This is a genomic window from Curtobacterium sp. MCLR17_045, assembly GCF_003234405.1.
Lineage (GTDB): Bacteria > Actinomycetota > Actinomycetes > Actinomycetales > Microbacteriaceae > Curtobacterium > Curtobacterium flaccumfaciens.
This window is the reverse complement of the sequence record NZ_QKTB01000016.1, coordinates 1-57167: the sequence shown is the minus strand read 5'-3', so window position 1 is coordinate 57167 and position 57167 is coordinate 1. Positions and strand designations below refer to the sequence as shown.

Genomic DNA, 57167 nt, shown 5'->3' with positions numbered 1-57167 from the left:
CTGGTGGCGTGGGCGTTGCTCGTCCCGGTGTTCGAGGCCCCCGACGAGACCGCGCACATCGACGCCGCCGTGCACGTCGCCCTCGGTGACGCCTGGGCGGCCCCCGGCGAGCTGCACGTCACCAACGCCGTGCAGGCCGCGAAGGTCGAACAGGCGACGAAGCCGTCCGACGAGTGGTCGACGGTGAGCGAGCTGCTGCAGAACGCACCAGGACCCTCGGCGACGGTCAACCAGATGACCCAGCACCCGCCGACCGCCTACCTGGCCGGAGCCGCCGTGCTCCGGGCCGTCGACTTCGGCGAGCTCCGCTGGGACCACGCGTTCGTCGCTCTCCGGCTGGCCGACGTGCTGGCCGTCACCGCGCTCCCGCTGCTCGCCTGGGCGTCGGTCCGCCGGGTGACCCGCAGCCCCCGTGCCGCGTTGATCGGGGCCCTCGCCGTGTTCGCGACGCCCGAGCTCGCGTCCATCGGCTCGTCGTTCTCGAACGACGCCCCGGTGCTGCTGGTCGCCGGGATCGTCGTCTGGCTCGCCACCCGTCTGCTCACCGGTGACACCCGCTGGCGCACCACGATCGCACTGGCGGTGGCCCTCGGGGCCCTGGTCTGGATCAAGGGCACCGGGTTGCCGGCGGTGCCGTTCGTCGCGGTGGTGGTGCTGTTCGCCGGCGCCGGGGTGCTCTCCCTGCGGCAACGGATCGTCCGCACGGTCGTCACGATGGCGGTCTCCGGCGGCATCGGTGCCTGGTGGTGGCTGCACAACCTCGTGTCGTACGGCCGGATCCAGCCGAACGGCTACACGGCCATGCGGCCCCCGAAGGACTTCCCGCCGGGCGAGAGCCCCACGCTCGGACACTTCCTCGACGTCAGCTGGGGCACCCTGTCGCGCACGTTCTGGGGCAGCTTCGGCGGTCGCGCCCAGGTGACCATCGGCGACCTGCTCACCGCCGTCCTGACCCTCGTCGCCCTCGTGGTGCTGGTCGGCTGGGCGTTCCGCCGCGGCCCGGACCTGCGGGTGGCCCTGTGCCTCGCGGTGTTCCCGGCGCTCCTGATCGGCATCCAGAACCGCACGAGCGCGCACTCGTACCTCACCACCACCGAGGTCGCCGCCACCCAGGGCCGGTACTACTTCCCCGCGATCGTCTGCCTGATCGTGCTGAGCGCGCTCGCGTGGCGACGACTGGTGCCGGCCGGCCGGGCACGCACCTGGGCCGCGGTGGCGCTGGCCGTCGTGCTGCCCGCGGTGGGCGTGTACGGCTTCGCGGTGGCGTCGGCCTGGTTCTGGAACGCGGCGCTGTTCCCGGTGACGGGCCGCGGGCTGCTGCGGTACTCCGAGATCGGGCCGGTGCCACCCGCGGTGCTCGTCGTCGTCGTGGCCCTGGTCGCGGTGGGGCTCGTCGCGTCGGTCGTGCAGGTCGAGCGCGCCGACCGTCGCGCCCTGCCGACGACGGTTCCCGTCCGCTGACACGCCAGGCCGCGGAGCGCCGCGGTCGCACGACGTGCCGCAGGCCCGGCGCCGAGGGGTCGCGAACTGTCGGCAGGCGAGGCCGCAGCCGACACTTCGTGACCCCTCGGCGGACGGCGCGCGGTGGGCGGTGGGCGCACCCGCAGACGGACGGGAGGCCCGGTGCCAGCTGGCACGGGCCTCCCGTCCGTCGTCACGCGCGACCGGTGCCCCACTCCGTGAGCAGCAATGGTCGGGTCCGTCATCCGGACCCGACCATTGCTGCTCACGAAGCGCTGCGCGCGCCGCGCGTCAGGCGGCGGGGACGCCGCCCTCGACCGCGGAGGGGTCGTCGGTCGGGCGGTTGCGCCGGAACCACGTCGGGGCCGCGGCGCAGAGCAGGAAGAGTCCGTCGACCGCGAGGCTCCAGACACGGGTGACGACGACCACGACCAGTGCGATGGGCGCCGGCATGACGAGCGCGAGCAGGAGGGCCTGCACGCCCTCGCGGACGCCGAGCCCGCCGGGGGCGAAGACGGCCAGCATGCTGATCGCCGAGGCCATGCTCGCGGCACCGATCACGAAGGCCGCGTCGGTGAGCTTCAGCGACGGGTACACGCCGAGGGTGATGAAGTAGTACGCCGTGCCGGACAGCACCGCACCCGCGACGTAGAGCCCGGCTCCGCCGAGGACCGTGCCGAGGTTCGGACGGACGTCGGCCTCGAGCGGCTTGCGACGCAGGATCTTCAGCGCGATCCCGATCAGGAACACGAACACGCGCGGGATCAGGCAGACGACGCAGCCCACGAACGCCGCGATCATCAGGACGATGAGCCACGGGTCGAGGTTGTGCGTCCGCGGGTCGATGAGCAGCAGCACGAGCGCCAGGGCCAGGGTGGCGGCGATCTGCAGCGCACCTTCCAGCAGGCCGCTGACGCCGAGGCGGGCCTTCGAGACGCCGTGCTTCGAGGCGAAGTAGACCTTGCCGATGATCCAGGTCGCGGCACCGGGGATGTAGCGGCCCATCCAGGACTTCGCGTACACGTAGGTCAGGGTGACGCCGCTGCCCTTGAGCCCGGTCGCGCCGAGCCGTCGCAGCAGGTAGAACCAGATGCCGACGCCCCAGTACCGGAAGCCGAGGCTGATCACCGTCGCGAGGATCACCCACGACCACTGCCAGTCGAGCCCGGCGAGCTGTCCCCAGTCGACGCTCCGGACGTACAGCACGAGGAACACCGCGAGCAGGACGTAGAAGGCGATGGGGATCGCCTTGCCGAGGAACCGTCGTCGCTTCGACGGACGCTTCCCCTCGGGCGCGGGGGTGTCGCTGGTGCTTGCGGACAAACGGGTCTCCTGCTCAGGTCACGGGCTCAGGTCATGGTAGACGCTGGGTCGGGCCGCTCCCTGCGGTGCTGCCGCAGGGAGCGGGTACCGGGGACGTCAACGATCGAGCGTCACCGGGCGAGCTTGACGATCTGCACGCGGCAGGGGATCTCCGGGTCGGTGGAGCGGTCGGCGCTGCACGAGATCGTCGCGTTGTACGTGCCGACCAGCTTGCCGGCCACCGAGTAGTCGCGGGCCGGGGCGGTCGCCGGGTCGAACTGCACGAAGTACTGCACGCCCTCGTCGATGAACAGGTTGCGCATCGCGTCCGAGTGGTACGTGTAGCCCTGACCTGAGCGACCGTACACACGCGTGTCGGTCAGGAACGCGAGCGAGGAGAGCGAGCGGTAGTTCGAGCCGATGACGGTGGCGTCCTCGGGCAGCGCGCCGCTCGCCCGGATCTGGTCGGCGAGCCGGACGATCTCCGGCACGTCCGTCGGCCCGAACACGCGCAGCGCCTCGGTGCGGTTGACCGACGGGTAGAACGGCGCCGGAGACCCGAACCAGTTCTGCGTGTACGAGGCGACCGGCACGACGGCGATCGCGACGCACGCCACGATCGTCCGGACCACACCCCGACGGCGCACCAGCCGCCAGACGGCCGGCAGCATGAGCGCGCCGATCATCGCCGTCAGGTAGAACAGCGGCCAGTAGTACCGGGCGTTGCCGCCGCCGCTCGACGACGAGGTGATCATGCCGTAGCCGACGAAGTACACCAGGGTCGTCGCCGCGACGATGCAGGTGAACGCGTAGCGGCGGAACCGCACGACACCGATGACGAGTGCCGCCGCGAAGAGCAGGGCGATCGGCGCCGCGAACGGGGCGAAGGTGCTGATCTTCTGCAGGTAGTACGGCAGGGCGAGCATGCGCTCGTGCAGGTAGTACCCGGCGCGGGCCGCGATGCCGGACTCCTTCGTGACCTTCGGCGCGGTGTCCTCGGTGGTCGACTGCGTGGGCGGCGGAACCACGGCGGGGTCCGGGTTGTCCATCGGGCCCTGCTTGTAGACCGACGGGGTGAAGTCCTCGTTGGGCGAGAAGGCGTGGTCGTTGGGCGGGACCGGCAGGAACGGCCAGTCCGTGGCACGGCCGCCGTCGTCGAACTTCGAACCGATGTTGACCGAGAGCGACGACCCGAGCGTCACCGTGCCGTACTTGAGGGTCAGTGCGCCGACCCACGGGGCGATGACGACGGCGAACACGACGATCGTGGCGACCGGGGCCGTCCACCAGTGCCGGACGGGCTCACGGCGGCGACGGGCGGACCAGACGCGCAGCAGCAGCCAGAGGATCACGGCACCGACGGCCACGGGCAGCAGGAAGAGCTTGGTGAAGTACCCGAGCGCAGCCACGACGCCGAGCACCGCGCCGGAGGCGACCCGCGCACGCGTCGAACCGTGCAGCGCCTGGTCGGCCCACCGGAGCGCCCAGAGGAACCCGACGATCCACGCGACGACGAGCAGGTCCGGGGTCTGCACCGACACGGCGCTCATCAGGGCGGGGATCGCGGTGACCATGAAGAGCACGGCCGGGACGATGCGGTGGTTCTGCGACCAGACCAGCCACCCGCCGATGCCCAGCACGACGGCCACGGCGAAGCAGTTCACGATCGCGAAGGCCGTCTGCATGCCGAGCCCGAGGGCGATGAACGGCGCCATCATCCACGAGACCAGCGGCGACCAGTACGCGTTGATCGCGTCGGGCAGCCAGCCGTTCGCGTACTCGCGCGCGATGCCCATGTAGGAGATGCCGTCGACGTTCGTCACCCCGAGGCGGTTGTGGTACGCCACGGCGGCGCTCAGGGCGACCCCGATCACCACGAGGACGCCCAGGATCAGGGGTGCGACGACGTGCCGGTACCGTCGCGCACCCGCCCCCGAACGCCGTCCTGCGGGCTCGTGGGTGCTCTGCGGTGCTGCGGTCGTCGTCACGGTCACGTGCTTCATCATGACATCCGATCGCTTGCCGGACCGCACCGAGGCGGATCGCGGGCCCCGCTCGGCGTGTGGGAGACTGCCGGGGACCCCGCTCCGACCACCTCGAGGACGTTCGTTGGCCACCGAAACCCGCGCAGCCGAATCCGCAGCCGAACCGACGGCGGCCGCTCCCCGCGCAGGGGGCCGGCTCGAGTTCCCGTACCTGGACGGGCTCCGCGGTCTCGCCGCCCTGGCCGTGGTGTTCTACCACGCGTACCTCTTCACGGGGACGACCGGCACCGGGCCGACCGAACTGCCGTGGCTCCGACCGTTCATCGGCTGGGGCTACCTCGGCGTCCCGCTGTTCATCGTCCTGTCCGGCTACGTCCTGATGCTGCCCGTGGTCACCCGGTTCGACCGCTACCGGTTGCCCGGTGGCTTCTGGAAGTTCATCTGGCGCCGCGCCCGACGGATCATCCCGCCGTACTGGGCGTCGCTCGTCGTCTTCGCGCTCATCATCCTGTTCGTCCCGGTGATGGGGCAGCCCGGCGGCACCCAGTGGGACACGAAGCTGCCGATGGGCTGGGGCACGTTCCTCACGCACTTCTTCCTGGTGCACGACTTCTTCCCGCAGTACATCGGCAAGATCAACGGCCCGATGTGGACGGTCGCCGTCGAGTGGCAGATCTACTTCCTCATGCCGCTGCTGATCCTGCCGCTCTGGAAGGTCTTCGGCGGGTGGGCGACCGCGTCCTCGCTCGTCCTCATCGGCATGTGGATGGGCTCCGAGAGCCGCTACTCGTGGATGCACCCGTGGTTCGTCGGCCTCTTCGCGGTCGGCATGCTCGCCGCCGAGCTCACCGTCAAGGCCCGTGACGAGCACCTGACCGGCAAGCTGAACGCCTCGAAGCTCGGCGGGCCGCGGTGGCAGAGCGGCGTGTTCGTGGCCGCGATGTTCGTCGGCATGCTCCTCGTCTTCTTCCGCAACCGCGACTACTGGCAGCACCAGACCTGGCCGTCCGAGGTCGTCCTCGGCATCTTCGCCGGCATCCTGCTGACCTGGATGGGCCGCAAGGCGGTCACCGGGGAGCACACCTGGCTCGCACGCTTCTTCGCGTGGAAGCCGTTCGTGCTCGCCGGCCTCGTGTCGTACACGATCTACCTCTTCCACAGCCCGTTGCTCGGACTCGGCAACCTGCTGCTCCTGCCGATGGGCCTGTACCCGAAGTGGCAGTTCCTGATGATGGTCTTCGTGGTGATCCCGATCACCCTGGCGATCTGCGTCGGGATGTGGTGGCTCGTGGAGCGCAACTTCCTGAACCGCCGGCAGAAGCACGCCACCCGCGAGGTCTCCTCGCGCGGGCGCCTGCCCGAGGTCGAGACGGACGACGAGGGCACCCGCACCGCCCGCTGACCCCGACAGCGGACACCGCATCGGACGCTGCCCCTGTGCGCGTCACGGACAGGTGTCGCCGAGTCCGGGTAGCATCGCTCGGACCGCGGCGTGGGAGATCAGGCCCACGGCATCTCGACAGGGAAGACGAGACCACATGCGCGCACCCATCAGCAGGATCCTCGGGCTCGGCACCGCTGCCGCCGTCGCCGGGGTCATCACCTTCGGCAGCGGCCCGGCGGTCGGCGCGACCGCCACCGAACCCGCCGGCACCGACACCGGTCAGCAGCTCTCCATCGCCGAGATGGACCGCACCGGCAACCACACCATGGGTGCCGGCATCGCCGCCCACGCCGGTGAGACCCACGTGACGACCTCCCCCGACGCGACCTCGGGCGGCGGCGTGAGCGCACAGTCCCTCAGCTCGTCGGCCGCTGCCGCCACCGTCGGCGGGCCACCCCCCGGCCGGGTGCAGGGCTTCGACATCAGCGCGTGGCAGCCGAGCGTCAACTTCCTGCAGGCCTACCGCAACGGCGCCCGGTTCGTGTACGTGAAGGCGACCGAGGGCACCTCGTACGTCAGCTCCACCTACAAGCAGCAGTACGCCACCGCCAAGCAGCGCAACCTGTACCGCGGCGGCTACGTCTACGCCCAGCCGAGCCAGGCGAGCGGCGCCGCGACCGCGAACTACTTCTTCGCCCACGGCGGCCAGTGGAGCAAGGACGGCAAGACCCTGCCGCCGCTGCTCGACATCGAGTACGGCAGCGCCGCCCAGGGCACCTGCTACGGCAAGTCGTGGGGCGCGATGCGCACCTGGATCAAGGACTTCAACCGGACCGTCGTCGCCAAGACGGGTCGGTACCCCGCGATCTACACCACGACCGACTGGTGGAAGCGCTGCACGAACAACAGCAACCAGTTCTCGAAGAACCCGCTGTTCGTCGCGATCTACCCGGTGAAGAACTTCACCACCCCCGGCACCCTCGGACGCAGCTGGTCGAAGTGGACCTTCTGGCAGTGGGCGGCCAGCGGCACGCTCCCCGGCGACCAGGACGTCTACCGCAACGACATCACGTACCTGAAGCGCTTCGCGTCCCGGACGAGCTGACGCCCGTCAGGGACGTCGCTGCGATCGACGGCCCTGCCACCAGCCGACGGCGAACAGCACCGCGCCGACGAGCAGGAACGGCCCACCCGCGAAGACGAGGAACGCCGCACCGAACGGGAAGCTCCCGCCGGTCGCGGCGTACACGGTGAGGATCAGCGCCCCGGTTCCGGAGACGGCTCCGCCGATGGCGGCGGTGACGCCGCCGGCGACGGTGAGGGATCGACGCTCGGTCATGTCGTCAGCCTAGGGGCGCGCGCCCCCGGCGCTCGGCCACCACGAACGGACAGGAGGCCCGTGGCGGTGTCGCCACGGGCCTCCTGTCCGTCACGGGCGCGCGTTCGCGCCCGCCGTGTCAGCGCGCAGCGTCAGCGGACGTCGCGCGTCGCCTCAGCGAAGTCGGCGTCGAGGGCGGTCGCCATGCGGGCCACGCCCTGCGCGAGCTGCGCGCGGACCGCGTCGCGGTCCGCGTCGAGCGCCTCGAGCTGCGCCGTGACGTCGTCGACGAACGTGGGCTCGAGTGCCGCCTCGATCGGCTTCGAGTAGGCCTGCTGGCCCATCTGCTCGAAGAACAACCGGCCCTTGTCGACGTAGTAGAGCACCGCGGCGGGGACCCCGGCGATGGTCGCGACGATCGCCGAGTGCAGGCGGCTCGCCAGGAACAGGCGGCTGCGCGACATCAGCCCGGCGTACTCGGACGGCGAGAACTCGTCGGCCTCGACCACGTGGGTGCGGTCGGCGTGCCGCATCAGCGCGATGACCTCGCGGGCGAAGGCGGCGTCGCCCTCGGACGCCTCCATGTGCATCGGGTAGAACACCACGTCGGCGTCCCAGCGGTCGATCACACGGTCGGCGAGGTCGGCGACGGCCTGCCGGTAGGTCACGAGCTTGTCGCTGTCGACACCGGTCTGGCGGAAGCGCTTCGGCAGGAACCGGAACGGGATCCAGCCGCTGCGCTTGTAGTGGAACCAGCGACGGACGCCGAAGCCGATCGAGCCGTCGAGCTGCTCCGCCGTGAGGCCGGTGGTGCGCTCGAGCCGCTCGAGCACGTCCGCGTCGGGCGGGGTGACCGTGCCGACGACCGCGGGGTCGAAGGACGACACGATCGGCGTCTTCACGCCCCAGGACAGGAGTTTCTCGCGGGACTCGTCGTCGCGGACGGCGAAGGCGCTGCAGAGGTCGACGGTGGCGCGGATCAGGCGCTTGCTGACCCCGGCGGTGGTCGGGCCGATGCCCTGGAACGCCCCGACGAGGTTCTTGTTGACCGCGCGGACGAGCAGCATCTTGCCGAACCAGTACACGAGGCCGAGCTTGTTCGTGTAGTCCTTCAGGATCTCGCCGCCGCCCCAGAGCACCACGTCGGCGCCGCGGGCGGCACGGAGCAGCGCGAACAGGTCGCCGATGCCGGTGCTGTACGGGGAGACCGGCAGGAACCGGATCCCGAACCACGCGGCGTCCCGCTCGGGGTACTGCGACAGGGACACGATCTCGGCGTCCGGCCACCGGCGACGGACGAGCTCGACGTTGCCGGCGAGGATCGCCCGGTCCCCGCGGTTGTGGGGCGAATCGCTATTGTGGATCAGTACGCGCACGGGGTGAGAGCCTACCGGACCGTCCCCCGCCAGCCCCGGAAAGGCACGATGTCCCGCACCACTCGCTCCGCCCGCTCCCGCCAGGACCGCCCCCGCCTGCTCGTCCTGGGCTCGACGTTCCCGGCCCGTCCGGACGACGGCGTTCCGGCCTTCGTGCTCGACCTCGCCCACCAGGAGGCCACCGAGTTCGACACCCTCGTGCTCACCCCCCGCGTGCCGGGTGGTGCCGCGAAGGAGCGCATCGGCGACGTTGCGGTGCGCCGCTACCCGTACTTCCCGCGTCGCTTCGAGGACCTGGCCGACGGCGCGATCCTCGACAACCTCAAGGAGCGGCGCTCCCGCATCGTGCAGGTGCCCGCCCTGGTGCTGGCGCAGTACCTGGCCGTGCGGCGCGTGGTGCGCTCCGCGAGGCCCGACGTCATCCACGCGCACTGGGCCATCCCGCAGGCCCTCGTCGCGACCCTGGCCGCCCCGGGTGTGCCCGTCGTCGTCACGACCCACGGCGGGGACATCTACGCGCTCCGTGCGGCTCCCCTGGTCCGGCTCAAGCGCTGGATCTTCGGACGGTCGGCGCACGTCACCACCGTGAACTCCGAGATGCGCGAGCGCCTGACCGAGTGGGGCGTCCCCGAGTCGCGCTCGACCGTGATCCCGATGGGTGTCGACCTCGGCCCGGCCCGCGACACCCGTGCCCGCGTCGCGCCGCAGGAGCACCACGTGGTCGCGGTCGGTCGTCTGGTCGAGAAGAAGGGCTTCGGCAACCTGATCGAGGCACTCCGCGGCCTGGGCGACGACGTGCCGTGGCGGCTCACCGTCGTCGGCGACGGGCCCTACCGCGCCCAGCTCGAGCAGCAGGCGGCGGGGCTGCCGGTGACGTTCCTGGGCCAGCGGGGCCGCACCGAGGTGCTCGAGACCCTCGCGTCGGCCACCGTCGTCGCGGTGCCGTCGATCCCCGCGGCGAACGGCGACCAGGAGGGCCTGCCGGTCACCCTGCTCGAGGCCGCGGCGGTCGGAGCCGCGATCGTGGCGAGCGACCTGCCGGGCATCCGGGACGTCGTGCAGGACGACGTGTCCGGCGTGCTCGTGGCCCCGGGCGACGTCCCGGCGCTCCGCGCAGCACTGCAGCGCGTGCTCACCGACGATGCAGCACGCTCGCGCTACCAGGAGCAGGCCGTCGTCTCGGCAGCGGAGTTCTCCACCGAACGGATCGGCGAGCGTTACCGGGCGGTGCTGCGCGCGGCCATCGGCTGACGACGCGGCGAACACACCGGAGGCCCGGTGCCGGTCCCACGGACCGGCACCGGGCCTCCGGTCGGTCGCGGCTAGCGCCCCATGCCGCGGTACGTGAAGCCGGCGGCGGTCCACGCGTCACGGTCGAGGCAGTTGCGGCCGTCGATGACGACGGGCGACGCCACGAGTGCAGCGGCGGCGGTCGCGTCGAGCTCCCGGAACTCGGTCCACTCGGTGAGCACGAGCACGAGCTCCGCCCCGCCCAGCGCCTCGGCCGCGCTCTCGACGTAGTCGAGCTCGGGGTGGACGCGGCGCGCGGTGACGACGGCCTCGGGGTCGTACGCCGAGACGACGGCGCCGAGTTCCTGCAGGCGGGCTGCGATGTCCAGGGCCGGCGAGTCGCGGACGTCGTCGGAGTTCGGCTTGAAGGCAAGGCCGAGCACCGCGACGCGCTTGCCGCTGACGACCCCGCCGAGCAGCTCCTGCGCCAGCTCGACGACGTGCGCGCGACGGCGCAGGTTCGTGGCGTCGACGTCGGCGAGGAACGCCAGGGACTCCCCGACGCCCAGCTCGTTGGCCCGTGCCTGGAACGCACGGATGTCCTTCGGCAGGCACCCGCCACCGAAGCCGAGGCCGGCGTTCAGGAACTTCCGGCCGATGCGGGCGTCGTGGCCGATCGCGTCGGCGAGCGCCGTCACGTCGGCACCGGCGACCTCGGCGATCTCGGCCATCGAGTTGATGAACGAGATCTTCGTGGCGAGGAACGCGTTCGCGCTGATCTTCACGAGCTCGGCGGTGGGCAGGTTGACGACGAGTCGGGGCGTGCCGGTGGACAGCGCCTCGGCGTAGACCTCGTCGAGGGCGGCGACGGCCTGCTCGCCGGCCTCGCCCTCCGGCACGCCGTAGACGAAGCGGTCCGGCGCGATGGTGTCCTGCACGGCGAAGCCCTCACGCAGGAACTCGGGGTTCCAGACGAGCGTGGCACCGGGGACGGCCTCGCTGACCTCGTCGGCCAGCCGTGCGGCGGTGCCGACGGGAACGGTCGACTTGCCGACGACGAACTCGCCGGCGGACAGGTGCGGGGTGAGCGCGGCGACGGCGGCGTTCACGTAGGTCAGGTCCGCGGCACCGGTGGGGCCCTGCGGGGTGCCGACGGCGAGGAAGTGCACGCGGGCACCGGCGACCTCGGCCATGTCGGTGGTGAAGCGGATCCGACCGGACTCGAGGGCCTCGGTCAGGATCTCGGGCAGGCCGGGCTCGAAGAAGGGGGCCTCGCCCGCGGCGAGCCGCTCGATCTTGGTGGGGTCGACGTCCACGGCGACGACCTCGTGTCCGAGTTTGGCCATGGAGGCGGCGTGCACGGCACCGAGGTAGCCGCAGCCGATCACAGAGATACGCACGTCGAAGAAGGTACCGGTTTCTCGCCGAAGTCTCATCACGACGCCCGCGACGACGCTCACAGCGGCCGGGTCAGGCCCGCACGTCGCCCCACGGCGGACGGTCCGGACCACCGACGATCTCGTCCCAGTCCGGCTCACGGTGCCGGCGTCTGGCCTCGTAGGCCTCCACCAGGTCGTGCAGGACGGCGACGACGAGGTCGGCGTGCGGCACGTCGGCGAGGACGACGGCGGGGTCGTCGCCGGGGAACACGAGCACGTCGCCGGAGCGGAACAGCCCCTGCAGCCCGCGGCGCCGCACGGTCACGTCGTAGCCGCGGGAGTGCAGGAGCTCCCGTCGGGTCCGCGTGCCGAGTCCGTTGACCACGACCAGGCGACGCGTGGTGACGACGTACCGCTCCGACATCCAGCGGAACAGCGGGACGGCGCCGCCGAACACGACGAGCACCACGACGACGAGCGCGACGACGGCGTTCAGCCACGCCAGCTGTGCCTGGAACACGCCGAAGCCGAACCCGCCGGCCGCGGTGACGAGCACGACGAACACCGCCGGGCGCACCAGCCGACGGGCGTGTGGTCGCAGGCGTGCGACGACACGTTCGGGCGGGGGCTCGGCGGTCATGCCGTCATGCATACCGCAGGTGGGTGACGTCCCCCACCGCGACGCCCCTGGTGCCGCCCGCCTGGTCCCGGATCGTGATGCGGCCGGCGTCGTCGATGCCGGTCGCGTCGGCCTCCTCGACGGTGCCGTCCGGCATTTCGAGGCGGATGCGGCGACCGATCGTGCCGCACGCGGCGCGGACGTGGGACCGGACCGTCTCTGCGGCGGGACCCCCGGTGACCAGGCCGGCCACCGCCTCCAGGACGGACCGCAGGAAGGCGGACAGGACCGCGTCGGCCAGGGCGGGTGCGTCGTCGACCGCGCCGGCGAGCAGGAGCGAGGTGGACGTCGGGGTGGGCAGCCGATCCGCCGGGATCGTCAGGTTCACGCCGGCCCCGACCACGACGCTGCCGTCGGCGGCGACCTGGCAGAGGATCCCGCACACCTTGTCCCCGGCGACCTGCACGTCGTTCGGCCACTTCACGACGACGTCCGCGCCGGCGGGGAGCACCGACGCGATCGCATCGCGCATCGCCGCCCCGGCGACCAGCGGCAACCAGCCGCGGTCGTGGTCGTCCAGGTCCGCACGGACGAGCACGCTGGCGGCCAGCGTCTCACCGGCCGGAGCGGTCCAGGTGCGGTCCAGCCGGCCCCGACCCGCGGTCTGGTGCAGGGTCGCGACGACGCTGCCGTGCTGCTGCGCGGGGGCGGCGGCGAGCAGGTCCGCGTTGGTGGACCCGGTCTCGGCGGGAGTGGTGATCGTCGCGCCCGCCGACCGGACAGCCTCGCTGGTGGCGGGGAACGACGGCGACGGGGATGTGGACATGCACGCAAATGTACGGGCAGGAACCGTGGGGGTCCTCCAACCGGCAGCGTGGCACCCGCCGGTAGGGTGAGCGGGTGACTTCAGGAGACACCCCCGATCTGTCGACGACGGCCGGCCGACTGGCCGACCTCCGCGACCGGTACCACGAGGCCGTGACCGCCGCGGGCGAATCCGCCATCGCCAAGCAGCACGCGAAGGGCAAGGGCACCGCGCGCGAACGCATCGAGCAGCTGCTCGACGAGAACTCCTTCGTGGAGTTCGACGAGTTCGTGCGGCACCGCACCACGTCGTTCGGCATGGACGCCAAGCGCCCCTACGGTGACGCGGTCGTCACCGGCGTCGGCACGATCCACGGCCGCAACGTCGCCGTCTACGCGCAGGACTTCACGGTCTTCGGCGGGTCGCTCGGCGAGGTCGCCGGCGAGAAGATCATCAAGGTCATGCAGCACGCGCTGAAGACGGGCGTGCCGATCATCGGCATCCTCGACTCCGGCGGCGCCCGCATCCAGGAAGGCGTCGTCGCGCTCGGCAAGTACGGCGAGATCTTCCGCCTGAACACCCAGGCCTCGGGCGTCATCCCGCAGCTTTCGATCGTGATGGGTCCGGCGGCCGGCGGTGCGGTGTACTCCCCCGCCCTCACCGACTTCGTCATCATGGTCGACAAGACCAGCCACATGTTCGTCACCGGCCCCGACGTCATCAAGACCGTCACGGGCGAGGACGTCGGCTTCGAGGAGCTCGGCGGCGCCCAGACGCACAACGCGGTCTCCGGCGTGGCCCACTACCTGGCCGAGGACGAGACCGACGCGCTCGACTACGCGCGCTCGCTCATCGGGTTCCTGCCGGACAACAACCTGTCCGACCCGCCGGCCTACGACGTCGCCCCGGAGCTCGAGACCACCGACGCCGACCACGAGCTCGACCTCGTGATCCCGGACTCGACGAACCAGCCGTACGACGTCACCACGATCATCGAGCACATCGTCGACGACGGTGAGTTCCTCGAGGTCCAGCCGCTCTTCGCGCCGAACATCCTGATCGGCTTCGGCCGGGTCGAGGGCCGCACGGTCGGCATCATCGCGAACCAGCCGCAGGCGATGGCCGGCACGCTGAACATCGACGCCGGCGAGAAGGCCGCCCGCTTCGTGCGGTTCTGCGACGCGTTCGGCATCCCGATCCTGACCCTGGTGGACGTGCCCGGCTACCTGCCCGGCACCGACCAGGAGTGGACCGGCGTCATCCGCCGCGGCGCGAAGCTGCTGTACGCCTACGCCGAGGCCACCGTCCCGCTCGTCACCGTCATCACCCGCAAGGCCTACGGCGGCGCGTACATCGTCATGGGTTCCAAGCAGCTCGGTGCCGACATCAACCTGGCGTGGCCGACCGCCGAGATCGCCGTCATGGGCGGTCAGGGTGCCGTCAACATCCTGTACCGCGCCGAGATCAAGCGCGCCGAGGAGTCCGGCGAGGACGTCGCCGCGGTCCGCACGAAGCTCGCGAACGAGTACACGTACAACGTCGCGTCGCCGTACCTGGCGGCCGAGCGCGGTGAGCTCGACGGCATCATCCAGCCGCACGCCACGCGCGTGTCGGTCATCAAGGCCCTCCGGTCGCTGCGGGGCAAGCGCGCCACGCTGCCCCCGAAGAAGCACGGGAACATCCCCCTCTGATGGGTCGCCACGCAGCAGCCGTGCCCTCGGACGAGCCCGCTTCAGTGGCGGACGTCCGGGTGGTCTCCGGCGACCCCACCCCCGAGGAACTCGCCGCCGTCGTGGCCGTCCTGCAGCGCCAGGCCGACGAGGCCGCTGCCGCCGGGCGCGCCGCCGTGGTCGTCGAGCCCCGCACCGGGTGGGACGCCGCGGCCCGCGGACTCCGCCGCCCGCTCGATCACGGACCGGGCGCCTGGGGCCGATCGCTCCGCTGATGTACCCCTGGTGCGCTGGCTACCGGAACGGTTGCAGGGCGCACTTCCCGGTCGGTATCCCCTCACTCGGGGGACACGTTCAGCGGATACGGACCGGAAATGCCGGAATTGTCCCCCATAATGACGACTGACATGCGGCTCGTGCGTGGGCATAGTAGTTGGTGTTCGGTGTCCTTCAACGAAAGACATCGCAGGACGGTGGCCGACTAGGGTACGAAGCCACCGCCCGCTGCGAGGCAGGGCGACATTCGGGTTGTCGCTCAGCCTCGGGTCGTGAACGGGCCGGTCGGTATCCGACCGGCCCGTTCCCCGTTTCCGGGGGTCTGTCGCGGGTGCGGGCGGGCGTCGGTGCGGCTGGCGAGGCGGCTGGCGAGGCCGATCCGGAACGACACCGTCGACGTCGTACGACAGCGACATGGTCGCTTCCGTGCGCGCGCCAGCCCGGCGCACCCACGTGACGGCCGGGAGGCCCGTGGCGGGGCCGCCACGGGCCTCCCGGCTGTCCCCCATCGCGTCCACCGCCGCCCGCACGCCCGGCGCTCCACGCGCGTCCGCTGCGCCGTCCGCACCACGTTCGCGACGATCCACGCGTCGATCACGTGGTGCATCGTCGCGACACGCGCGCGCGTCCCGCTGGCGTGCCGTGCTCAGCGCGCGCTACGCGGGCTCGTGCCGCGGGATCTCCAGCCAGAGTGCGACGGAGTCGTCCTCGTCCCCGTCGTCGTCGTCCATCCCGGCTCCGAGCGCCGCGGACTCGCTGGCAGCGCCGTCGAGGCGGAGTCCGACGACGGTCACCGCGGAGTCGGAGCCCTCGCCGACCGTCCGCACGATGACGTTGTCGGCATCGCGGGCCTGCCGGAGCGCCTCGGCGACGCGGGCGTGGATGCGGCGGATGTCCGGGGCGTCCAGGTCGTCGAGCCCGCCGTCGTCGTGCAGCTGGACGGTCGCTCCGCGGCGACGCAGGCGCATCACCTCGTCGCGGACGTCGTCGGACAACAGGGACCGGCCCCGGATCTCGTCACGGATGGCCTGCTCGAGGTGCAGGCACTCGGCGCGGTCGGCGTCGTCGAGGTCGCCGCAGCAGTCGATGATGCGCTGCAGCATCGGCAGGGCCATCCGGGTGGTCTGGCTCAGCCGGAACTGCCGCTCGAACACGTGGGCGTCCTGCGCGGCCTGCCAGTCGGCGGTCTCCTGCTCGGCGAGGACGAGTTCACGGGTGTTCCGGATGGCGCGGCTCATCGCGGCGGCGAAGACGGTGGCGATCGCGACCCAGGCGACGCTGCCGACCACGCCGAGCCCACCGAGCGAGCCGAGGCCGGCCCAGGCGACGGTGTACACGGTCAGGAACAGCACGCCGGCCCACGCGAAGGGGCCCCGACCGCGCACGACGAGCACCACCATGAGCGTGCCGATGGCCGCGATCCACCAGGTGGCGGAGCCCGGACCACGACCATCGACGAGGACGGGGGCGGCGATCACCGGCATCACGATCGCGGTGGCGAGGGAGAAGCAGGCCGTCCAGACCGGCAGCACCCTGCCGGGGACGAACAGTGCGAGGCCGGTGGCCGCGGCGTACAGGACCATGCAGGCGATGATCGGGGCGACCTGGTCGACGCGCGGCAACGTGGCCGCGGCGAGGACCAGGTGGTAGAGGGAGAACAGCGACGCGAGTCCGAGGGCGATGCTCGCCGGCAGGGAGACCCTCATGCGGTCGTCCTCGCGGCCGGCGACCACGTCAGCACGATGCGGGTGCCCTCGCCCGGGGCGGTGTGCACCTCGGCGCGACCGTCGACGGTCGCGACCCGCTCCACGATGGAGCGGCGGACACCGAGCCGTTCGGCGGGGATGGCCGCGACGTCGAACCCGCGGCCCTCGTCACCGACCTCGACGAGCACCCCCTGCCCCTGCTGCTCGACGCGGACCCAGCGGGAGACGTCAGCGTCGCCGGCGTGCTGCACGCTGTTCACCGCGGCCTGCAGCGCCGCCGAGGCCAGCGCGTCGGCGACCGACGCGGGCAGGCGGACGGACCCGGTCGGCGTCGGGACGAGGCGGACCGGGGCGGGCAACGCACCGACCCCCTCGCGGATGCGTGCCCGGAGTTCCCCGAGGGCGACCGGCGCGACGTCACCGGGACCGTCGGTGGCGGCGGCCTCGAGGTGGTCGATCGCGTTCCGGGCCATCCGCGCGGCGAGGGTCTTGGCCTCGAGCGTGTCGGCCCGTGCGGCGGAGAGCAGCGTCGTGAGCACGCTGTCGTGCACGATGGCGTCCACCTGGACCCGCTCGACCTCGGTCGCGTGTTCCCGGATGGCGAGCGAGTACCGCCGCACCGCCGTGGACTGCGCCGTGTCGACCGACGTGGCCGCACGCCGCAGCACCACGGCGATGACGAGCACCGCACCGCTGAGCAGCGCCGTGTACACGCCGTCGAGCAGGACCGCGAGGACCCCGACGTCGCCGCCGAGCGGGCTGAGCCGGATGACGACGTACACCGCCGGCACGAGCGCGGTGTAGACCGTCGCACGCCACGTGGCGAAGCCCATCGCCGCCGCCGTGCAGCCGACCGTGCAGAACCACCACGGCCACGGCTGCTGCGCCGACGGGATGGGCTCCTGCACGGTCGCCGTCCACGTCACGAGCACGACGAGGAACAGCAGCGCGCAGACGATCTGCGCCAGCTGCGCGACCCGCTGCACGAAGGCCGAGACCCCGATGAACACGAACGACGCCGCGAGGGCGAGCATCAGCGTCGGGCCCCAGAACGGGTCGAGGTACGGCAGCTGCTGCAGGACCGCGGGCGCGTCGACGATGCCGAGGCCGATCGCCGCCATCGCGAGGAGGATCGCGAACGCGCGCTCGACCGACGCCTGCGTGATCGAGGCGCGGACGCTGCGCGCCGGATCGGCGCCGAAGGGCGCCGGTTCGACGACCGTCCGCGCCGACTCAGCCGCGGTCGCCATCCGTGTCAGCGACCGTCGCCGTCGGGGTCGATGCCCGAGTCGAGCCCGGGGAGGATCCCGTCCTCGACGGCTCGACGCAGCAGGTCGACCTTCGTCGGGGCCGGGCGACCGACCTCGACGTACTTCACACGGATCCGGTCGAGGTACTCACGAGCCGTCGAGTAGCCGATGCCGAGCTGCTGGGCGGCGAGCTTGAGCGGGAGACCCGAGGCGTAGAGGTGCAGGATCTCGCGCTCGCGGCGGCCGAGCTGCGCCTTCGCGAAGTCGCGGTCGGCGTCGATGGCGCTCGCCCACTCGAGGTTGTTGAGCACGTCACCGCGTGCGACGGTGGCGACCGCGGCCATCACCGTCTTGGTGGCCGAGGACTTCGGGATGACGCCGGCAGCCCCTGCTGCGAGCGCCTCACGTACGTTGGCGACACGGTCCGCGATGGAGTGCACGAGCACCGCCGATCCCGTCCCCTGCACGCCCTTGACGTTCTCGGTCACGGTCGAACCGTCACCGAGGGACAGGTCGAGGACGACGACGTCGACCTCTCGCCCGTCGAGGTTCTGGACGTACTCGGGGACGCTGGCGGCGGTGAGCACCACCTCGAACCCCTCGTTCTGGCACGCCGCCTGGATCCCGAGTCGGACGGACTCGTGGTCGTCGACGATCGCGACCCGGACCGGCCTGGTGGCCGCCCCTGACGTCTCGGTGCTGGTGGTTGTCGTTCCTGCTGCCACAGTGGCCTCTCGTTCCGATGCGCGACGCCGGCCCCTGAAACCGGAGTGCCATCAACGACCCAGGATACCCAGCCCGGACTCAGGTGCGGGGCTTCTCCGCTGCGCCACGCTGGCCGGTCCGCCGATTGGTGGACACCCCGACACGCAAGGACCCGCGGTCGAGCGACCCCCGGACCTCAGCGCGTGGGGACCAGGCGTGCGACGGCTTCCAGGTGGTGCGTGTGCGGGAACAGGTCGAAGGCCCGCAGTGCTTCGAGCCGGTAGCCGAGGTCGGCGAACGTCGCGACGTCGCGGGCCAGTGCCACCGGGTCGCACGCCACGTAGACGACATGCTCCGGCTGGAGCGCGGCGATCTGCACGACCACGTCACGACCGGCACCGGCGCGGGGCGGGTCGAGCACGATCGTGCCGGCGCGGAAGCGGTCCTTCTCGGCGCGCGAGGCGTTCGCCACGGTGTTCGTCAGCCAGCGGTCGACGCGGCCGGTCTCGGCGCGGGCGCCGAGCCACTCCGACAGGTTCTCCTGCGCGTGCTCGGTGGCACGGGCGGCGCTCTCGACGCTCGTGATGCGTGCCTTCGGGCCGACCAGGTCACCGAGGGCGGCGGCGAGCAGGCCGACACCGCCGTACAGGTCCAGGTGGGTGCCCTCGGGGTCGAGTCGGTCGCGGTCGACCAGGTCCTGCACGGCCTCGGTGAGCACGGTCGCCGCGGCACGGTGCACCTGCCAGAACCCGTTGTCGTCGACCTGGAACGTGCGCTCCCCCACGACCTCGGTCACCACGGTGGGCTTCTGGTCGTCGATGACGAGCCGCGCGCCCTCGGAGCCGCTCGGTGCGAGGACGTCGATGACCGAGGACCCCGGCAGTGCACCACGGCCGAGCGGGGCGCTCTGCTGCACGACAGCGGTCGCGAGCGGCAGGCCGGTCACCGGGATGACGGAGTGGGAGCGGGCCGCGAACGGGCCGGCGGTGCCCTGCTCGTCGACGTGCAGCCGGACGCGGGTGCGCCAGCCGAGGCCGTTCGCCGCGTCGTCGCCGGGCGCGGCCTCGACGACGACGTCGTGGCCGAGCACCTCGGCGAGGTCCATCCGTGCGAACCGCGCGAACGAGTCGACGAGGACGTCGTGCTTGAGCGTGCGCTGGTGTGCGAGGGCGATGTGCCCGAACTCGGCGCCACCCGGGCGCGTCTCGGGGTCACGCTCGAGCGCGGCCTCGGGCCAGACGTGGTCGACGCGGTGCTCGCTCGGCGTGATGACGCTGACCGTGTCGGCGCGCCAGAACGACTTCTTGCGGTCCTCGGTCACCCGGGCGACGACGCGCTCCCCGGGGATCGCGTCCGAGACGAAGACCACCCGTCCTTCGTGCCGTGCCACCGAGATGCCGCCGTGGGCGATCCCGGTGACGTCGAGTTCGAGCAGCGTGCCGACGGATTCACCCATGGTGAGATGGTCCCATGCGTCTGTACCTCGCGAGTACATCCCCCGCCCGCCGAGCACTCCTCGCCCAGTCCGGGATCGAACCCGTGCTCGTGTCCCCCGGGGTCGACGAGGACGCCGTCGGCGCCGCAGCAGCGGCATCCCTCGGCCGCGACCTGACCGGTCCGGAGCTCGTCTCGCTCCTCGCCGTCGCGAAGGCGTCCGCGGTCGCCGACTCCGCGGTCGCCGGGTCACCGGTCGACGGAGTGGTGTTCGGCGGCGACTCCGCGTTCGAGGTCGACGGACAGCTGTACGGCAAGCCGCACGACCCGGCGGTCGCCCGGGAGCGCTGGCGGCAGATGCTCGCCGCCGGCGGCGGGACCCTGTGGAGCGGGCACTGCGTGATCGATCGACGACGCGACGACCGGCACCGGGACCCGGAACCGGCCACGGGGCGGCCTGGAGGCGCGGCACCGGCCCGCACCGTGCCTCCCGTCCGGTCCCTGGTCACGTCCACCGCCGGTGTCCCGCAGCTGGGTGACGTCGCGCCCGGCGGGTCGGCGCTGGCCGCCGCCGGCGACCGCGTGGTCGCGGTCGACAGCGCGGTGCTGACCTTCGCCGACGACGTGTCCGTCGACGAGATCGACGCGTACGTCGCGACGGGCGAGCCGCTCGAGGTGGCCGGCGCGTTCACCATCGACGGTCGGGCCGCGGCGTACATCACGCGGATCGACGGCGCACCGTCCGCCGTGATCGGGATGTCGCTGCCGGTGCTGCGGTCGATGCTGCTCCGGGGCTTCGGCATCGCCTGGCACGACCTGTGGGCGCATTAGACGCGGCGCACTGTAGACATCCACACCTGTTCCGGGTGGTTCTTTGTGGGTGCCAGTCAAAACGCACTCCCGCCGCACGAATACGCTGCTGTGTCATGCCCCGTATCAGCAAGGTCCTCATCGCGAACCGCGGCGAGATCGCCGTCCGCATCATCCGCGCGGCCCGCGACGCGGGCAAGGCATCGGTCGCGGTGTACGCCGACCAGGACCGCGATGCCCTGCACGCCCGCCTCGCCGACGAGGCCTACGCGCTGAACGGCACCACGAGCGCCGACACGTACCTCGTCATCGACAAGATCATCTCGGTCGCCCGCCGCTCCGGCGCGGACGCCGTGCACCCGGGCTACGGGTTCCTCGCCGAGAACGCCGACTTCGCCCGCGCCGTCATCGACGCCGGGCTCGTCTGGATCGGCCCGTCGCCGGAGTCGATCGAACGCCTCGGCGACAAGGTCTCTGCGCGCCACGTCGCCGAGAAGGTCGGCGCACCGCTCGCCCCCGGCACCATCGAGCCCGTGCAGGACGTCTCCGAGGTCTTCGACTTCGTCGACCAGGTCGGTCTGCCCGTCGCGATCAAGGCGGCGTTCGGCGGTGGCGGTCGTGGTCTCAAGGTCGTCCGCGACCGTGCCTCGGTCGAGGAGCTCTTCGAGTCCGCCACGCGTGAGGCGATCGCCGCGTTCGGTCGGGGCGAGTGCTTCGTCGAGAAGTACCTGGACAAGCCGCGCCACGTCGAGACCCAGTGCCTGGCGGACGAGCACGGCAACGTCGTCGTGGTCTCCACCCGCGACTGCTCGCTGCAGCGACGCCACCAGAAGCTCGTCGAGGAAGCCCCGGCGCCCTACCTGACGTCCGAGCAGCAGACCGCACTGTACGAGTCGTCGAAGGCGATCCTGCGCGAGGTCGGCTACGTCGGTGCCGGCACTTGCGAGTTCCTCATCGGCGCCGACGGCACGGTGTCGTTCCTCGAGGTGAACACCCGCCTGCAGGTCGAGCACTGCGTGTCCGAAGAGGTCACCGGCATCGACCTGGTGCGCGAGCAGTTCCGCATCGCCGAGGGTGGCGTGCTCGACTACTCGGACCCCACGCCGCGGGGACACTCGTTCGAGTTCCGCATCAACGGCGAGGACCCGGGTCGCAACTTCTTCCCCGCGCCCGGCCCCGTGCACGCCTTCAACGCACCGTCCGGCCCCGGCGTCCGTGTCGACTCGGGTGTCGTCTCCGGCGACGTCGTGTCCGGCTCGTTCGACTCGATGCTCGCGAAGCTGATCGTCACCGGCGCCACCCGTGCCGAGGCGCTGGAGCGTTCGCGTCGTGCACTCGCCGAGTTCGAGGTCACGGGCCTGCCGACCGTGCTCCCCTTCCACCGTGCCGTGGTGTCCGACCCGGCGTTCGCGACGGCCGACGACGAGCCGTTCAGCATCTACACGCAGTGGATCGAGACCGACTTCGTGAACGACATCCCGGCGTGGAGCGGTTCCCCCGAGGAACTGCCGGCGCCGGCTGCGCGCGACAGCGTCGTGGTCGAGGTGCAGGGCAAGCGCATCGAGGTCACCATGCCGTCGATCGTCGGTGGCGGTGCTGCCGGCGGCGTCGCCGGTCGTCGTCCGGCCGGCCCCACCGCTCCCCCGAAGCGCCGCTCGTCGGCCGTCCGCGGGGGCCTGGCGAAGTCCGGGTCGTCCGTCGCGTCGCCGATGCAGGCCACCGTGGTGAAGCTCGCGGTCGCCGAGGGCGACTCCGTGGTGAAGGGCGACCTGCTCGTCGTGCTCGAGGCCATGAAGATGGAGCAGCCCGTGCAAGCACACAAGGACGGCGTCGTCACCGGGCTGAACGCCCCGGTCGGCCAGACGGTCTCGTCCGGTCACGTGCTGCTCGAGCTCGCGTAGCGCGGGGGTTCCGTCTCGCAAAACACCGGTGTTCGCCGGTTGAACACGCGCAACCCGCGGCTCGACTCGTGAACACCGGTGTTTTGCTTCATCGAACACGGCGCACTCCGGCCGCCTCGAGTGCCACGGGGCCGTTGCCGCCCGGCTGCACGTCCGGCCACGTCACGCGGACGACCCTCCGGACGTGGCGGTGGGCGCGGAGCCGGTCCTCCCGGAGCTTCTCGTCGATGACGACGCGCTCGGGCGAGCGACCAGCGCGCGTCGTCCGGTCGCGGTACTTGACCAGCCCGTCGAACTCCACCACGACGCCGGCGTCCTCGAACCAGAAGTCCACCCGGCCGATCAGGCCTGCCGCATCACGGAACTCCTGCTGCAGCACCGGCGCCGGGAACCCCGCTTCTGCCCAGCACAGCCGCGCCACTGACTCACCCGGCGAGTCGGCAGCCGCGTCCGCGAACTCGATCGCCCGTCGCGCGCGGGTGGACGCGCGCGGACGCGGCTCCCGGCTGCGCAGTTCGGCGAGCAGCGCGTCCTGCGACACTCCTCGGGCCAGCACCGCGTCCAACACGACCACCGCCGTGCGGAACGATGCTCGGAGCGCGACGTCGACCCCGGTGACCACGAGGGTCGTGACGGGCAGGCCGCCGACGCTCGCACAGGCGATGGTGCGACCCGCCCCTCCGACCTTCTGCAGGTGTGCGCGACGTTGCCCGGTGGCTCGACGCGGATCGGTGGCGACGACGTGCTCGGGGAACTCCCCGAGCCACGGGAGTCCGAGCATCGCCACAGCCGACTCGTGGGAGATCACGAGCGCCGTGTGGATGTTCGGCGCGACCGCTTCGACCCGTGCTCGATGGCGCTCCGCTGCGCTCGCTGCTTCGAACGCGCCACGTTCGACGTACCGACCCGCCGTCAGGCGGATGAGGGTCCCGCGGCGAGCGGCATCCGCCAGCCGTCGGTGCGCTCTCGGATCGGGATCGCCCGGAGCCGCGCCGAACACCGTGATGTGAGCCATGGCCCAACGGTCACGGCTCCCGCGCGGCCCACACGACGGCAACACGCTCCTTGTGAGGAGCCCTCGCTCCCCCACCCCCTGTGGAGGAACAGCAAAACACCGGTGTTCGCGCTCTGCACCCCGTTGTGCGGGTGTTCAGAGCGCGAACACCGGTGTTTTGCGGACCGCGCCCTACGACACCAAGGGGCGCACCGACTCGGCGAGGGCGTCGACCAGGCGCTGGGCCTCGGCGGGAGTGTCCGCGACGGTGTCGATGTAGACCTTCACCTTGGGCTCGGTCCCGCTCGGGCGGACGATCACCCGGGCGTCGCCGGACAGGTCGTAGCGCAGGATGTCCGAGGGCGGGAAACCCGCCACCCCGTCGGCGTAGTCCGTCACCGTGTGCACGTCGAGCCCGCCGAGCGTCGACGGCGGCGTGGACCGCAGCGACGCCATGATCTCGCCGATGCGCGACAGGTCGTCGACGCGGGTCGCCACCTGGCCTGACGCGAACGCACCGAACTCGGCGGCGAAGGCCTCGAGGTGGTCGGCGATGGTCGAGCCCGATGCGGCGAGCTCGTCGGCGAGGGACAGCAGTTCGAGCGCAGCCGAGATGCCGTCCTTGTCGCGGACGACCGACGGGTCGACCAGGTAGCCCAGGGCCTCTTCGTAGCCGAACAGCAGCTCGGGCACCCGCGAGACCCACTTGAAGCCAGTCAGGGTGTCGCGGTACTCCAGCCCGTGGCGCGCAGCCACCCGGGCCAACGCCGGCGACGAGACGATCGACGCGGCGAGGGTCCCGGTCGCGCCGGACTCGGATGCCCGTGCAGCGGCCCGCCACCCGAGCAACCAGCCGACCTCGTTGCCTGACAGCCGGCGGTACGACGGCGCACCGGCGTCCGTGGCCGTCGGGATCGCGAGCGCGAGCCGGTCGGCGTCGGGGTCGTTCGCGATCACCAGGTCGGCGCCGACGGCGAGACCACGGGCGATCGCCAGGTCCATCGCACCCGGCTCCTCGGGGTTCGGGAACGACACCGTCGGGAACGCACCGTCCGGATCGATCTGCTCCGGCACGACCGCCGGCTCGGCGAACCCGGCCGCGGCGAACACCGCGCGAGCGGTCTCCCACCCGACGCCGTGCATGGCCGTGTAGACGACCTTCGGCTGCTCCTCGACCCCGCGTGCCGGAGCGGGCACGATCGCGGCCGTGGCGGCCACGTAGGCGTCGACCAGGGCCGACGTCGCGACGGTGTAGTCCGTGCCGCGCGGCAGGTCGGTGACGGAGCCCGCGGCCACGGCGTCGATGGCGGCCGCGATCTCACCGTCGACGGGCGGCACGATCTGCGAGCCGTCGTCGTCCTGACCGAGGTAGACCTTGTACCCGTTGTCCCGCGGCGGGTTGTGGCTCGCGGTGACCATGACGCCAGCACCGACGTCCAGGTGCCGGACGGCGAACGCGAGCACCGGCGTCGGCAGGGCCGAGGGCAGCAGGGTGACCTCGAGCCCGAGGCCGCGCATGACCTCGGCCGAGTTACGTGCGAAGACGTCCGAGTTCACCCGGCCGTCGTACCCGATCACGACGCTGCGCGAGCGCCCGGTGCCGATGAGGAACCGTGCGAGCCCCGCAGCGGCCTGGGTCACGACGACCCGGTTCATGCGCAGCGGGCCCCAGCCGAGCTCCGCGCGGAGTCCGGCGGTGCCGAACTGCAGCCGGCCGTCGAACCGCTCGGCGAGCGCCCGGACAGCGGGACCGTCACCGTCGGCCGCCGCGTCGATCGCCGCGGCCAGCTCGTCACGGGTCTCCGGGTCGGGGTCCTGCGCCAGCCACGCCCGCGCGGTGCCGAGCACCTGGTCGAGGTCGAGCTTCACGACGCCGGCTGCCCGAGTGCGGCGACCACGCGTGCGAGCAGGTCGGCGATCACCGGCTCGGCCTGCTTGCCGGCCTCGAGCACCTCGGTGTGCGACAACGGGGTCTTCTGGATGCCCGCGGCGAGGTTCGTGATGAGCGAGAACCCGAGGACCTCCATGCCGGCCTGACGGGCCGCGATGGCCTCGAGCGCGGTCGACATGCCCACGATGTGCCCGCCGATGGTCTTCGCCATCTGGACCTCGGCCGGGGTCTCGTAGTGCGGGCCGCGGAACTGCGTGTACACGCCCTCGTCGAGCGACGGGTCGACCGTCCGGGCCAGCTCGCGCAGCCGCGCCGAGTACAGGTCGGTCAGGTCGATGAACGTCGCGCCCTCGAGCGGGCTGTCCGCGGTCAGGTTGATGTGGTCGCTGATGAGCACCGGGGTGCCCGGGGTCCAGTGCTCCTTGATGCCGCCGGCGCCGTTGGTCAGCACCATGATCGAAGCACCGGTCGCCGCCGCGGTGCGGACGCTGTGCACGACCCGACGGACCCCGTGGCCCTCGTAGTAGTGGGTGCGGGCACCGATGACGAGCGCGTGGCGGCCGTCGGCGAGGCGGATCGACCGGATCGTGCCGGAGTGGCCGGGGACGGCCGAGGCGCTGAACCCGGGGACCTGCTCGGCCGGGATCTCGGACACGGTCTCACCGATGATGTCGGCGGCCTTGCCCCAGCCCGACCCGAGGGTCAGGGCGATGTCGTGCCGCTCGATGCCGGACTGTTCGGCGATGACGGCGGCGGCGGCCCGCGCGACCTCGAACGGGTCGGCAGCGGGGTCGTTCAGCGGGTTCTCGGTGCTCATGCCCCAACTCTAAAGGGCGGACGCCCGCCGCAGCGCCCGCCGCAGCAGCCGCCGCAGCCGCCGCAGCGGCCGCCACCGCACCCGCCTCAGTGCTCGCCGAGCGCCCGGTCCACCGCCGCCGTGATCTCGCCCTGGTCGAAGTGGTTCGCGATGACGATGACCTCGGCGTAGGTGTCGCCGATCGCCTCGACGAACTCCTGACTCGTCAGGATCACGTTGGCGTCGTCGGAGACGTCCCGCACGGACGCGACGTCCGCCGCGACGACCGACGCCGACAGCCCGAGGGCGTCGAGCGCCTTCTCGGCGTTCACCTTGAGGATGCCGCTCGACCCGATGCCGGCGCCGCAGATGGTCACGATCTTCACGCGGAGACCCCCATGATCGCGCGGACCTCGTCCGCCGTGGTCGCCGCCGCGATCCGTCCGGTCACGGTGGCGTCGTTGAACAGGTTCGCGATCTCGCCGATCGACTCCAGGTGGGTGCCGACCTCGGCCACCGCGAGCCCGAGCACCACACGGACGGGGTCGTTGTGCGGGTGGCCGAACGCCACCGGCGTCGCGAGCGTCACGATCGCGAGTCCGTCCCGCACGACGGCGCCACCCGGCCGGGCGTGCGCGAACGCGAGCCCCGGCGAGATGACGATGTACGGCCCGTGCTCCTCGACCATGCCGATCATGGCGTCGGTGTACTCGTCGGTGGTGGCGCCCGAGGCGACGAGCGCACCGCCGACCAGGCGCATCGCGTCACGCCACGCGGGCGCGTCCGCACCGAGGAGGACGGCGGTGTCCGGCAGCGGTGGCAGTCCCATGCGTCAGGCCTCCTGGTACCCGGCCGTGATGGTGGCGATGATCTCCTCGCGGTCCTCGAGGGGCAGGAACGACCCGAGCGCGGCGTTGATCTGGAACGCCGCCAGGTCGTCGAGGTCGTACCCGAACGTGCCGGCGAGCAGTGCGAGCTCCTTCGACAGCGAGGTCCCGCTCATCAGGCGGTTGTCGGTGTTCACCGTGACGCGGAAGCCGAGCTGGTAGAGCACGTCGAACGGGTGGTCGGCGAGGTCGTCGCCCCACGCGGCGATCGCCCCGGTCTGCAGGTTGGACGACGGCGAGACCTCGAGCGGGATCTCGCGGTCACGGACCCACGAGGCGACCTCGCCCAGGGAGGCCAGCGTCGAGCCGTCCCCGGCGTCGGACAGGGCGACGTCCTCGAAGATGCGGACGCCGTGCCCGAGGCGGAGCGCCCGGCCGTCGACCAGGGCGGACCGGATGGACGCGAGCCCGTCGGCCTCGCCAGCGTGCACGGTGACGGGGAACAGTTCGGAGGCCAGGTAGTCGAAGGCGGCGCGGTGGTTCGAGGCGGGGAACCCGGCTTCGGCACCGGCGATGTCGAAGCCGACGACCCCGGCGTCACGGTGCCGGACGGCGAGCTCCGCGATCTCGAGCGACCGGTCGGCGTGCCGCATCGCGGTGACGAGCTGGCCGACGCGGATGCGCCCACCGGCGGCGTCGACGGCTTCCTCGATGCCGGCCTGCACGGCCTCCACCGTCTGGTCGAGGGTCAGTCCGCCCTGCAGGTGCTGCTCCGGCGCCCAGCGGACCTCGCCGTAGACGACGCCGTCGGCGACCAGGTCCTCGACGAACTCGCGGGCGATCCGGGTGAGCTGCGGTGCGGTCTGCATCACCGACGTGGTGACGTCGAACGTCTTCAGGTACTCGACCAGGGAGCCGGAGTTCGACTGGTCGGCGAACCACTGCCCCAGCTCGGCCGGGTCGGTGGTGGGGAGCGACACACCCGCCGAGGCCGCGAGCTCGATGATGGTCGCGGGACGCAGGCCGCCGTCGAGGTGGTCGTGCAGCGAGACCTTCGGCAGGTCGTTGATGACCGCCCCGGCGTCGGGCAGGCGGTAGGTCGGGGCGTCGGCGCTCATGCCCCCAGGCTATCGGTGGTCACCGCCGCCGCGCAGGCACCTGTGCACAACCCACGACGGAAGACACTGGAGGCTCCCCACAGGTGTGCAGGGAGCCTCCGGTCGGTCGGGTGGCCCGGTTCAGGACCCGATGCGCTCGCGCACGATCGGCCCGCGTGCCGCAGCAGCGGAGCCCTCCGGGCCGATGGTCCACGCGCCCTCGAGCGACTCCAGCGCACGCGGGATCCGCGACGCGTCGTCGGAGTGCAGCGTCCAGAGCGGCTGGCCCTCGGTCACGGTGTCCCCCGGCTTGACGTGGAGCTCGATGCCCGCACCGGCCTGCACCGGGTCCTGCGCGCGGGCACGACCGGCCCCGAGCCGCCAGGCCGAGACGCCGAACGGCAGCGCGTCCTGCTGCGTGAGGACCCCCGACGTCGGAGCGGTGACGACGTGCTGTTCGCGGGCCACGGGCAACGCGGCGGACGGGTCCCCGCCCTGCGCCTCGATCATCCGACGCCAGGTGTCCATGGCGCGGCCGTCCGCGAGCGCCGCGGCCGGGTCGGCGTCGGGCAGTCCCGCCAGGGTGAGCATCTCGGTCGCGAGCGCAACCGTCAGCTCGACGACGTCGGCGGGGCCGCCGCCGGCGAGCACCTCGACCGACTCCCGCACCTCGAGCGCGTTGCCGATCGTCAGCCCGAGCGGGACCTCCATGTCGGTCAGCAGCGCCGAGGTCGCGACCCCGGCGTCGTTGCCGAGGTCGACCATGGTCTGCGCGAGCTCCCGGGACGCCTCGTACGTCGGCATGAACGCGCCGGACCCGAACTTGACGTCGAGCACGAGCGCCCCGGTGCCCTCGGCGATCTTCTTCGACATGATGCTCGACGCGATGAGCGGGATGCACTCGACCGTGCCGGTGATGTCGCGGAGCGCGTAGAGCTTCTTGTCCGCGGGAGCCAGGCCGGACCCGGCGGCGCAGATGACCGCGCCGACGTCCTGCAGCACCTGCATCATGCGGTCGTTCGAGATGGACGCCTGCCACCCGGGAATCGACTCGAGCTTGTCGAGCGTGCCGCCGGTGTGCCCGAGTCCGCGACCGGACAGCTGCGGCACAGCGACGCCGAACGACGCCACCAGGGGTGCGAGCGGCAGAGTGATCTTGTCGCCGACGCCACCGGTGGAGTGCTTGTCCACGGTCGTCTTGCCGAGCGACGAGAACGACATCCGCTCCCCCGACGCGATCATCGCGAGCGTGAGGTCCTTGATCTCACGCCGCTCCATCCCGTTCAGGAAGATCGCCATCGCCATCGCGGCCATCTGCGGGTCCTCGACGTAGCCGCGGGTGTACGCGTCGACGAGCCAGTCCACCTCGGCGGTGCTGAGGGCCCCGCCGGAGCGCTTCGTACGGATGAGGTCGACGGTGTCGAACGGCTCGACGGCCATGTGGATCAGTGCTCCTGCTGGTAGGTGGCGAGGGTCCGCGGCCCGAAGGCGTCCGGCAGGACCTCGTCGATGGTGCGGATGCCGGAGAGCGTCTCGAGGAGCATGCCCTCGGTCGAGTGCTCGAACAGCAGCTGGCGGCAGCGGCCGCACGGCATCAGGGTCGCCCCGTCGCCGTCGACGCACGTGAACGCGACGAGCTTGCCGCCGCCGGTCATGTGCAGCTGCGACACGAGGGAGCACTCCGCGCAGAGCGTCACCCCGTAGCTCGCGTTCTCGATGTTGCAGCCGGAGACGATCCGGCCGTCGTCGGTGAGCGCCGCGGCGCCCACCGGGAACGACGAGTACGGCGCGTAGGCGCGCCGCATCGCGGCCGTGGCGGCGTCCCGCAGGGCGCCCCAGTCCACGTCGTCGACCGGGAGGCCCGTGGCGGCGTCCGCCGGGTCGGTGGCGGTGACCGCCTGGTCACCTGCGGCGTGTGCGTCGGTCATGTGTCGTGCCTCCAGGCCGTCAGCTCTTGATGTAGGGCTTGCCGGACGCGGCGGGGCCGCGCGACTGCCCGACCAGGCCGGCCACGGCGAAGATCGTCACCACGTACGGCAGCATCAGCAGGAACTCGCTGGGCACGGGTGAGTCGATCGCTCCGAGCGTGTTCTGCAGGTTCGACGCGAAGCCGAACAGCAGCGCCGCGAGCGTCGCCTTGATGGGGTCCCACCGGCCGAAGATGACGGCGGCCAGCGCGATGTAGCCGGCGCCCGCGGTCATGTCCTTCGTGAACGGCCCGACCGCGTCGAGGGTGAAGTACGCCCCACCGAGACCGGCGATCGCGCCGGCGAGGGAGACGTTCCAGAACCGGGTGCTCGTGACGTTGATGCCCACCGTGTCGGCGGCCTGCGGGTGCTCGCCGACCGCGCGGAGGCGCAGGCCCCAGCGGGTCTTGAACAGGCCGAAGGTGACGACCGCCACGGCGATGTAGGCCAGGTAGACGACGACCGTCTGCTCGAAGAACACCGGACCGATGACCGGGATCTGGTGCAGCAGCGGGATCTCGACCTTCGGGAACCGGATGCCGATGTTCAGGGTCTCCTCGTTCGGGGAGAGCACCTGCGAGTACAGGAAGCCGGTCAGGCCGGAGATGAACGCGTTGATGACGACACCGACGATGACCTGGTCGACCAGGTACTTGATGCTGAACGCCGCGAGGACGAACGACACGAGCATGCCGGCGACGAGTGCGGCGACGAGGCCGACCCAGGGCGAACCGGTGATCGACGCGACCATCGCGGAGCTGAACGCACCGGCGAGGAACTGGCCCTCGATCGCGATGTTCACCACGCCGACCCGCTCGGAGATGACGCCGCCGAGGGCACCGAACACGAGCGGGACGCTCAGGCTCAGCGCGCCGAGCAGCAGGCCGGGGATCGGCAGGGACGAACCGGCCGCGGCCCAGGTCAGGAACCCGATGACGAAGACGACCGCGAACACCGACGTGACCCACAGCGGGACCCGGCGGAGTGCCCGCGTCTCGATGAACGCGTACACGGTCAGGATCGCGAGCAGGGCGATGACGACGATGCCCGTCCCGAGCGCGGGCAGCGGGACGTTCGGCAGCGCGAAGAAGTCACCGGCGTTCGCGAGGCGGAACGTGGTGGTGCCGGAGCGCGGCAGCAGGCCGAACAGCACGATCGCGATGAGCGTGAACACGCCGTACCCGATCGGGAGCTTCCAGCTCCTGGTGGTCTCGACCGGACGGTCCGCGAGCGGCGACGCGGGGGCCGCGGTGGGGCTGATGGTGCTCATGCGGCGACCGCCTTCTTGCTGGTCTTGCTCGTCTTCGTGCGCTTGCGTGCACCCGGCTGCGGGATCCGGAAGATCGCGCGGACGAGCGGCGGCGCCGCGATGAAGAGGACGATGAGGGCCTGGATGACCCCGACGATGTCGATCGGGATGCCGTTGGCGGCCTGCATGGCGTAGCCACCGTTCTTCAGCACGCCGAACAGGATGGCCGCCCAGAAGACGCCCCACGGCTTGGAGCGGCCGAGCAGGGCCACGGTGATGGCGTCGAAGCCGATACCGGCGTCGATGCCCGAGGTGAAGCCCGACGTGACGGCACCCTGCACCTGGTAGGCGCCGGCGATGCCGACCAGGGCACCGGAGATCAGCATCACCCAGATGGTCAGCGCCGGGACGCTCATGCCGGCCACGCGGGCGGCACGGGGGTTCTCACCGATGGTGCGGAACCGGAAGCCGAGCGACGACTTGTTGACGAGCCACCAGACGACGACGACCGCGATGATCGCGACGATGAACCCGAGGTCCACGCCGTACCGCACACCGAAGAGCTGCGGCAGGAGCGCGCTGTCCTTCGTGGCGGGCGAGATCGGGTTGCTGCTGCCCGGGGCCTGCAGCAGGCCCGGGGTGCGGAGCAGGTAGCTGACCAGGTAGAGCGCGACGTAGTTGAGCATGATCGTGACGACCACCTCGTTCGCACCCGTCCGGGCCTTGAGCACCCCGACGATGCCGCCCCAGACCGCGCCGCCGACGATGCCGGCGAGGATCGTGAGCGGGATGTGGATCGCGGCGGGCCCGTCGAACGAGAACCCGACCCACCCGGCGGCAGCGGCGCCCATCAGGATCTGGCCCTGGCCGCCGATGTTGAACAGTCCGGCGCGGAAGGACAGCGCGATCCCGAGCCCGGCGGCGATGAGCGGCACCGAGTAGTCGACGGAGCGCGTGAGCGGCCCGATCGCCTGCTGGAAGGAGTCCGCGCCGAAGTTGAACACCGAGCCCTGGAACAGCGAGGCGTACGCGCCACCGACCGCGGTGCCGACCGCCTGGAGCATGTCCGTCGGGCGGGCGAAGAAGTAGCCGGCTGTGGCCCGGACGTTCTCGTCCGTCACCGCGATGAGGATGCCGCACGCGACCAGCGCGAGGACGACGGCGAGCACCGTGACGAGCACGGAGCCGTTCAGGATCCCCTGCAGGGCGGCGTGCCAGCGGTCGCCACCGGCGCCGTTGCGGCGCTCGGTGTCCTCTGCCGAGTCCGTCATCAGGTGCGGGGTCGACTCGACCTCCTGCAGACGGTCGTCGGTGAGCGGGGCGTCCGCGGTGCCGTGCGCAGCCGGGGTCGGCTGCTGCGTGTTGTCTGGTTCCTGCGCGGTCACGCGGCCAGCTCCGTTCCGGTCGTGGGTGTGGCGTGGATCTCGCCGGCCGAACCGGTCATGCGGCCAGCTCCGTTCCTTCGGGGATCTCCCCGGCCATCATGAGGCCGAGGACGTCACGGGGGGTGGTCGCGGGGACGATGCCGACGATGCCGCCGCGGTACATCACGGCGATCCGGTCGGCCAGGGCCACGACCTCGTCGAGCTCGGTGGAGACGACGATGACCGGCACACCGGTGTCCCGGGTGGCGACGATGCGCTTGTGGACGAACTCGATCGAGCCGACGTCGATGCCGCGGGTGGGCTGCGCGGCGACGAACAGCCGCAGCTCACGGCTCAGTTCGCGCGCCAGGACGATCTTCTGCTGGTTGCCACCGGAGAGCCGACCGGCCGCGGTGGTGCGACCCGGCGTCCGGATGTCGAACTCGGCGATCTTCTCGTCGGCGAAGGCGTCGCGCTCGGCCGAGCGGATCGTGCCGGCGCGGACGAACTCGGCGTGGTCGGCCCGGTCGAGCATCAGGTTCTCGGCGATGGTGAACTCGCCGACCAGGCCGTCCTCCTTGCGGTCCTCGGGGACGAAGCCGACGCCGGCGTCGAGCACCTGCTTGACGCTCCGGCCGGTGAGTTCCTTGCCGTCGAGGGTGATGCGGCCGGCGTGGGCGGGCTCGAGGCCGATGATCGCCTCGGTGAGCTCGGTCTGCCCGTTGCCCTGCACCCCGGCGATCGCCAGGACCTCGCCGCGGCGCACGGTGAAGGAGACGTCGTCGACGAGCACGATGCCGGACGGGTCGGTCACGGTCAGGTTCTCGACGACCAGGGCGTCCGCGCCGCCGGTCGCAGGAGCCTTGTCGACCACGAGCGAGACGGCACGACCGACCATCAGCGCGGCCAGCTCGTTGTTCGTGGCGGTCGGCGATGCCTCGCCGACGACCTTGCCGAGGCGGATGACCGTGATGCGGTCGGCGACCTCGCGCACCTCGCGGAGCTTGTGGGTGATGAAGACGATCGCGGTGCCGGCTTCGCGGAGCTGGCGCATGATGCCCATCAGCTCGTCGGTCTCCTGCGGGGTGAGGACGGCCGTCGGCTCGTCGAACACCAGCACGGAGGCGTCGCGGGACAGCGCCTTGATGATCTCGACGCGCTGCTGCACACCGACGGGCAGGTCCTCGACCTTGGCGTCGGGGTCGACGTCGAACCCGAAGCGATCGGAGATCTCCTGCACGCGCTTCCGGGCACCGGCCAGGTCGAGCCGCCCGCCGAAGGTGGTCTGCTCCTGCCCCAGCATGACGTTCTCGGCGACGGTGAACACGGGCACGAGCATGAAGTGCTGGTGCACCATGCCGATGCCGGCGCGCATGGCGTCACCGGGGCCGTCGAAGTCCTGCACCACGTCGTCGAGCAGGATCTCGCCCTCGTCGGCGTCGTACAGGCCGTACAGGACGTTCATCAGGGTGGACTTGCCGGCGCCGTTCTCACCCAGGAGGCAGTGGACCTCACCCGGCTCGACGGTGAGCGAGATGTGGTCGTTGGCGACCAGGGCGCCGAACCGCTTGGTGATGCCGCGGAGTTCGAGCTTCATGTTCGGGAGTCTATTTCTGTCTCGCGCGCGCCACGCGGGCGCACGGTGTCGCGTGCAGCCCGCGGATGCACGATGTGGTGTGCGCCGCCGGGCGCACGATGTGGTGTGCGCCACCCGGGCGCACGAGAACGCGGGCGAGGGATGCTCCCCCGCCCGCGTTCATCGGGTCAGGACTGGGTCTTGACCTTGATCGAGCCGTCGATGATGCCGGCCTTCACGTCGTCGAGCTCGCCCTGCAGGCCCTTGTCGACCTTGGACTCGAAGTCGTGGAACGGCGCGATGCCGACGCCGTCGTTCTCGAGGGTGCCCACGTACGGGTCCTTCGAGAACTTGTCGTCAGCCGCCTGCTCGACGACGTCCTTCACGGCCGGGCGCATGCCCTTCTCGACCGAGGTGAAGGCGATGTCCTTGTAGCGGGGGTCGGCCTCGTAGAGGTCGCTGTCCGCACCGATCAGGACGGAGCCGTTGTCGGCGTCCTTGATGGCCTCGGCAGCGGACTGGTAGATCGGGCCACCGACGGGCAGGATCACGTCGGCGTCCTGGTCGAGGAGCGTCTGCGCGACCGACTTGGCCTGCGTGCCGGCCTCGAAGCCACCGGTGAAGGAGCCCTTGCCGGTGTCGACGTTCCAGCCGACGACCTTGACGTCCTTGTCCTTCTGCTCGTTGTAGTACTTCACGCCGTCCGCGAAGCCGTCCATGAAGATGGTGACGGTCGGGATCTGCATGCCACCGAAGGTGCCGACGACGCCGGTCTTCGAGTAGGACGCCGCGGCGTAGCCGGCGAGGAACGCCGCCTGCGAGGTGTCGAACGTGATCGGCTTGACGTTCTTCGCGTCGATCGAGTTGTCGTCGATGATCGCGAAGTCGGTGTCGGGGTTCGCAGCGGCCTGCTTCTTGGTGGCGTCGGCCAGGTTGAAGCCGACGGTCACGACGAGGTTGCAGTTCTGGCCGATGAGCTGCTCGATGTTCGAGTCGTAGACGGTGGCGTCCTTCGACTCGGCCTCCTTGTAGGTGGCACCGAGGTCCTTGGCGGCGTCCTTCATGCCCTCGTAGCCGAGCTGGTTGAACGACTTGTCGTCGAACCCACCGGCGTCGGAGACCATGCAGGGGCGGAAGTCGGTCTTCTTCGCCGAGTCGGTGGTGGACGGCGCCGAGGCGCAGCCGGCCAGGACGGCGACGGTGCCGGCGAGCGCGAGGCCGCTGAGGACGACCTGTCGGGTACGAGATGTCACGGGTTGGTTCCTCCGGGGAGCGTGCCCGGACCACGTGCGTTCCGGGCGATCGTGGCGACAGTACACGACCGTCGGGTCGGTACAGGACCCGTTGCGGGGGTCCTGCGGATCGGTTACGGGATCGCGACCCCGCCGAAACGCGCCCGTAACGCGGGGCCATTCCTTCACCCCCAATTCGAGGGGTTTGTCGATGGAGCGCTACAGGACGTCGCCGCGGCCGCTGATCTTCAGGGCATCCACGACGCCCTTGACCCGCTGCGCGTTCGCGCTGGTGGTGACGAGCAGCGCGTCCGGGGTGTCCACGACGACGATGTCCTCGACGCCGATGAGCGAGATGAGCCGCTGGCTGTGCGAGATCACGATGCCGCTCGACGAGTCCGCCAGGATGCGGGCACCGTCCCCGAGCACGGCGAGGTTGTTCGGCCGGCCGCCGGACTGCAGCTTGGCGAGGGAGGCGAAGTCGCCCACGTCGTCCCAGTCGAAGTCACCGGGGACGACCGCCATGCGTCCGGCAGCGGCGGCGGGCTCGGCGACCGTGTAGTCGATCGCGATCTTCTCGAGCATCGGCCACACGGCGTCGACGACGGCGCCGCGCGCCGAGGTGTCCCAGGCGTCGGCGAGTTCGTTGATGCCCGCCAGCAGCTCGGGCTTCGTCCGGCCGATCTCGGCGAGCAGCACGTCGGCGCGCGCGATGAACATGCCAGCGTTCCAGAGGTAGTTGCCCTGCTCGACGTACGAGCGGGCGGTGTCGAGGTCCGGCTTCTCGACGAACGACTTGACGGCGTGTGCGGTCGGGGCACCCTCGATGTCGAGCCCGGCGGTGTCGGCGTTGATGTAGCCGAAGCCGATCGCGGGTTCCGTCGGGGTGATGCCGATGGTGGTGACGTAGCCGGCGCGGGCGACGGCGACGGCCTCGCGCACCGAACGACGGAAGCCGCGGGCGTCGCCGATGACGTGGTCGGCGGCGAACGAGCCGATGACGACGTCGGGCTCGCGGCGCACCAGGATCGCCGCGGCCAGGCCGATGGCCGCCGTGGAGTCCTTCGGTTCGCTCTCGAGCACCACGTTGTGGTCCTCGACGCCGGGCAGCTGCGACTCCACCGCGACCCGGTGCGCACGGCCGGTGACGACCATGATCCGCTGGTCGCCGGCGAGCGGCGCCAGGCGGTCCCAGGTCTGTCGCAGCAGCGAGGTGCCGGATCCCGTCAGGTCGTGCAGGAACTTGGGTGCGTCCGCGCGCGACAACGGCCACAGGCGCGATCCGATGCCCCCTGCGGGGATGATCGCGTAGAAGTCTTCGAGAGCGTCAGCCACGCGCTCACCGTACCGGTCCCACCGGGCGGATCCTGGGTGGTCTCCGCACGATTCCCGCATGCGGGCTCCCGCAGCGTCGGCCGTCGCGTTGTTCACCCGGCGCGCGCGTCCCGTTCACGTCGTCGGCCCCGCCGGGTCACGTCACGCCCGGAGCATGGGCAGCACCATGAGCGCACGCAGCGTGGAGCGCGGCACGTCCCCCCGGACCGTCGCCGTCGTGACCGAGAGCTTCCTGCCCACCCTCAACGGCGTGACCACCAGTGTCCTGGCGGTCCTCGACCACCTGGAACGACGGGGTCACCGCGCGGTCGTGATCGCCCCGGACACCCCCGGCCTGGCGCAGTTCCGGTCGCGCAGCGCCGTCGAGCGCTACCGCTCCTTCGACGTCCACCGCATCCCCGCCGTCGCCTACCGCCAGTTCCCGGTGGCACTCCCCCACCCGGTGCTCGACACGATCCTCGCCGCCTCCGGCGCCGACGTGCTCCACGCCGCCAGCCCGTTCCTGCTGGGTGGGCGCGCGATCACGGCAGCCGGGAGGCTCGGCATCCCCTCCGTCGCCGTCTTCCAGACCGACGTGGCCGGGTTCGCCCGCCGCAACGGCCTGACCGCGACCGTCCCGTTGGTGCGGAAGATCCTCGGACGCATCCACGCCGGCGCCTCGCTGACGCTCGCCCCGTCGAGCGCGACGGCCGCGATGCTCGCAGAGGAAGGCGTGCCCCGCGTCGCCCGCTGGGGTCGCGGCGTCGACACCGAGCTGTTCCACCCCGCACGCCGGTCGACCGGGCACGTGCGGGCACTCCGACGCCGCCTGGCCCCGAACGGCGAGACCATCGTCGGGTACGTCGGACGCCTGGCCCCGGAGAAGGAGGTCGAGCGGCTAGCCGAACTCGGCGGCGTCCCCGGCATCCGGGTCGTCGTGGCCGGAGGGGGTCCGTCGCGGGCGATGCTCGAACGGCGGCTCCGGCACCTCGACGTCACCTTCACCGGCCCCCTGCGCGGCGACGCACTCGCCGACGCGTACGCGTCGCTCGACCTGTTCGTGCACACCGGTCCGGCCGAGACCTTCGGGCAGACCCTGCAAGAAGCCCACGCCTCCGGCCTGCCCGTGATCGCGCCGGCGTCCGGCGGCCCGCTCGACCTGGTCGCCCCGGGGCTCGACGGCGAGCTCTACGACGCCGATGCGCCGCAGGCCCTGCGGCACGCGGTCCTGCGGCTGCACCACGACCGCGCGCTGGCGGAGCGGATGGGTTCCGCCGGTCGGCTCCGGGTCGAGGGCACGACCTGGGAGGCCGTCGGCGACCAGCTCCTCGACCACCACGACACGGCCCGCACCATCGGCGCGCCGCCCGTCGGACGGGGCCTCCGGGCAGGTCGGGACGAGAAGGTCAGCGCCCGCGCATAGGATGGGTCGTGTTCCACACGAACACGAACGGCAAGGGCTCGCCGATCGGGCGAGCCCGTCCTATGGAAGGACGAGCTCATGGCTGAGCACACCGGCGGGGGTACGGCGACCGCGGTGCCCGACGTCTCGATCGAAGCCCCGCGGGCTTCTCGGACGCCACAGGGCACGCTCTACCGCGGTTCGATCGGGATGTGGTCGTGGGTCCTCCACCGCATCACCGGCGTCGCGATCTACTTCTTCCTGCTCGTGCACATCCTCGACACGGCGCTCGTGCGGCTCTCCCCAGAGGCGTACAACGCGGTCATCGGCACGTACAAGACCCCGATCATGAACCTCGGCGAGATCGCGCTGGTCATGGCCATCGTGTTCCACGCCTTCAACGGCCTGCGGATCATCCTGATCGACTTCTGGTCGAAGGGCCCGAAGTACCAGCGGGCCATGTTCTGGATCGTCATGGTCCTGTGGGCGGTGGCGATCGCGGGCTTCCTGCCCCGCCAGCTCATGAACCTCGTCGCGGACTTCAACTGAGGGGCACGAAGATGACCACGCAGATCGTCGAACCTCCCCGCTCGGCCGCAGCCGCCCGCAGCACCACCAACTGGGAGAAGTGGGGCTGGGTCTACATGCGCGCCTCGGGCGTGCTGCTCGTCGTGCTGATCTTCGGCCACCTCTTCGTCAACATGGTGGCCGGCGAGGGCGTCAAGCAGATCGACTTCGCCTTCGTCGCCGGCAAGTGGGCCAACCCCTTCTGGAAGGTCTGGGACTCGCTCATGCTGGTCCTCGCCCTCATCCACGGCTCGAACGGCATGCGCACGATCGTCAACGACTACGTGTCGAAGCCGGGCATCCGGAAGACGCTCCTCGTCGCGATCCTGGCCGCCTGCGTCGTGCTGATCGTCCTCGGGCTCCTCGTCTGCTGGACCTTCGACCCGTGCCCCGCCGGCGCCGCTGCCGCCGACCTGCCGTCCTTCTGCCCGGCGCAGTAGCACCACCACCGTTGCTGCCCGCGTTCCCACCGTCTACGGAAAGACCCCTGTGACCGAGACCACCGTCCACCACCACCAGTTCGACATCGTCATCATCGGCGCCGGAGGCGCGGGTATGCGAGCCGCGATCGAAGCCGGCCCGAAGGCGAAGACGGCCGTCATCTCGAAGCTCTACCCCACCCGGTCGCACACCGGTGCGGCGCAGGGCGGGATGGCCGCGGCCCTCGCGAACGTCGAAGAGGACTCGTGGGAGTGGCACACCTTCGACACGATCAAGGGCGGCGACTACCTGGTCGACCAGGACGCCGCCGAGATCCTCGCGAAAGAGGCGATCGACGCCGTCATCGACCTCGAGAACATGGGCCTGCCGTTCAACCGCACGCCCGAGGGCAAGATCGACCAGCGCCGTTTCGGTGGCCACACCCGCGACCACGGCAAGTCCCCGGTCCGCCGGGCCTGCTACGCCGCCGACCGCACCGGGCACATGATCCTGCAGACGCTGTTCCAGAACTGCGTGAAGCTCGGCGTCGAGTTCTACAACGAGTTCTACGCGCTCGACCTCATCATGGTCGACGTCGTCGGTGACGACGGTGTCACCCGCCAGCAGCCGGCCGGCGTCGTCGCGTTCGAGCTCGCGACCGGTGAACTGCACGTCTTCCACGCCAAGGCGATGATCTTCGCGACCGGCGGCTTCGGCAAGATGTACAAGACCACCTCGAACGCGCACACCCTGACCGGCGACGGCGTCGGCATCGTGTGGCGCAAGGGCCTGCCGCTCGAGGACATGGAGTTCTTCCAGTTCCACCCGACCGGGCTCGCCGGGCTCGGCATCCTGCTGACCGAGGGTGCCCGTGGCGAGGGCGCGATCCTCCGGAACGCCTCGGGCGAGCGCTTCATGGAGCGGTACGCCCCCACCATCAAGGACCTCGCACCGCGTGACATTGTCGCGCGCTGCATGGTGCAGGAAGTGGCGGAGGGTCGGGGTGCCGGACCGAACAAGGACTACGTGCTGCTCGACTGCACGCACCTGGGGGCCGAGGTCCTCGAGACGAAGCTGCCGGACATCACCGAGTTCGCCCGCACGTACCTCGGCGTCGACCCGGTCGTCGAGCCGGTGCCCGTCATGCCGACCGCGCACTACGCGATGGGCGGGATCCCGACGAACGTCAAGGCCGAGGTCCTGTACGACAACACCACCGTCGTCCCCGGCCTGTACGCCGCCGGGGAGTGCGCCTGCGTCTCCGTGCACGGCTCCAACCGCCTCGGCACCAACTCGCTGCTCGACATCAACGTCTTCGGCAAGCGCTCGGGGAACAACGCCGCCGAGTGGGTCCAGACCGCCGAGTTCCTCCCCCTGCCGGAAGACCCGGCGGCCGGCGTCCGCGGCATGCTCGACCAGCTCCGTGCCTCGACCGGCACCGAGCGCGTCTCTGCCCTCCGCAAGGAGCTGCAGGAGGAGATGGACAAGAACGCCCAGGTGTTCCGCACGGACGAGTCGCTCGCCCGCGTCACCGAGACGCTGCACACGCTCCGCAACCGCTTCATGCAGGTCTCCGTGCAGGACAAGGGCAAGCGGTTCAACACCGACCTGCTCGAGGCCGTTGAACTCGGGTTCCTGCTCGACCTGGCCGAGGTCGTCGTCTACTCCGCGCGCAACCGCAAGGAGAGCCGCGGCGGCCACATGCGCGACGACTACCCGAAGCGCGACGACGAGAACTACATGCAGCACACCATGGCGTACCTGACGGGCGACCCGCACTCGTCACTCGCCGACGACCACATCACGCTCGACTGGAAGCCCGTCGTCATCACGCGGTACCAGCCGATGGAGAGGAAGTACTGAGATGACCGACACCCTGGTCTCCGAGGCACCCCGCACCGACACCGTGCAGGACGCCCCTCCCGGATCCTTCTCCGTCACGGTCATCGTCCGTCGCTTCGACCCCGACGTCGACGACGAGCCGCGCTGGCAGGACTTCGACGTCATGATGCTGCCGACCGACCGCATCCTCGACGCCCTGCACAAGATCAAGTGGGAGCAGGACGGGTCCCTGACCTTCCGCCGCTCGTGCGCACACGGCGTCTGCGGGTCCGACGCCATGCGCATCAACGGTCGCAACCGCCTGGCGTGCAAGACCCTGATCAAGGACCTCGACGTCTCGAAGCCGATCTACGTCGAGGCGATCAAGGGCCTGCCGCTCGAGAAGGACCTCGTCGTCGACATGGAGCCCTTCTTCCAGAGCTACCGCGAGGTGCAGCCGTTCCTGCAGTCCTCGTCAGCCCCGACGCCCGGCAAGGAGCGTGTGCAGTCCGTCGCCGACCGCGCCCGCTTCGACGACACCACGAAGTGCATCCTCTGCGCCGCGTGCACGTCGTCCTGCCCGGTGTTCTGGACCGACGGGCAGTACTTCGGCCCCGCCGCGATCGTGAACGCACACCGGTTCATCTTCGACTCCCGCGACGACGCCGCGAACGTCCGCCTCGACATCCTCAACGACAAGGAAGGCGTCTGGCGCTGCCGCACGACCTTCAACTGCACCGACGCGTGCCCCCGTGGCATCCAGGTGACGAAGGCGATCTCCGAGGTCAAGCAGGCGATCATGCGCGGCCGCGCGTAGTCCCGGCTCCGTCCAAGGCCCAGCACCACGTCGACCGATAGGCTCCCGACCATGACGTTCGCGGACACCCGCCCCATCCTCGACCAGCTCGGCTACACGACCCGGTACGTGCAGCTCCCCGGCGAGACCCTGCACGAACCGCCGGTCGAGGGGGCGCTCCGCATCGTCCAGACCGACGCCTCCGGCTACGCGCTCGAGGTGGTCGACTACGGCACGGCTCGTCGTCTCGCGCAGGCCACGGGCGAGGACGACGCGGTCGAGATGCTGCGCCGCTTCCTGAACCGTCCGTTCCCGGAGCCGCGCGACATCCCTCGTCATGAGCTCGAGGGGCTCCGCGACCGCGCGGCGTCGACCTACCCGCAGCTCGCGCAGCAGGTCGCGCAGGCCGGCGAGCAGGGGCTGACCATCCAGATCCCGGCCGGTGTCCCCGTCGACCGCATCGGTGGCCCGGACGGCTACCTGCTGCACCCGCTCGACACCCCGCTGCCCAGCCGGTCACTGCCCCCGCACGTGACCTCCTCGCCGGAGACCCACCGGTACGTCGTCGACCGGCCGTTCCTGGTGAACGTCCGCTTCGTCCAGCCCTGGTTCGAGCAGCCGGGCGGCGCCCTGCGCTTCCAGATCGCCGACCCGTCGGCCACCGTGCGTGACCTGGTGGTCGACGGCGCGCTCGTCCGCCTCCGGGTCGTCTAACCCCACCGATACACGAACAGCCCGCCCCGCGCTCGATGCGCGGGGCGGGCTGTTCTCGTTCGTGGAGCTACCGCAGGTCGGGGCGGTCGTACCGCGCACCGGCCGGGTTCGACGGCAGGCAGCCGAACACGATTGCCGCGGGGCTCGCGATGAGCGACACGAGCCAGAGCGGGCCCGGCAGGTTCGCGTCGTGAAGCCGGCGCCACGCGAGTGCCAGGTTCGGCACGAGGGTGGCGAGCCACCACAGTCCGAAGAGCCCGAGCAGCACGAAGGCGAACGGCGAAGGCGCCCCCGACACGTCGCGCGAGTACCCGTAGTCGTCCACGACGGTGGTGGTCGGGCTGGTGGCGATCAGCAGGGCGATGAAGCCCCCGTAGAGCACGATCGTGACGATGGCGTTGGCCAGGAACCAGTACCAGTACTCACTGCGACCGGCACGGCCGTCGAAGCGGGCGTACTTCTTGAAGAACCGGAGGAAGGCGTCGAGGAACCCGATGCCGTACCAAGGGGCCCACAGCGGCGGAACGCCATCCGGGCCGACCGGTATCGGCTCCGCCAGCTGCGGGTACCCACCGACGTACGGCTGGGCGTACTGCTGGTACGGCTGCTGTCCGTAGCCGGGCTGCTGTCCGTACCCAGGCTGCTGCCCGTAGCCGGGCTGCTGTCCGTAGCCCGGCTGCTGCCCGTACCCAGGCTGCTGCCCGTAACCCGGCTGCTGCCCGTAACCCGGCTGCTGCCCGTAGCCGGGCTGCGCGCCGGCCCCCGGCTGTCCCTGCTGCTGATCGCCGCCGGGCTGGCCCCACTGGGGCGTCCCGTCGTTGCTCATCGGCTCGAGACGGGGCGGTCGTACCGCGCGCCCTGCGGGTTCGAGGGCAGCAGGCCGAACACGATGCCGACGATGCCGACGAAGATCGCGATGATCCACAGCGCACCGGGGAGGTTCGCGTCGTGCAGGCGGCGCCAGCCGAGGGCGAGCGTCGGGATGATGATCGCGAGTCCCCAGAGCAGGAACAGGATGCCCGAGATGACGAAGAGCGCGGACGGCTCGGTGACGGTGGATTGGACGCTGGTCGACGTCGAGGACGACATCGACACGGTCGAGCGCTCGGAGGTCGCGAAACCGATGGCGTACAGGATGCCGAGGACGATGCCGACGATCGCGTTGGCGAGGTACCACCACCAGAACTCGCTCCGGCTGGCACGACCGCTGAACGTGGCGTACTTCTTGAAGAAGCGGCCGACGGCCTTGCCGAACGAGATCCCGTACCACGGCGCCCAGAGCGGCGGTTCACCGTTCGGTCCGGTCGGAGGCTGCTGGCCGTACTGCGGCGCGCCACCGAACTGGGCGTTCGGCTGGTTGTTCGGATCCTGCGGGTACTGGTCGCTCACGTGGTCCCCCTCGAGTGTTGGCTGATGTTCGCGTCTGAGTCAACCAGAACTCCTGAGCGGCGGTCAGAACCGGTTCCGCGCGTCACCCCTGCATCGGACGGTCGTACTGCTGCCCCTGCGGGTTCGACGACATCAGGCCGATGATCAACGAGAACAGGATGCCGATCGGCGGGATGATGAACAACAGGGCGAGCAAGCCACTGAGGTTGACGTCGTGCAGCCGTCGCACGGTCAACGCGATGAACCCGAGTGCGCAGGCCAGGCTCCAGAGACTGCCGAGTCCGTCTGAGCCGTCGTCGACGAACGGCAGCACGTCGAACCCGCTGCCGATGATGCCGGCGGCAGCCGAACCGATGAGGTACCAGAGCGCCCAGAACCAGTACTCCGACTGACTGGCCCGACCGTCGAAGCGCACGTACTTCTTCCAGAACCGCCGGAAGGCCTGGGGGAAGGGGATGCCGTACCAGGGTGCCCAGAGCGGCGGCTCGGACCTCCCACCATTCGGCCGACCCGGACCTGGCTGCCCGTACTGCCCCGGAGGCTGCTGCCCCCACGGTTGCTGTCCGTACGGGCCCTGCTGCTGGCCGTACGGGTCACGGGGCGGGTACTGGTCGCTCATCGGTCGGTTCCTTCCGGCGCGGCTGTCGGTCCACACAGAGTGTGGCACTCCCCCGAGCCGGCGAGCGTCATCCGCGGGAACGACTCCTGTCCGACGATGCTGTCAGGGCAGGAGCGCGAGCTTGCCCCCGGGGTGCCCGGACTCCAGCAGCTCCGCCGCCGCCTTCGCCTCCGCCAGCGGGAAGGTCCGCGCCACCGGGACCTCGAGCTGTCCGGCACCCGCGAGGTCGATGAGCCGCTGCCGCACCGAGTCACGGAAGGCCTTGCTCGCCGGCTGCGCGCCGCCCACCGCGGCGATCCCGTCCGATGCGGCCCGCGCCTGCGCGGCGATCGTCACGATCCGTGACCGGTCCGCGACCAACGCGAGCGAGACGTCGACGGCCTCGTCGGTGCCGACGCAGTCCAGTGCCACGTCGATGCCGGAGGGAGCGAGATCACGGACACGCGCCTCCAGGCCGTCGCCGTACGCGACCCACTCGCCACCGAAGCGTCGCACGACGTCCGCACCACGCTCCGACGCGGTGCCGATGACGCGGGTGCCGAGCAGCCGCAGCTGCTGGAGCAGGCTGACGCCGACCGCGCCCGAGGCGCCGTGCACCAGGACGGTGTCGCGCCCCTCGGCGCGGGTGACACGGAGCATGTCGGCGGCGGTCGAGCCGGCGAGGAGCAGGTTGGCGGCCTCCGGGAAGCCGAGCGAAGCGGGCTTCGCGAAGACGTCGACCGCAGGCACCGTGACCGACTCGGCCCAGCCGCCGCTGACGCGGAACGCGAGGACCTCGTCGCCGACCGCTCCCCCACCCGACGAGATCTCGGTGTCGGGGCCGACGGCGGACAGGACGCCGGCGACCTCGTACCCGACGGCGATCGGCAGGTCAGCGGGGTCGCCCTGGCGGGTGTGCTTGGTGTCGGCCGGGTTCATGCCGGCGGCGCGGACGTCGATCGTGACCTCGCCGGGGCCGGGTACCGGCACCTCCGCCTCGACGTACTCCAGGACTTCGCTGCCGCCGAACCGTGGGGCCACCCAGTGCTTCGTCATGCGGGCGACGGTACGCGTCGCGACCCCGGAACGGACGGGAGGCCCGTCACCAGCTGGTGACGGGCCTCCCGTCCGTCCGTGCGGACGTCGTCAAGCCGCCCTTGCGGACGTCATCAGGCGCGCGCGGACCGGATCCGCTCGGTGAACGCGGCGTGCAGCGGGTGCTCCGCGGTGAGACCGGTGATCTGCGTGGCGACGTCCGCGTCGGACGCGTCCGACGCCAACAGCGCCTGCAGTTCGACGCTCTGCTCGTCGTCCGCGACGTCGAAGCGGAGCGCCGCGGCCATCGCGTCGAGGAGCGCGGTCGGCTCGGTGCCGTCCTCGGCCAGCGCGGCGGCGGGCGAGACGAACCGCTCGTCGCGCGACAGCTTGCGGAGCGGCTGACGGCCGACGCGGGTCACCGTGTCGGGCAGGTGCGGGTTCTCGAACCGGCCGATGATCGCCTGCACGTACGCGCGGTGCACCTCGGGGTCGAGCTCGTGCCGGCGGATGAGCAGGTCGCTCGTCTCGGCGAGCACGGACTCGAGCTCGGAGCGCACGGCGGGGATCGCGATGGCGTCCGAGATCTTGTCGGCCCCGGCGACGAAGCCGTGGTACGCGACGGTGGCGTGCCCGGTGTTCACGGTGAAGAGCTTGCGCTCGATCGACGCGGCGAGGCCGTCGACGTAGTGCGCGCCGGGGATCTCCGGCTCGTTCCCACCGAACGGCGTGCGGTCGATGGCCCACTCGAAGTAGGTCTCCACGGTGACGTCGAGTCCGCCACCCTCGGGCTGCGCGGGCACGATGCGGTCGACGGCGGTGTTCGCGAAGACGGCCTTGGCCAGGGCGGCGTCGCGGCCGTCCTCGGGCAGGGCCGCGACGATGAACTCGCGCAGGCGGTCCGTGGCGTTGAGGGCGTTCTCGCACGCCATGACGGCGATCGGTGCGGCGTCCGCGTCACGGGCGACGAGCGCGCGGGCGACGACCGGGGCGATGAACTTCAGGACGTTCGGGCCGACGGCGCACGTGACGATCGCGGCCTTCGCGATCTCGGCGACCACGCCGTCCTCGTCCTGCGCGCTGTTCAGTGCGCGGAAGTTCGTGACCTCGTGGTCCTGGGCGCCTGCCCCGACCTCGTGCACGGTGTACGAGTCGGCTGCGGCCAGGGCGTCGATGAGCGGTGCGGCGACGTCGGCGAAGACGACCTCGTACCCGGCCTCGTGGAGCAGGAGCCCGACGAAGCCACGGCCGATGTTGCCGGCGCCGAAGTGGACGGCGGTGCTGGTGCTCACTCGTTGACCTCGCCGAGGATCGAGAGGATCGCAGCGGTGTCGGCCGCGTCGGTGAGCTTCTGGACCTCGTCCTCGTCGGAGAACACGATCGCGATCTTCGACAGGATGTCGAGGTGCTCGTTGTTCACGCCGGCGATGCCGACGACGAAGCGCACGGGGTTGCCGTCCCAGTCGATCGGGCTGGCGTAGCGGATGAACGACAGGGCAGACGACTTGATGGCGTCCTTCGCGTCGTTGGTGCCGTGCGGGATGGCGAGGAAGTTGCCCATGTAGGTGGACACGCTCTTCTCACGCTCGAGCATGGCCGGGTAGTAGTCGGCCGTGACCGCGCCCGCAGCCTCGAGGATCTCGGCCGCCTCCTTCATCGCTTCCGACTTGGTCGGCGCGGTGTCCTCGGTGTGGATGCGGATCTGGCTCTCCTGCAGGACGGGCATCGGGGGTTCTCCTTGTGTTGAGGACGAGATGGAGGGGACGGGTCAGCCCCGTCCCCTCCGATACTGCACTTCGTTACTGGTTGTGGCGTTACTGGTTCTTCAGCTGCTCGACGACCTGGTCGTACTGCGGAGCGTTCATGAAGTTGCCGACCGACACGTGCTGCGCGTTCGGGTTCTTCTGCTTCGCGCGGTCCGTCAATTCTTCCTGCGTGATGATCAGGTCCTCGTCACCGGACAGGTTCGCGATCGCCTTGTTGGAGACCGTGACCCCTTCGATGCCCGCCTTCTTGATCTTGTTGCGCAGGACGCTGGCGCCCATCGCACTCGAGCCCATGCCGGCGTCGCAGGCGAAGACCAGGTTCTGGACCTTCGTCGCCGTCGCCGTGCTCGCCGAGCCGACGCCGCCGAGGGAGGCCTCGGCCTCTTCCTCGTTGGCCGGGGAGTTGTTGCCGAGCAGGCCGGCGGTCGCCGAGTTGACGTCGCGGCCCTTGTTCGCCTGGAGCTTCGCCATGGCGGCGCTCATGTCACCGCCGTTGCCGGAGGCGAGGTCACGCTTGCGGCTGGCGAGGAGGAAGAACGACGCGACCGCGAAGGTGACGGCGGCGGAGAGGACAACCGAGAGGATGACCCCGACGAAGCTGTCCTTCGCTGTGGCACCGAGCACAGCGATGATCGAACCGGGCGACGCCGGAGCGACGAGCCCGGACTTGAAAGCCACGTTGGTGGCGACACCGGTCGCACCACCGAGGATGACGGCGATGAACATGATGGGCTTCTGCAGCACGAACGGGAAGTAGATCTCGTGGATGCCACCGAAGAACTGGATGATGATCGCGCCGGGAGCGGTCGAGCGGGCGATACCGACACCGAAGAACGTGAAGGCCAGCAGCAGACCGAGGCCCGGACCGGGGTTCGCCTCGAGCAGGAACAGGATCGACTTGCCCGACTCCTTGACCTGGTCGGCCCCGAGCTGGTCGAGCACGCCGTGGTTGATGGCGTTGTTCAGGAAGAACACCTTGGCCGGTTCGATGATGACGCTGGCGATCGGCAGGAGCGAGTGCTGCACGAGGAAGTCGACAGCTGCGCCGAGTCCGTTCGCGACGGCCTTGAAGACCGGAGCGAGGAGGAAGAAACCAGCCATCGCCAGCGCGAAACCGAGGATGCCGGCCGCGTAGTTGTTGACGAGCATCTCGAAGCCAGGCTTGATCTTGCCGTCCCAGATCCGGTCGATCTGCTTGATCAGGTAGGCACCGAGCGGACCACAGATCATCGCGCCGAGGATCATCGTGGTGGGGTTCTTCTCGCCCGCGTTGGCCCCGAGGATGACACCCATGGTCATGATCGAGCCGACGACGGCGCCGCGGGTCTCGTAGACCATGCGACCACCCTGGATGGCGATCGCGAGCGGGATCAGGTAGGTCAGGATCGGGCCGACGACGCCGACGTTGGCGATGCCGTTCGTCTCACCGAACCCGCCGAGGATGCCGACGGGCGTCCACCCGGTCTCGATGAAGAAGGCCGTGATGATGCCCCACGCGATGAAGATCGCGATGTTGGGCATGACCATGCCGGAGAGGAACGTGCCGAACTTCTGAACGGCGACGCGTGCGCCGCCCCGCGACTTCGCGGGTGCGTCGGGCGCTGCAACGGACGACGTTGTCATGTGCGGTGACTTTCTGTGTGGTGGAGCTGCTGCGTGGTGCTGGGAGGGGTGGTGCTGGGGGGTGGTGGGTCAGGCGGCGTGCACCGCGGACGCGGCAGCGGACTTCGCGGCCGCCGCCGTGCTCGCGGCGAGTGCCGCCGTCGCCATCTCGCGGGCCTGTTCGAGCGTGTAGCGACCGAGTTCGGCGCGCACGTCGGCCAGGGCCGCGGGGGTCATGGAGAGGGTCGTGGCGCCGAGACCGACCAGGACGACGGCGAGCAGCGGGTCGGCTGCTGCCTCGCCGCAGATACCGACGGCCTTGCCGGCGGTGGCGCCGGCGGTGCCGAGCTGCGCGACGAGGCGCAGGACGGCGGGGTGCCACGGGTCCTGGTAGGACGCGACGGTGCCGAGCATGCGGTCGGCGGCCATCGTGTACTGGGTCAGGTCGTTCGTGCCGATCGACACGAAGTCGGCGTTCTGGAACACCTGCTCGGCCATCAGCGCGAGCGACGGCACCTCGGCCATGACACCCGCGGTGCGGATGCCGAGCTCGCGGGCCAGGGTGACGAAGTACTCGGTCTCCTCGGCGTCGGCGACCATCGGGGCCATGACCCACAGGTCGGCCTCGGTCGCGGCGTCGGCCTGGGCGAGCGCGGTGAGCTGGTCGCGCAGGACCTCGGGGTGGTTCCGCAGTGCACGGAGACCGCGGCGCCCGAGGGCCGGGTTCTCCTCGTCCTTGTCGGTGAGGAACGGCAGGGGCTTGTCGGCGCCGGCGTCGAGCGCGCGCACGACGACCTTCTTGCCGGGGAACGCCGCGAGGAGCTGGCGGTACGACTCGGTCTGCTCGTCGACCGTGGGGGCCTTCGGCGAGTCGAGGAAGAGGAACTCGGTGCGGAAGAGCCCCACGCCCTCCGCACCGAGAGCAACGGCGCCGGCGGCGTCGGCGGGGCTGCCGAGGTTCGCGAGCAGGGGCACGACGTGACCGTCGGCGAGGGCACCGGCGGTGAGCGGTGCCGCTGCGGCGGCGAGACGGTCGGCGATGCGGCGCTCGACGTCCGCGACCAGTGCGGCGTCGGGGTCGGTGACGACCGTGCCGGCGATGGCGTCCACGACGACGGACTGACCGTCGGTCAGGTCGTCGGCACCGGTCACGCCGACGATGGCGGTGATGCCCTTGGCGCGGGCGAGGATCGCGGTGTGCGAGGTCGGGCCGCCGTCACGGGTGACGAGCGCCAGGACCTTCTCGAGGTCGAGCAGCGCGGTGTCCGCCGGGGCGAGGTCGCGGGCGACGAGGACGAAGGGGGTGTCCGACTCGGGGACGCCGGGGGCGTGCACGCCGCGGAGCTTGGCGATGATGCGCTGGGCGACGTCGTCGAGGTCGGCCGCGCGCTCCCCCATGTAGCCGCCCATGCCGACGAGCAGGTCGCGGAACTGGGCGAACGCCTCGTACACGGCACGCTCGGCGTTGGTGCCACCGTCGATGCGGGTGTGCACGTCGTCGAGGAGCGTCGGGTCCTGCGCCATCAGCGCCTGGGCCTCGAGCACGGCCTGGGCGTCGCCACCGGCGAGCTGTCCGCGCTTGTTGAGGTCGTCCGCCACGGCGGCCAGTGCGTCGTGCACGGCCTGCTTCGCGTCGTCCGCCGAGCCCACCAGGGCGTCCTTCGACGGTTCGCCGAGCGGGTCAGCCATCCGGAGCACGGGGCCGTGGGCAACGCCACGGCCGACGCCGGTGCCGAGCAGTTCGGACATTCGAGACTCCTTCATCTCACACGCGCTTGCGGTGGGGTGGATCGTTCGGTGCACACGACACGGGAAGAGACCACGCCCGTGCGGCTGATCAGCACACTACCCCGCTTCGCGTTGACAAACAAACACATCCGGGGATAAAAATGCAGAAACAGATGCCCGTTTGCGTCTGGCGGATCGAACGCACGGGACGACATCGCCGATGTCGTGCCCGAGCATGTCCGTTCCGTTCCGACCCGAGACGACGAGGTCCGATGTACGCACCAGAACGCCACCAGCGCATCGTCGAGCAGGCGCGCGCGCAGGGCCGGGTGGACGTCAAGGACCTGGCCGAGTCGCTCGCCGTCACGCCCGAGACCATCCGCCGCGACCTGACGAGCCTGGAACGCCGCGGTCTCGTCCGTCGCGCGCACGGCGGCGCGATCCCTGTCGAGCGCATCACCCTGCACCCCGGCGTCGGGGACCGCGGCGGCATCAACCAGACCGAGAAGATGGTCATCGCCGAGGCCGCCCTGGCGGAACTGCCCGAGAACGGCTCGATCATGATCGACGCCGGCACCTCGACCATCTGCCTGGCCGAGCTGCTGCCGACCGACCGCGGGCTGACCGTCGTCACGCACTCGCTCCCCGTCGCGACCGCCGTCGCGAACCGCCCGGGCATCGACCTGCACCTGCTCGGCGGCAACATCCGCAGCGACTCCCTGGCCGGCGTCGGCACCTGGACGCACCAGCTCATCGGCATGGTCAGCGTCGACGTCGCCTTCATCAGCATCAACGGCATCACGCCGGAGCGAGGCCTGACGACCCACAACATGGCCGAGGCCGCCGTGAAGAGCGCGATGATCAAGTCCGCACGACGGAGCATCCTGCTCGCCGACCACACCAAGTTCGGCCGCGAGGAGTTCGGTCGCGTCGCCCCGCTCGCCGCGATCGACACGATCATCACCGACCCCGCCGTCAACCTCGACCTGGTCCGCGAGGTCGAGGCCGCCGGCACCGAGGTCTTCTGGCCCGGCCGACCCTGACCGTGCCCCGTCCCCGCCCACCCAGTGCTCGCTAGCATGAGCCAACCACCCATCGACAGGAGTACATCGATGTCCGAAGCCACCCGCACCGTGACCGTCGCCAGCGCATCCGGCCTGCACGCTCGCCCCGCATCCCTCTTCGTCCAGACCGTGACGGCGTCGGGGCACCAGGTCACGATCGCCAAGGGCGACAAGTCCGGGAACGCCGGCAGCATCCTCGCCCTGCTCGGGCTCGGTATCGAGAACGGCGACGAGGTCACCCTCACCGTCTCGGGCGACGACGCCGAGACCACCGCGGACAGCCTGGTCGAGTTCCTGAAGACGGACCACGACGCGGCCTGATCGCGCAGGTCGCGTCCTGCACGCGACCACCAGACGGACGGGAGGCACGGTGCCAGCTGGCACCGTGCCTCCCGTCCGTCGTCCGGTCGCCGCTACGGCGCGATGGGCGGGATCGCGCGCAGCTCGCCCCAGGCGAAGGAGCTCTCGGCGATGAAGTCCTGCAGGTCGTCGGCGAGGTCCTGGAGGAGTCCGGGCAGGTCGTCGACGTCCTCGACGAGGCTCCTCGTCCCCTGGGTCTCGCCCCCGATCTCCCAGACGACGCTCATCGAGCCGTCGATGAGTTCGTCCTCCTCGTGGTCGAGTTCCCAGTCCCCGTGCGGGCTCACCCAGAAGCGGGCGGAGCGGAACTCGTCCGGACGGAGCATCTGCGCTGCCACGGGTCGGAACGCAGCGAGCAGCTCGCCGACGGTCATCACGACGGTCATGGGCAGATCGTACGACCGAGGGCTGTCGGCACCCGCCGATAAGGTGTTCTGCATGACACGCCTGCGCCTCGCATCCGTCAACGTGAACGGCGTCCGCGCCGCCTTCCGCAAGGGCATGGGCGACTGGCTCGCCACCCGCGACGTCGACGTGCTGGCCCTGCAGGAGGTGCGCGCGTCGAGCGACGACCTGGCGGCGCTGCTCGGCGACGAGTGGGACATCGTGCACGACCCGGCGACCGCGAAGGGCCGGGCCGGCGTCGCGATCGCATCCCGACACTCCGCCCAGATCCACCGCGTCGCGCTCGGCCCGGACGACTTCGACTCGGCCGGCCGCTGGCTCGAGGCCGACTACGAGATCGGCGGGACGACCGTCACCGTCGTCTCCACCTACGTACACTCGGGCGAGGTCGACACCCCGAAGCAGGACGAGAAGTGGAAGTTCCTCGACGCCATGACCGAGCGGCTGCCGGCACTCCGGGCGCACAACCCGCTCGCCGTCGTCGTCGGTGACCTGAACGTCGGGCACGACGAGCGCGACATCAAGAACTGGAAGGGCAACGTCAAGCGAGCCGGCTTCCTGCCGCGCGAGCGCGCCTACTTCTCGCGGTTCTTCGGCGCCGACGGCGAACCGGTCGAGGGCGCCGACGGCTCCACGGGCCCCGGCCTCGGATGGGTCGACGTGGGTCGTGCCCAGGCCGGCGACGTCGACGGCCCGTACACGTGGTGGTCGTGGCGCGGGCAGGCCTTCGACAACGACACCGGCTGGCGCATCGACTACCAGATGGCGACGCCCGACCTGGCCGCCAAGGTCACGGAGTACACGGTCGACCGCGCCGCGGCCTACGACCAGCGATGGTCCGACCACGCCCCCGTGGTCGTCGACTACGAACTCTGACCCCTCTTCTCTCGCTTCACCTGACGCACCGGAGCACCACCATGACCAAGACCCGCATCTTCTCGGGCATCCAGCCGTCCGCCGGATCGCTGCACCTCGGCAACTACGTCGGGGCGCTCATGCAGTGGAGGACCCTGCTCGACGACTACGACGCCATCTACTGCGTCGTCGACATGCATGCCATCACCTCGCCGCAGGACCCGGCCGAGCTCCGCGCGAACACCCGGGCCACCGCTGCGCAGTACATCGCGTCGGGCATCGACCCGTCCAAGGCGACGCTGTTCGTGCAGTCGCACGTCCCCGCGCACGCCGAGCTCGCCTGGGTGCTGAACACCCTGACCGGCTTCGGCGAGGCGAGCCGGATGACCCAGTTCAAGGACAAGTCGGCACGCCAGGGTGCCGAGGCTGCGTCGGTCGGGCTCTTCACCTACCCGATCCTGATGGCCGCGGACATCCTGCTCTACGACACCAAGGTCGTGCCGGTCGGGGACGACCAGCGCCAGCACGTGGAGCTCACGCGCGACCTGGCCGGACGCTTCAACTCGCGGTTCGGTGACACCTTCGTCACGCCCGAGGCACGCATCCTGACCGAGACCGCGCGCATCTACGACCTGCAGGACCCGACCAGCAAGATGAGCAAGTCCGCAGCGTCGGACAACGGCCTCATCCGCCTGCTCGACGACCCGAAGCGCACCGCGAAGAAGATCAAGTCGGCCGTCACCGACGCCGAGCGCGAGATCCGGGCCGACCGCCAGACGAAGCCCGGTGTGACGAACCTGCTGTCGATCCTGTCGGCGTTCACCGGCACCTCGATCGCCGCGCTCGAAGAGTCGTTCGCCGGCAAGGGCTACGGCGACCTGAAGGGCGAGGTCGCCGACGCCGTCGTGGCCGAGCTCGAACCGGTCCGCGCCCGCACGCTCGAACTGCTCGACGACCCGGCGGAGCTCGACCGGCTGCTCGCCGTCGGCGCCGACCGCGCCGAGTCGATCGCGCAGGAGACCCTGGCCCGCGTCTACGACCGCATCGGGTTCGTCCCGCGGTCGCGCGGCTGACCGTGCAGCCCGTCACGCTCGAGTCGGCGCGGGTCCGGCTCGACCTGCCCACCCGCACCGACACCGCGGCGATCACCGAGGCCTGCCAGGACCCGGAGATCGTCCGGTGGACGACGGTGCCGACGCCGTACCGCGAGCAGGATGCCCGGACCTTCGTCGACGCCCTGGTCGGACCGGGGTGGGCATCGGACCGCGAGTACACGTGGGCGATCCGACCGGCCGGTTCGACGTGGCTCGCGGGCATCATCAGCTACCGCACCGCCGGCCGTGATCTCGGGTTCTGGCTCGCACCGTCCGCGCGCGGTGCCGGACTCATGCACGACGCCGTCCGGCTCGTGGTCGACTGGGCGTTCGAGCAGGACGCGCCGGACGTCTACTGGGAGTGCTACGAGGGCAACGCAGCGTCGGCAGCGGTCGCCCGTGCGGCCGGGTTCTCGTTCACGGGCCTCGGCGCAGCACGGGTGCCGGACCGGGACGGCGGCCCGACCGCGGCGTGGACAGCACTGCGACGCGCCGACGGCACCCCAGCCTCCGCGCTCCCCTGGCCCGTCGCCTGAACGCGCTCACAACCGTGGTGACGTGTCACCCAACCACCGCCGGTAGGCTCGGCCCGTGAGCGACACGGCACGACCCACCGAGGTCCGGGCGATGCGCCGCGGGCTCGAACTCGCGGACCTCGGGCCCGTCGTCGGCGACCACGCCCGCGTCGGCGCCGTGATCCTCTCCCCCACCGGCGAGGTCCTCGCCGAGGGATGGCACAAGGGCGCCGGCACCCCGCACGCCGAGGTCGACGCGATGGCCAAGGTCGACCCGGCACTGCTGCGCGGCGCGACGGCGGTCGTCACCCTCGAACCCTGCAACCACGTCGGCCGCACGGGGCCGTGCGCCGTGGCCCTGCTCGACGCCGGGATCGCCCGGGTCGTGTACGCGATCGACGACCCCGGAGCCGACGTGCACGGCGGCGCCGACCGTCTCCGTGCCGCCGGGGTCCAGGTCGTCTCCGGCGTCCTGGCCGACCAGGCCGAGGCGTTCCTCGAACGCTGGCTGCTCTCGGTCCGTCTCGGCCGACCGTGGGTCACCGTGAAGTGGGCGTCCAGCCTGGACGGGCGCGCCGCCGCTGCCGACGGCACGAGCAAGTGGATCACCGGCGCCGCCGCGCGCCAGCACGTGCACGAACAGCGCGCCGCCCACGACGCGATCCTCGTCGGCACCGGCACCGTCCTGGCCGACGACCCGAGCCTGACCGCGCGCGGGGATGCCGGCGAACTGCTCGCCGACCAGCCCCTCGCCGTGGTGCTCGGCGACCGCCCGGTACCGGCCGACGCCGCGGTCCGTCGGCACCCGCGGGGGCTCGTCACCCTGCCCGGACACGACCTGGCCACCTCGCTCGGTGCCCTGCGCGGGCACGGGGTGCACTCGGTGTTCGTCGAGGGTGGCCCCACGGTCGCCTCGGCGCTCATCGCCGCCGGACTCGTCGACGAGTACCTGGTGTACATCGCCCCGGTGCTGCTCGGCGGCCCCCGGGTCGCCCTCGACGACCTGGGGGTGGGAAGCATCTCCGACCGTCGGCGGTTGGACGTACTATCGACCACCAGCCTCGGCCCCGACCTGCTGGTCCGAGCCCGACCGCAGCATCCGCAGCACCAGAACCAGCACCAGCACGACCGCCAGCAGCAGCACGACGCGACACCCGGGCTCGGGAACGACGGGCCCACGAACGACCGGAGCACCCCATGACCGATGCGCTGACCTCCCCCACGCCGGGGAGCCCGGTCAAGTTCGAGGTGTCGACGAACGTGCCGACCACCCACGGCACCTTCCAGATGCGCGCCTACCGCGACCTCGTGACGAGCGCGGAGCACGTCGCGATCATCGGCACCCTGCCGGACGGCTCGATGCCCACCGACGGCGCACTCGTCCGGGTGCACTCCGAGTGCCTGACCGGTGAGGCCTTCGGCTCGCTGAAGTGCGAGTGCGGCCCCCAGCTCGACGCCGCGCTCGACACGATCGCGGCCGAGGGCGGCGTGGTCATCTACCTGCGCGGGCAGGAGGGCCGCGGCATCGGCCTCATCAACAAGCTCAAGGCCTACCGCCTGCAGGAGGACGGTCTCGACACCCTCGACGCCAACCTCGCGCTCGGCCTGCCCGCCGACTCCCGTGCCTACGGCGGCGCCGCGGGCATCCTCGCCGACCTCGGCATCACCCGGGTCCGGCTGCTGTCGAACAACCCCGAGAAGCGCCGCCAGCTCGAGGAGCACGGCATCACCGTCGACTCCCTCGTGCCGCTCGTCGTCGGCATCTCGGCGCAGAACGCCGGGTACCTCGACACCAAGCGCGACCGGATGGGCCACCAGCTGCCCGAGCACCTCGAAGCGGGTGCCGGCGCGGGCGCCTGAGCACGAACGGGCGACGGACGCTGCGGCCAGCTGACTCTGGGCTGATTCGCAGGCAGACGACATCTGTCGTATGATCGGGCTTCCGTCACAAGCGGTCCCCCCTCAACCGAACGCACCCGATCGGTGCCCGCGCCACCCCGCGCGAACCGATCGGTGTCCGCCGTTTCGGATCCTCGTGCTCTCCGCCGGGAGCACGCAGCACGGAAGACCCCGCCCTGTCATGACCGCCGCCCCGGCACCCGCAACCCCTGTCTCTTA

General features: G+C 71.0%; 53 protein-coding genes and 1 pseudogene (1 of these 54 running past the window's edge). 21 read left to right on the top strand and 33 right to left on the bottom strand.

What is annotated here, in order from left to right:
- Positions 1-1461: the 3' portion of a DUF2142 domain-containing protein gene (locus DEJ05_RS11420; RefSeq protein ID WP_111110450.1), read on the top strand. The gene continues 96 nt to the left of window position 1, outside the view; 1461 of the gene's 1557 nt are visible here — the last part of the coding sequence; the start codon falls outside the window, past its left edge; the stop codon is at positions 1459-1461.
- A gap of 291 nt (positions 1462-1752) precedes the next feature.
- Here DEJ05_RS11420 and DEJ05_RS11415 read toward each other — a convergent pair whose 3' ends face one another.
- Complete coding sequence (locus tag DEJ05_RS11415) at positions 1753-2784, bottom strand: lysylphosphatidylglycerol synthase domain-containing protein (protein WP_111029461.1); 1032 nt, start codon at positions 2782-2784, stop codon at positions 1753-1755.
- Positions 2785-2894: 110 nt separating this feature from the next.
- On the bottom strand, positions 2895-4766 hold the full coding sequence (locus DEJ05_RS11410) for a glycosyltransferase family 39 protein (protein WP_181440711.1): 1872 nt from the start codon (positions 4764-4766) through the stop codon (positions 2895-2897).
- A 106-nt stretch (positions 4767-4872) separates the two neighbouring features.
- Here DEJ05_RS11410 and DEJ05_RS11405 point away from each other — a divergent pair, with 106 nt between their 5' ends.
- Both DEJ05_RS11405 and DEJ05_RS11400 read left to right on the top strand, forming a co-directional pair.
- Positions 4873-6150, top strand: a complete 1278-nt coding sequence (locus DEJ05_RS11405; protein ID WP_181433031.1) for an acyltransferase — start codon at positions 4873-4875, stop codon at positions 6148-6150.
- Between the two features lie 136 nt (positions 6151-6286).
- Positions 6287-7237, top strand: a complete 951-nt coding sequence (locus DEJ05_RS11400) for a GH25 family lysozyme (protein WP_111110449.1) — start codon at positions 6287-6289, stop codon at positions 7235-7237.
- A gap of 6 nt (positions 7238-7243) precedes the next feature.
- Here DEJ05_RS11400 and DEJ05_RS11395 read toward each other — a convergent pair whose 3' ends face one another.
- Entirely contained in the window at positions 7244-7471 is a 228-nt protein-coding gene (locus tag DEJ05_RS11395) for a hypothetical protein (RefSeq protein ID WP_111029457.1), read from the bottom strand.
- 131 nt (positions 7472-7602) lie between these two features.
- Positions 7603-8826, bottom strand: a complete 1224-nt coding sequence (locus DEJ05_RS11390) for a polysaccharide pyruvyl transferase family protein (protein ID WP_181433030.1) — start codon at positions 8824-8826, stop codon at positions 7603-7605.
- Positions 8827-8874: 48 nt separating this feature from the next.
- Here DEJ05_RS11390 and DEJ05_RS17870 point away from each other — a divergent pair, with 48 nt between their 5' ends.
- Entirely contained in the window at positions 8875-10077 is a 1203-nt protein-coding gene (locus tag DEJ05_RS17870; protein ID WP_146245082.1) for a glycosyltransferase, read from the top strand.
- A gap of 71 nt (positions 10078-10148) precedes the next feature.
- Here the strand turns inward: DEJ05_RS17870 and DEJ05_RS11385 are convergent, their stop codons facing one another.
- The 3 genes from DEJ05_RS11385 to DEJ05_RS11375 form a co-directional block, all read right to left on the bottom strand.
- Positions 10149-11456, bottom strand: coding sequence for a UDP-glucose/GDP-mannose dehydrogenase family protein (locus tag DEJ05_RS11385; RefSeq protein ID WP_111110464.1), 1308 nt, complete (start codon positions 11454-11456; stop codon positions 10149-10151).
- A gap of 70 nt (positions 11457-11526) precedes the next feature.
- Positions 11527-12075 (bottom strand): PH domain-containing protein, encoded by a 549-nt coding sequence (locus DEJ05_RS11380; protein WP_071244247.1) that lies wholly within the window; start codon positions 12073-12075, stop codon positions 11527-11529.
- 4 nt (positions 12076-12079) lie between these two features.
- Positions 12080-12880, bottom strand: coding sequence for a biotin--[acetyl-CoA-carboxylase] ligase (locus DEJ05_RS11375; protein ID WP_111110447.1), 801 nt, complete (start codon positions 12878-12880; stop codon positions 12080-12082).
- 74 nt (positions 12881-12954) lie between these two features.
- On the opposite strand from DEJ05_RS11375, the gene DEJ05_RS11370 reads away from it, so the two are divergent.
- Together DEJ05_RS11370 and DEJ05_RS11365 are read left to right on the top strand one after the other, a co-directional pair.
- A complete protein-coding gene (locus DEJ05_RS11370; protein WP_071406413.1) occupies positions 12955-14550 on the top strand; it encodes an acyl-CoA carboxylase subunit beta in 1596 nt (531 codons plus the stop codon).
- A complete protein-coding gene (locus tag DEJ05_RS11365) occupies positions 14550-14804 on the top strand; it encodes an acyl-CoA carboxylase subunit epsilon (RefSeq protein WP_051596908.1) in 255 nt (84 codons plus the stop codon). The genes DEJ05_RS11370 and DEJ05_RS11365 overlap by 1 nt, the downstream gene beginning before the upstream one ends.
- 657 nt (positions 14805-15461) lie before the next feature.
- Here DEJ05_RS11365 and DEJ05_RS11360 read toward each other — a convergent pair.
- From DEJ05_RS11360 to DEJ05_RS11345, 4 genes are all read right to left on the bottom strand, one after another.
- Positions 15462-16511: a hypothetical protein gene (locus DEJ05_RS11360; RefSeq protein WP_111110463.1), complete on the bottom strand. Its 1050-nt coding sequence runs from the start codon at positions 16509-16511 to the stop codon at positions 15462-15464.
- A complete protein-coding gene (locus DEJ05_RS11355) occupies positions 16508-17761 on the bottom strand; it encodes a sensor histidine kinase (protein WP_071406412.1) in 1254 nt (417 codons plus the stop codon). The genes DEJ05_RS11360 and DEJ05_RS11355 overlap by 4 nt, the downstream gene beginning before the upstream one ends.
- A 5-nt stretch (positions 17762-17766) precedes the next feature.
- A complete protein-coding gene (locus tag DEJ05_RS11350) occupies positions 17767-18486 on the bottom strand; it encodes a response regulator transcription factor (RefSeq protein ID WP_017888757.1) in 720 nt (239 codons plus the stop codon).
- A 176-nt stretch (positions 18487-18662) separates the two neighbouring features.
- Entirely contained in the window at positions 18663-19922 is a 1260-nt protein-coding gene (locus DEJ05_RS11345) for a class I SAM-dependent RNA methyltransferase (protein ID WP_111110446.1), read from the bottom strand.
- Between the two features lie 14 nt (positions 19923-19936).
- On the opposite strand from DEJ05_RS11345, the gene DEJ05_RS11340 reads away from it, so the two are divergent.
- Positions 19937-20731 carry a nucleoside triphosphate pyrophosphatase gene (locus tag DEJ05_RS11340; RefSeq protein ID WP_111110445.1) on the top strand — a complete coding sequence of 265 codons (795 nt, stop codon included), beginning with the start codon at positions 19937-19939 and terminating at the stop codon, positions 20729-20731.
- Between the two features lie 95 nt (positions 20732-20826).
- Positions 20827-22611 (top strand): biotin carboxylase N-terminal domain-containing protein, encoded by a 1785-nt coding sequence (locus tag DEJ05_RS11335; protein ID WP_111110444.1) that lies wholly within the window; start codon positions 20827-20829, stop codon positions 22609-22611.
- An 88-nt stretch (positions 22612-22699) separates the two neighbouring features.
- Here the strand turns inward: DEJ05_RS11335 and DEJ05_RS11330 are convergent, their stop codons facing one another.
- From DEJ05_RS11330 to DEJ05_RS11270, 13 genes are all read right to left on the bottom strand, one after another.
- The gene (locus DEJ05_RS11330; protein WP_111046843.1) at positions 22700-23626 is read right to left on the bottom strand and encodes a hypothetical protein; all 927 of its coding nucleotides are present in this window, start codon (positions 23624-23626) and stop codon (positions 22700-22702) included.
- A gap of 171 nt (positions 23627-23797) precedes the next feature.
- Entirely contained in the window at positions 23798-25474 is a 1677-nt protein-coding gene (locus DEJ05_RS11325; protein ID WP_111110443.1) for a phospho-sugar mutase, read from the bottom strand.
- Positions 25471-26313: a purine-nucleoside phosphorylase gene (locus tag DEJ05_RS11320; RefSeq protein WP_111031934.1), complete on the bottom strand. Its 843-nt coding sequence runs from the start codon at positions 26311-26313 to the stop codon at positions 25471-25473. The genes DEJ05_RS11325 and DEJ05_RS11320 overlap by 4 nt, the downstream gene beginning before the upstream one ends.
- An 86-nt stretch (positions 26314-26399) precedes the next feature.
- A complete protein-coding gene (locus DEJ05_RS11315; protein WP_027466460.1) occupies positions 26400-26678 on the bottom strand; it encodes a PTS sugar transporter subunit IIB in 279 nt (92 codons plus the stop codon).
- Complete coding sequence (locus DEJ05_RS11310; protein ID WP_111029446.1) at positions 26675-27121, bottom strand: PTS sugar transporter subunit IIA; 447 nt, start codon at positions 27119-27121, stop codon at positions 26675-26677. The genes DEJ05_RS11315 and DEJ05_RS11310 overlap by 4 nt, the downstream gene beginning before the upstream one ends.
- Before the next feature lie 3 nt (positions 27122-27124).
- A complete protein-coding gene (locus DEJ05_RS11305) occupies positions 27125-28237 on the bottom strand; it encodes an adenosine deaminase (protein WP_111022313.1) in 1113 nt (370 codons plus the stop codon).
- Between the two features lie 120 nt (positions 28238-28357).
- Complete coding sequence (locus DEJ05_RS11300; protein WP_111088153.1) at positions 28358-29656, bottom strand: thymidine phosphorylase; 1299 nt, start codon at positions 29654-29656, stop codon at positions 28358-28360.
- A 5-nt stretch (positions 29657-29661) separates the two neighbouring features.
- The gene (locus tag DEJ05_RS11295; protein WP_111093353.1) at positions 29662-30144 is read right to left on the bottom strand and encodes a cytidine deaminase; all 483 of its coding nucleotides are present in this window, start codon (positions 30142-30144) and stop codon (positions 29662-29664) included.
- Between the two features lie 19 nt (positions 30145-30163).
- Entirely contained in the window at positions 30164-31453 is a 1290-nt protein-coding gene (locus DEJ05_RS11290; protein ID WP_111110442.1) for an ABC transporter permease, read from the bottom strand.
- A complete protein-coding gene (locus DEJ05_RS11285; RefSeq protein WP_181440710.1) occupies positions 31450-32817 on the bottom strand; it encodes an ABC transporter permease in 1368 nt (455 codons plus the stop codon). Before DEJ05_RS11285 ends, DEJ05_RS11290 begins: the two co-directional genes overlap by 4 nt.
- A gap of 55 nt (positions 32818-32872) precedes the next feature.
- Positions 32873-34393, bottom strand: coding sequence for an ABC transporter ATP-binding protein (locus tag DEJ05_RS11280; RefSeq protein WP_071406403.1), 1521 nt, complete (start codon positions 34391-34393; stop codon positions 32873-32875).
- A gap of 167 nt (positions 34394-34560) precedes the next feature.
- On the bottom strand, positions 34561-35625 hold the full coding sequence (locus tag DEJ05_RS11275) for a BMP family protein (protein WP_027466452.1): 1065 nt from the start codon (positions 35623-35625) through the stop codon (positions 34561-34563).
- Positions 35626-35823: 198 nt separating this feature from the next.
- A complete protein-coding gene (locus tag DEJ05_RS11270; protein WP_027466449.1) occupies positions 35824-36939 on the bottom strand; it encodes a mannose-1-phosphate guanylyltransferase in 1116 nt (371 codons plus the stop codon).
- A gap of 166 nt (positions 36940-37105) precedes the next feature.
- Between DEJ05_RS11270 and DEJ05_RS11265 the strand changes: the two genes are divergently transcribed.
- The 6 genes from DEJ05_RS11265 to DEJ05_RS11240 all read left to right on the top strand — a co-directional run bounded on the left by DEJ05_RS11265 (position 37106) and on the right by DEJ05_RS11240 (position 42638).
- Positions 37106-38341 (top strand): glycosyltransferase family 1 protein, encoded by a 1236-nt coding sequence (locus tag DEJ05_RS11265; RefSeq protein WP_228513213.1) that lies wholly within the window; start codon positions 37106-37108, stop codon positions 38339-38341.
- A gap of 78 nt (positions 38342-38419) precedes the next feature.
- On the top strand, positions 38420-38869 hold the full coding sequence (gene sdhC / locus DEJ05_RS11260; RefSeq protein WP_017888739.1) for a succinate dehydrogenase, cytochrome b556 subunit: 450 nt from the start codon (positions 38420-38422) through the stop codon (positions 38867-38869).
- Positions 38870-38880: 11 nt separating this feature from the next.
- On the top strand, positions 38881-39327 hold the full coding sequence (gene sdhD, locus DEJ05_RS11255; RefSeq protein WP_111029440.1) for a succinate dehydrogenase, hydrophobic membrane anchor protein: 447 nt from the start codon (positions 38881-38883) through the stop codon (positions 39325-39327).
- A gap of 49 nt (positions 39328-39376) precedes the next feature.
- Positions 39377-41170 (top strand): succinate dehydrogenase flavoprotein subunit, encoded by a 1794-nt coding sequence (gene sdhA / locus DEJ05_RS11250; protein WP_027466445.1) that lies wholly within the window; start codon positions 39377-39379, stop codon positions 41168-41170.
- A 1-nt stretch (position 41171) separates the two neighbouring features.
- Entirely contained in the window at positions 41172-41945 is a 774-nt protein-coding gene (locus tag DEJ05_RS11245; protein ID WP_017888736.1) for a succinate dehydrogenase iron-sulfur subunit, read from the top strand.
- A 51-nt stretch (positions 41946-41996) separates the two neighbouring features.
- Positions 41997-42638, top strand: a complete 642-nt coding sequence (locus DEJ05_RS11240) for a TNT domain-containing protein (protein WP_071244287.1) — start codon at positions 41997-41999, stop codon at positions 42636-42638.
- Between the two features lie 67 nt (positions 42639-42705).
- Here the strand turns inward: DEJ05_RS11240 and DEJ05_RS18400 are convergent, their stop codons facing one another.
- The 8 genes from DEJ05_RS18400 to ptsP all read right to left on the bottom strand — a co-directional run bounded on the left by DEJ05_RS18400 (position 42706) and on the right by ptsP (position 50777).
- Positions 42706-43464 (bottom strand): DUF805 domain-containing protein, encoded by a 759-nt coding sequence (locus DEJ05_RS18400; RefSeq protein WP_181433027.1) that lies wholly within the window; start codon positions 43462-43464, stop codon positions 42706-42708.
- The gene (locus DEJ05_RS11230) at positions 43461-44027 is read right to left on the bottom strand and encodes a DUF805 domain-containing protein (protein WP_111095367.1); all 567 of its coding nucleotides are present in this window, start codon (positions 44025-44027) and stop codon (positions 43461-43463) included. The genes DEJ05_RS18400 and DEJ05_RS11230 overlap by 4 nt, the downstream gene beginning before the upstream one ends.
- A gap of 82 nt (positions 44028-44109) precedes the next feature.
- The gene (locus tag DEJ05_RS11225) at positions 44110-44646 is read right to left on the bottom strand and encodes a DUF805 domain-containing protein (RefSeq protein WP_111110441.1); all 537 of its coding nucleotides are present in this window, start codon (positions 44644-44646) and stop codon (positions 44110-44112) included.
- Between the two features lie 102 nt (positions 44647-44748).
- Positions 44749-45681 carry an NADP-dependent oxidoreductase gene (locus DEJ05_RS11220; RefSeq protein ID WP_111093357.1) on the bottom strand — a complete coding sequence of 311 codons (933 nt, stop codon included), beginning with the start codon at positions 45679-45681 and terminating at the stop codon, positions 44749-44751.
- A gap of 113 nt (positions 45682-45794) precedes the next feature.
- Entirely contained in the window at positions 45795-46952 is a 1158-nt protein-coding gene (locus DEJ05_RS11215) for a mannitol-1-phosphate 5-dehydrogenase (protein WP_111110440.1), read from the bottom strand.
- Positions 46949-47386, bottom strand: a complete 438-nt coding sequence (locus DEJ05_RS11210; protein WP_071244331.1) for a PTS sugar transporter subunit IIA — start codon at positions 47384-47386, stop codon at positions 46949-46951. Before DEJ05_RS11210 ends, DEJ05_RS11215 begins: the two co-directional genes overlap by 4 nt.
- A gap of 88 nt (positions 47387-47474) precedes the next feature.
- Positions 47475-49049, bottom strand: coding sequence for a PTS mannitol transporter subunit IICB (locus tag DEJ05_RS11205; protein ID WP_111110439.1), 1575 nt, complete (start codon positions 49047-49049; stop codon positions 47475-47477).
- 69 nt (positions 49050-49118) lie between these two features.
- Positions 49119-50777: a phosphoenolpyruvate--protein phosphotransferase gene (ptsP, locus tag DEJ05_RS11200; RefSeq protein WP_111031946.1), complete on the bottom strand. Its 1659-nt coding sequence runs from the start codon at positions 50775-50777 to the stop codon at positions 49119-49121.
- Positions 50778-51028: 251 nt separating this feature from the next.
- Here ptsP and DEJ05_RS11195 point away from each other — a divergent pair, with 251 nt between their 5' ends.
- Together DEJ05_RS11195 and DEJ05_RS11190 are read left to right on the top strand one after the other, a co-directional pair.
- On the top strand, positions 51029-51799 hold the full coding sequence (locus DEJ05_RS11195; protein WP_071406394.1) for a DeoR/GlpR family DNA-binding transcription regulator: 771 nt from the start codon (positions 51029-51031) through the stop codon (positions 51797-51799).
- A gap of 69 nt (positions 51800-51868) precedes the next feature.
- The gene (locus DEJ05_RS11190) at positions 51869-52141 is read left to right on the top strand and encodes an HPr family phosphocarrier protein (RefSeq protein ID WP_022905912.1); all 273 of its coding nucleotides are present in this window, start codon (positions 51869-51871) and stop codon (positions 52139-52141) included.
- A gap of 92 nt (positions 52142-52233) precedes the next feature.
- On the opposite strand, the gene DEJ05_RS11185 is transcribed toward DEJ05_RS11190, so the two are convergent.
- Positions 52234-52566 (bottom strand): hypothetical protein, encoded by a 333-nt coding sequence (locus DEJ05_RS11185; protein WP_111054456.1) that lies wholly within the window; start codon positions 52564-52566, stop codon positions 52234-52236.
- 52 nt (positions 52567-52618) lie between these two features.
- On the opposite strand from DEJ05_RS11185, the gene DEJ05_RS11180 reads away from it, so the two are divergent.
- The 5 genes and pseudogenes from DEJ05_RS11180 to ribA all read left to right on the top strand — a co-directional run.
- Positions 52619-53461, top strand: coding sequence for an exodeoxyribonuclease III (locus DEJ05_RS11180; RefSeq protein WP_071406392.1), 843 nt, complete (start codon positions 52619-52621; stop codon positions 53459-53461).
- 41 nt (positions 53462-53502) lie between these two features.
- Positions 53503-54513 (top strand): tryptophan--tRNA ligase, encoded by a 1011-nt coding sequence (gene trpS, locus DEJ05_RS11175; RefSeq protein WP_111029433.1) that lies wholly within the window; start codon positions 53503-53505, stop codon positions 54511-54513.
- 2 nt (positions 54514-54515) lie between these two features.
- Positions 54516-55070: a GNAT family N-acetyltransferase gene (locus tag DEJ05_RS11170; RefSeq protein WP_181440709.1), complete on the top strand. Its 555-nt coding sequence runs from the start codon at positions 54516-54518 to the stop codon at positions 55068-55070.
- Positions 55071-55161: 91 nt separating this feature from the next.
- A complete protein-coding gene (gene ribD / locus DEJ05_RS11165; protein ID WP_258376140.1) occupies positions 55162-56250 on the top strand; it encodes a bifunctional diaminohydroxyphosphoribosylaminopyrimidine deaminase/5-amino-6-(5-phosphoribosylamino)uracil reductase RibD in 1089 nt (362 codons plus the stop codon).
- Positions 56251-56279: 29 nt separating this feature from the next.
- A pseudogene (ribA, locus tag DEJ05_RS11160) lies at positions 56280-56909 on the top strand (GTP cyclohydrolase II); the annotation flags it as partial.
- Positions 56910-57167 lie beyond the last annotated feature (258 nt).

Coding starts and splice junctions, on each gene's coding strand:
- DEJ05_RS11410 (WP_181440711.1), bottom strand. CDS start 4,766: ATGAAGCACGTGACCGTGACGACGACCGCAGCACCGCAGAGCACCCAC.
- DEJ05_RS11400 (WP_111110449.1), top strand. CDS start 6,287: ATGCGCGCACCCATCAGCAGGATCCTCGGGCTCGGCACCGCTGCCGCC.
- DEJ05_RS11395 (WP_111029457.1), bottom strand. CDS start 7,471: ATGACCGAGCGTCGATCCCTCACCGTCGCCGGCGGCGTCACCGCCGCC.
- DEJ05_RS17870 (WP_146245082.1), top strand. CDS start 8,875: ATGTCCCGCACCACTCGCTCCGCCCGCTCCCGCCAGGACCGCCCCCGC.
- DEJ05_RS11380 (WP_071244247.1), bottom strand. CDS start 12,075: ATGACCGCCGAGCCCCCGCCCGAACGTGTCGTCGCACGCCTGCGACCA.
- DEJ05_RS11375 (WP_111110447.1), bottom strand. CDS start 12,880: ATGTCCACATCCCCGTCGCCGTCGTTCCCCGCCACCAGCGAGGCTGTC.
- DEJ05_RS11365 (WP_051596908.1), top strand. CDS start 14,550: ATGGGTCGCCACGCAGCAGCCGTGCCCTCGGACGAGCCCGCTTCAGTG.
- DEJ05_RS11360 (WP_111110463.1), bottom strand. CDS start 16,511: ATGAGGGTCTCCCTGCCGGCGAGCATCGCCCTCGGACTCGCGTCGCTG.
- DEJ05_RS11355 (WP_071406412.1), bottom strand. CDS start 17,761: ATGGCGACCGCGGCTGAGTCGGCGCGGACGGTCGTCGAACCGGCGCCC.
- DEJ05_RS11345 (WP_111110446.1), bottom strand. CDS start 19,922: ATGGGTGAATCCGTCGGCACGCTGCTCGAACTCGACGTCACCGGGATC.
- DEJ05_RS11340 (WP_111110445.1), top strand. CDS start 19,937: ATGCGTCTGTACCTCGCGAGTACATCCCCCGCCCGCCGAGCACTCCTC.
- DEJ05_RS11335 (WP_111110444.1), top strand. CDS start 20,827: ATGCCCCGTATCAGCAAGGTCCTCATCGCGAACCGCGGCGAGATCGCC.
- DEJ05_RS11330 (WP_111046843.1), bottom strand. CDS start 23,626: ATGGCTCACATCACGGTGTTCGGCGCGGCTCCGGGCGATCCCGATCCG.
- DEJ05_RS11320 (WP_111031934.1), bottom strand. CDS start 26,313: ATGAGCACCGAGAACCCGCTGAACGACCCCGCTGCCGACCCGTTCGAG.
- DEJ05_RS11310 (WP_111029446.1), bottom strand. CDS start 27,121: ATGGGACTGCCACCGCTGCCGGACACCGCCGTCCTCCTCGGTGCGGAC.
- DEJ05_RS11305 (WP_111022313.1), bottom strand. CDS start 28,237: ATGAGCGCCGACGCCCCGACCTACCGCCTGCCCGACGCCGGGGCGGTC.
- DEJ05_RS11300 (WP_111088153.1), bottom strand. CDS start 29,656: ATGGCCGTCGAGCCGTTCGACACCGTCGACCTCATCCGTACGAAGCGC.
- DEJ05_RS11295 (WP_111093353.1), bottom strand. CDS start 30,144: ATGACCGACGCACACGCCGCAGGTGACCAGGCGGTCACCGCCACCGAC.
- DEJ05_RS11290 (WP_111110442.1), bottom strand. CDS start 31,453: ATGAGCACCATCAGCCCCACCGCGGCCCCCGCGTCGCCGCTCGCGGAC.
- DEJ05_RS11280 (WP_071406403.1), bottom strand. CDS start 34,393: ATGAAGCTCGAACTCCGCGGCATCACCAAGCGGTTCGGCGCCCTGGTC.
- DEJ05_RS11265 (WP_228513213.1), top strand. CDS start 37,106: ATGAGCGCACGCAGCGTGGAGCGCGGCACGTCCCCCCGGACCGTCGCC.
- sdhC (WP_017888739.1), top strand. CDS start 38,420: ATGGCTGAGCACACCGGCGGGGGTACGGCGACCGCGGTGCCCGACGTC.
- sdhD (WP_111029440.1), top strand. CDS start 38,881: ATGACCACGCAGATCGTCGAACCTCCCCGCTCGGCCGCAGCCGCCCGC.
- DEJ05_RS11245 (WP_017888736.1), top strand. CDS start 41,172: ATGACCGACACCCTGGTCTCCGAGGCACCCCGCACCGACACCGTGCAG.
- DEJ05_RS11240 (WP_071244287.1), top strand. CDS start 41,997: ATGACGTTCGCGGACACCCGCCCCATCCTCGACCAGCTCGGCTACACG.
- DEJ05_RS18400 (WP_181433027.1), bottom strand. CDS start 43,464: ATGAGCAACGACGGGACGCCCCAGTGGGGCCAGCCCGGCGGCGATCAG.
- DEJ05_RS11225 (WP_111110441.1), bottom strand. CDS start 44,646: ATGAGCGACCAGTACCCGCCCCGTGACCCGTACGGCCAGCAGCAGGGC.
- DEJ05_RS11220 (WP_111093357.1), bottom strand. CDS start 45,681: ATGACGAAGCACTGGGTGGCCCCACGGTTCGGCGGCAGCGAAGTCCTG.
- DEJ05_RS11210 (WP_071244331.1), bottom strand. CDS start 47,386: ATGCCCGTCCTGCAGGAGAGCCAGATCCGCATCCACACCGAGGACACC.
- DEJ05_RS11205 (WP_111110439.1), bottom strand. CDS start 49,049: ATGACAACGTCGTCCGTTGCAGCGCCCGACGCACCCGCGAAGTCGCGG.
- ptsP (WP_111031946.1), bottom strand. CDS start 50,777: ATGTCCGAACTGCTCGGCACCGGCGTCGGCCGTGGCGTTGCCCACGGC.
- DEJ05_RS11195 (WP_071406394.1), top strand. CDS start 51,029: ATGTACGCACCAGAACGCCACCAGCGCATCGTCGAGCAGGCGCGCGCG.
- DEJ05_RS11190 (WP_022905912.1), top strand. CDS start 51,869: ATGTCCGAAGCCACCCGCACCGTGACCGTCGCCAGCGCATCCGGCCTG.
- DEJ05_RS11185 (WP_111054456.1), bottom strand. CDS start 52,566: ATGACCGTCGTGATGACCGTCGGCGAGCTGCTCGCTGCGTTCCGACCC.
- DEJ05_RS11180 (WP_071406392.1), top strand. CDS start 52,619: ATGACACGCCTGCGCCTCGCATCCGTCAACGTGAACGGCGTCCGCGCC.
- trpS (WP_111029433.1), top strand. CDS start 53,503: ATGACCAAGACCCGCATCTTCTCGGGCATCCAGCCGTCCGCCGGATCG.
- ribD (WP_258376140.1), top strand. CDS start 55,162: ATGCGCCGCGGGCTCGAACTCGCGGACCTCGGGCCCGTCGTCGGCGAC.